Source organism: Enterococcus sp. DIV0294 (assembly GCF_050558155.1).
In the GTDB taxonomy this organism is placed as follows: Bacteria; Bacillota; Bacilli; order Lactobacillales; family Enterococcaceae; genus Enterococcus; species Enterococcus faecalis.
The window spans coordinates 2148422-2206092 of sequence record NZ_CP187889.1; the positions used below are offsets into that span (position 1 = coordinate 2148422).

Annotated in this window: 55 protein-coding genes (2 of these 55 running past the window's edge); 17 read left to right on the forward strand and 38 right to left on the reverse strand. The window is 37.3% G+C overall.

Annotation, left to right across the window (positions count from 1 at the left end; all coding sequences use genetic code 11):
- From IGJ20_RS10430 to IGJ20_RS10455, 6 genes are all read right to left on the reverse strand, one after another.
- Positions 1-30, reverse strand: partial view of a TVP38/TMEM64 family protein gene (locus tag IGJ20_RS10430; protein ID WP_126254659.1) — the 5' end (the start) only. The gene continues 654 nt to the left of window position 1, outside the view; 30 of the gene's 684 nt are visible here — the first part of the coding sequence; the start codon lies at positions 28-30; its stop codon lies off the left edge, out of view.
- 148 nt (positions 31-178) lie between these two features.
- Positions 179-1252: an ABC transporter substrate-binding protein gene (locus IGJ20_RS10435; protein WP_002359578.1), complete on the reverse strand. Its 1074-nt coding sequence runs from the start codon at positions 1250-1252 to the stop codon at positions 179-181.
- Positions 1249-2085 (reverse strand): ABC transporter permease, encoded by an 837-nt coding sequence (locus tag IGJ20_RS10440; RefSeq protein WP_002356512.1) that lies wholly within the window; start codon positions 2083-2085, stop codon positions 1249-1251. Before IGJ20_RS10440 ends, IGJ20_RS10435 begins: the two co-directional genes overlap by 4 nt.
- Complete coding sequence (locus IGJ20_RS10445; RefSeq protein ID WP_126254660.1) at positions 2085-2891, reverse strand: ABC transporter permease; 807 nt, start codon at positions 2889-2891, stop codon at positions 2085-2087. Before IGJ20_RS10445 ends, IGJ20_RS10440 begins: the two co-directional genes overlap by 1 nt.
- 18 nt (positions 2892-2909) lie before the next feature.
- The gene (locus tag IGJ20_RS10450) at positions 2910-3995 is read right to left on the reverse strand and encodes an ABC transporter ATP-binding protein (protein ID WP_002356508.1); all 1086 of its coding nucleotides are present in this window, start codon (positions 3993-3995) and stop codon (positions 2910-2912) included.
- Between the two features lie 25 nt (positions 3996-4020).
- Positions 4021-4563: a helix-turn-helix domain-containing protein gene (locus tag IGJ20_RS10455; protein WP_002356507.1), complete on the reverse strand. Its 543-nt coding sequence runs from the start codon at positions 4561-4563 to the stop codon at positions 4021-4023.
- 263 nt (positions 4564-4826) lie between these two features.
- On the opposite strand from IGJ20_RS10455, the gene IGJ20_RS10460 reads away from it, so the two are divergent.
- From IGJ20_RS10460 to IGJ20_RS10475, 4 genes are read left to right on the forward strand one after another with little or no spacing between them, the layout of a single operon-like run.
- Positions 4827-5819: a YhdH/YhfP family quinone oxidoreductase gene (locus IGJ20_RS10460; RefSeq protein WP_002370506.1), complete on the forward strand. Its 993-nt coding sequence runs from the start codon at positions 4827-4829 to the stop codon at positions 5817-5819.
- Positions 5820-5834: 15 nt separating this feature from the next.
- The gene (gene coaB / locus IGJ20_RS10465; protein ID WP_002388395.1) at positions 5835-6608 is read left to right on the forward strand and encodes a phosphopantothenate--cysteine ligase; all 774 of its coding nucleotides are present in this window, start codon (positions 5835-5837) and stop codon (positions 6606-6608) included.
- On the forward strand, positions 6605-7159 hold the full coding sequence (coaC, locus tag IGJ20_RS10470; protein ID WP_002359573.1) for a phosphopantothenoylcysteine decarboxylase: 555 nt from the start codon (positions 6605-6607) through the stop codon (positions 7157-7159). The genes coaB and coaC overlap by 4 nt, the downstream gene beginning before the upstream one ends.
- 3 nt (positions 7160-7162) lie before the next feature.
- Positions 7163-7798: an ECF transporter S component gene (locus IGJ20_RS10475; RefSeq protein WP_002356501.1), complete on the forward strand. Its 636-nt coding sequence runs from the start codon at positions 7163-7165 to the stop codon at positions 7796-7798.
- A gap of 55 nt (positions 7799-7853) precedes the next feature.
- Here the strand turns inward: IGJ20_RS10475 and IGJ20_RS10480 are convergent, their stop codons facing one another.
- Together IGJ20_RS10480 and IGJ20_RS10485 are read right to left on the reverse strand one after the other, a co-directional pair.
- Positions 7854-9059 (reverse strand): aminoacyltransferase, encoded by a 1206-nt coding sequence (locus IGJ20_RS10480; protein WP_002384107.1) that lies wholly within the window; start codon positions 9057-9059, stop codon positions 7854-7856.
- A 237-nt stretch (positions 9060-9296) separates the two neighbouring features.
- A complete protein-coding gene (locus IGJ20_RS10485; RefSeq protein WP_002388397.1) occupies positions 9297-9803 on the reverse strand; it encodes a QueT transporter family protein in 507 nt (168 codons plus the stop codon).
- Positions 9804-10065: 262 nt separating this feature from the next.
- Between IGJ20_RS10485 and IGJ20_RS10490 the strand changes: the two genes are divergently transcribed.
- Positions 10066-11025, forward strand: coding sequence for a diacylglycerol/lipid kinase family protein (locus IGJ20_RS10490; protein WP_002356498.1), 960 nt, complete (start codon positions 10066-10068; stop codon positions 11023-11025).
- 66 nt (positions 11026-11091) lie between these two features.
- Here the strand turns inward: IGJ20_RS10490 and recD2 are convergent, their stop codons facing one another.
- The 4 genes from recD2 to IGJ20_RS10510 form a co-directional block, all read right to left on the reverse strand.
- The gene (gene recD2, locus IGJ20_RS10495) at positions 11092-13701 is read right to left on the reverse strand and encodes an SF1B family DNA helicase RecD2 (RefSeq protein WP_002409491.1); all 2610 of its coding nucleotides are present in this window, start codon (positions 13699-13701) and stop codon (positions 11092-11094) included.
- 26 nt (positions 13702-13727) lie between these two features.
- Entirely contained in the window at positions 13728-14372 is a 645-nt protein-coding gene (locus IGJ20_RS10500) for a histidine phosphatase family protein (RefSeq protein ID WP_002356494.1), read from the reverse strand.
- 216 nt (positions 14373-14588) lie between these two features.
- Positions 14589-15095 carry a tRNA (uridine(34)/cytosine(34)/5-carboxymethylaminomethyluridine(34)-2'-O)-methyltransferase TrmL gene (gene trmL / locus IGJ20_RS10505; protein WP_002356493.1) on the reverse strand — a complete coding sequence of 169 codons (507 nt, stop codon included), beginning with the start codon at positions 15093-15095 and terminating at the stop codon, positions 14589-14591.
- A gap of 311 nt (positions 15096-15406) precedes the next feature.
- Positions 15407-16252: a methyltransferase domain-containing protein gene (locus IGJ20_RS10510; protein WP_126254661.1), complete on the reverse strand. Its 846-nt coding sequence runs from the start codon at positions 16250-16252 to the stop codon at positions 15407-15409.
- A gap of 129 nt (positions 16253-16381) precedes the next feature.
- On the opposite strand from IGJ20_RS10510, the gene cutC reads away from it, so the two are divergent.
- Complete coding sequence (cutC, locus tag IGJ20_RS10515; protein WP_002359565.1) at positions 16382-17011, forward strand: copper homeostasis protein CutC; 630 nt, start codon at positions 16382-16384, stop codon at positions 17009-17011.
- A gap of 117 nt (positions 17012-17128) precedes the next feature.
- Here cutC and mgtE read toward each other — a convergent pair whose 3' ends face one another.
- The 4 genes from mgtE to IGJ20_RS10535 are packed head-to-tail and all read right to left on the reverse strand — an operon-like array spanning position 17129 to position 20906.
- A complete protein-coding gene (mgtE, locus tag IGJ20_RS10520) occupies positions 17129-18490 on the reverse strand; it encodes a magnesium transporter (protein WP_002362548.1) in 1362 nt (453 codons plus the stop codon).
- A 30-nt stretch (positions 18491-18520) separates the two neighbouring features.
- The gene (locus tag IGJ20_RS10525; RefSeq protein WP_126254662.1) at positions 18521-19414 is read right to left on the reverse strand and encodes an RluA family pseudouridine synthase; all 894 of its coding nucleotides are present in this window, start codon (positions 19412-19414) and stop codon (positions 18521-18523) included.
- A 7-nt stretch (positions 19415-19421) separates the two neighbouring features.
- Entirely contained in the window at positions 19422-20219 is a 798-nt protein-coding gene (locus IGJ20_RS10530; RefSeq protein WP_126254663.1) for an NAD kinase, read from the reverse strand.
- A 12-nt stretch (positions 20220-20231) separates the two neighbouring features.
- Positions 20232-20906, reverse strand: coding sequence for a GTP pyrophosphokinase (locus IGJ20_RS10535; RefSeq protein ID WP_002356484.1), 675 nt, complete (start codon positions 20904-20906; stop codon positions 20232-20234).
- A gap of 196 nt (positions 20907-21102) precedes the next feature.
- Here IGJ20_RS10535 and IGJ20_RS10540 point away from each other — a divergent pair, with 196 nt between their 5' ends.
- Positions 21103-21681 (forward strand): CYTH domain-containing protein, encoded by a 579-nt coding sequence (locus tag IGJ20_RS10540; protein ID WP_002356483.1) that lies wholly within the window; start codon positions 21103-21105, stop codon positions 21679-21681.
- Between the two features lie 63 nt (positions 21682-21744).
- Entirely contained in the window at positions 21745-22404 is a 660-nt protein-coding gene (locus IGJ20_RS10545) for a ClpXP adapter SpxH family protein (protein WP_002356482.1), read from the forward strand.
- Between the two features lie 93 nt (positions 22405-22497).
- On the opposite strand, the gene pepF is transcribed toward IGJ20_RS10545, so the two are convergent.
- The 4 genes from pepF to spxA form a co-directional block, all read right to left on the reverse strand.
- Complete coding sequence (gene pepF, locus IGJ20_RS10550; RefSeq protein ID WP_002380671.1) at positions 22498-24309, reverse strand: oligoendopeptidase F; 1812 nt, start codon at positions 24307-24309, stop codon at positions 22498-22500.
- Positions 24310-24356: 47 nt separating this feature from the next.
- Entirely contained in the window at positions 24357-25535 is a 1179-nt protein-coding gene (locus IGJ20_RS10555; protein WP_002388404.1) for a competence protein CoiA, read from the reverse strand.
- Between the two features lie 88 nt (positions 25536-25623).
- Positions 25624-26286 carry an adaptor protein MecA gene (locus IGJ20_RS10560; protein ID WP_002356478.1) on the reverse strand — a complete coding sequence of 221 codons (663 nt, stop codon included), beginning with the start codon at positions 26284-26286 and terminating at the stop codon, positions 25624-25626.
- Positions 26287-26628: 342 nt separating this feature from the next.
- The gene (gene spxA, locus IGJ20_RS10565) at positions 26629-27027 is read right to left on the reverse strand and encodes a transcriptional regulator SpxA (RefSeq protein ID WP_002356477.1); all 399 of its coding nucleotides are present in this window, start codon (positions 27025-27027) and stop codon (positions 26629-26631) included.
- Between the two features lie 359 nt (positions 27028-27386).
- Between spxA and trpS the strand changes: the two genes are divergently transcribed.
- The gene (trpS, locus tag IGJ20_RS10570) at positions 27387-28397 is read left to right on the forward strand and encodes a tryptophan--tRNA ligase (protein WP_126254664.1); all 1011 of its coding nucleotides are present in this window, start codon (positions 27387-27389) and stop codon (positions 28395-28397) included.
- A gap of 43 nt (positions 28398-28440) precedes the next feature.
- Here trpS and IGJ20_RS10575 read toward each other — a convergent pair whose 3' ends face one another.
- Entirely contained in the window at positions 28441-30156 is a 1716-nt protein-coding gene (locus IGJ20_RS10575; protein ID WP_126254665.1) for an ABC transporter ATP-binding protein, read from the reverse strand.
- Between the two features lie 327 nt (positions 30157-30483).
- Between IGJ20_RS10575 and IGJ20_RS10580 the strand changes: the two genes are divergently transcribed.
- Complete coding sequence (locus tag IGJ20_RS10580) at positions 30484-31197, forward strand: HAD family hydrolase (protein ID WP_002356474.1); 714 nt, start codon at positions 30484-30486, stop codon at positions 31195-31197.
- A 37-nt stretch (positions 31198-31234) separates the two neighbouring features.
- On the opposite strand, the gene elrE is transcribed toward IGJ20_RS10580, so the two are convergent.
- The 10 genes from elrE to IGJ20_RS10630 all read right to left on the reverse strand — a co-directional run bounded on the left by elrE (position 31235) and on the right by IGJ20_RS10630 (position 45946).
- Positions 31235-32260 (reverse strand): transmembrane protein ElrE, encoded by a 1026-nt coding sequence (gene elrE / locus IGJ20_RS10585; RefSeq protein WP_002376547.1) that lies wholly within the window; start codon positions 32258-32260, stop codon positions 31235-31237.
- A gap of 74 nt (positions 32261-32334) precedes the next feature.
- Positions 32335-33111, reverse strand: coding sequence for a WxL domain-containing protein ElrD (elrD, locus tag IGJ20_RS10590; protein ID WP_002362542.1), 777 nt, complete (start codon positions 33109-33111; stop codon positions 32335-32337).
- A 39-nt stretch (positions 33112-33150) separates the two neighbouring features.
- Positions 33151-33933 (reverse strand): WxL domain-containing protein ElrC, encoded by a 783-nt coding sequence (gene elrC / locus IGJ20_RS10595; RefSeq protein ID WP_002362540.1) that lies wholly within the window; start codon positions 33931-33933, stop codon positions 33151-33153.
- Position 33934: 1 nt separating this feature from the next.
- A complete protein-coding gene (gene elrB, locus IGJ20_RS10600) occupies positions 33935-34303 on the reverse strand; it encodes an LPXTG anchor domain-containing protein ElrB (RefSeq protein WP_002356469.1) in 369 nt (122 codons plus the stop codon).
- Between the two features lie 3 nt (positions 34304-34306).
- Entirely contained in the window at positions 34307-36478 is a 2172-nt protein-coding gene (gene elrA, locus IGJ20_RS10605) for an enterococcal leucine-rich protein ElrA (protein ID WP_126254666.1), read from the reverse strand.
- Positions 36479-36667: 189 nt separating this feature from the next.
- Positions 36668-37573: an Rgg family transcriptional regulator ElrR gene (gene elrR, locus IGJ20_RS10610; RefSeq protein WP_430605291.1), complete on the reverse strand. Its 906-nt coding sequence runs from the start codon at positions 37571-37573 to the stop codon at positions 36668-36670.
- Between the two features lie 67 nt (positions 37574-37640).
- On the reverse strand, positions 37641-40838 hold the full coding sequence (locus IGJ20_RS10615; protein ID WP_126254667.1) for a DEAD/DEAH box helicase: 3198 nt from the start codon (positions 40836-40838) through the stop codon (positions 37641-37643).
- Between the two features lie 19 nt (positions 40839-40857).
- Complete coding sequence (locus tag IGJ20_RS10620; RefSeq protein WP_126254668.1) at positions 40858-43995, reverse strand: SbcC/MukB-like Walker B domain-containing protein; 3138 nt, start codon at positions 43993-43995, stop codon at positions 40858-40860.
- Positions 43996-43999: 4 nt separating this feature from the next.
- Entirely contained in the window at positions 44000-45268 is a 1269-nt protein-coding gene (locus IGJ20_RS10625) for an exonuclease SbcCD subunit D (RefSeq protein ID WP_016615057.1), read from the reverse strand.
- A 51-nt stretch (positions 45269-45319) separates the two neighbouring features.
- Positions 45320-45946: a lysophospholipid acyltransferase family protein gene (locus tag IGJ20_RS10630; RefSeq protein ID WP_002356461.1), complete on the reverse strand. Its 627-nt coding sequence runs from the start codon at positions 45944-45946 to the stop codon at positions 45320-45322.
- 188 nt (positions 45947-46134) lie between these two features.
- On the opposite strand from IGJ20_RS10630, the gene IGJ20_RS10635 reads away from it, so the two are divergent.
- Together IGJ20_RS10635 and IGJ20_RS10640 are read left to right on the forward strand one after the other, a co-directional pair.
- Positions 46135-46869, forward strand: coding sequence for a tRNA1(Val) (adenine(37)-N6)-methyltransferase (locus IGJ20_RS10635; protein ID WP_010821789.1), 735 nt, complete (start codon positions 46135-46137; stop codon positions 46867-46869).
- Positions 46859-47125, forward strand: coding sequence for a GIY-YIG nuclease family protein (locus IGJ20_RS10640; protein ID WP_002356455.1), 267 nt, complete (start codon positions 46859-46861; stop codon positions 47123-47125). Before IGJ20_RS10635 ends, IGJ20_RS10640 begins: the two co-directional genes overlap by 11 nt.
- Before the next feature lie 66 nt (positions 47126-47191).
- On the opposite strand, the gene IGJ20_RS10645 is transcribed toward IGJ20_RS10640, so the two are convergent.
- The 3 genes from IGJ20_RS10645 to IGJ20_RS10655 are packed head-to-tail and all read right to left on the reverse strand — an operon-like array spanning position 47192 to position 48780.
- Positions 47192-47887 carry a 5'-methylthioadenosine/adenosylhomocysteine nucleosidase gene (locus IGJ20_RS10645; RefSeq protein WP_002356454.1) on the reverse strand — a complete coding sequence of 232 codons (696 nt, stop codon included), beginning with the start codon at positions 47885-47887 and terminating at the stop codon, positions 47192-47194.
- Positions 47888-47902: 15 nt separating this feature from the next.
- Entirely contained in the window at positions 47903-48199 is a 297-nt protein-coding gene (gene macP / locus IGJ20_RS10650) for a cell wall synthase accessory phosphoprotein MacP (RefSeq protein WP_002356451.1), read from the reverse strand.
- Positions 48196-48780 (reverse strand): NUDIX hydrolase, encoded by a 585-nt coding sequence (locus IGJ20_RS10655; protein WP_002356449.1) that lies wholly within the window; start codon positions 48778-48780, stop codon positions 48196-48198. The genes macP and IGJ20_RS10655 overlap by 4 nt, the downstream gene beginning before the upstream one ends.
- Positions 48781-49183: 403 nt before the next feature.
- Between IGJ20_RS10655 and IGJ20_RS10660 the strand changes: the two genes are divergently transcribed.
- From IGJ20_RS10660 to IGJ20_RS10675, 4 genes are all read left to right on the forward strand, one after another.
- Positions 49184-49864, forward strand: a complete 681-nt coding sequence (locus tag IGJ20_RS10660) for a 5-bromo-4-chloroindolyl phosphate hydrolysis family protein (protein WP_002356448.1) — start codon at positions 49184-49186, stop codon at positions 49862-49864.
- Positions 49865-49883: 19 nt separating this feature from the next.
- The gene (locus IGJ20_RS10665; RefSeq protein ID WP_002356447.1) at positions 49884-51071 is read left to right on the forward strand and encodes a toxic anion resistance protein; all 1188 of its coding nucleotides are present in this window, start codon (positions 49884-49886) and stop codon (positions 51069-51071) included.
- Positions 51072-51215: 144 nt separating this feature from the next.
- Entirely contained in the window at positions 51216-52055 is an 840-nt protein-coding gene (locus IGJ20_RS10670; RefSeq protein ID WP_002384084.1) for an NUDIX domain-containing protein, read from the forward strand.
- Between the two features lie 16 nt (positions 52056-52071).
- Positions 52072-52596 (forward strand): GNAT family N-acetyltransferase, encoded by a 525-nt coding sequence (locus IGJ20_RS10675; RefSeq protein ID WP_002407244.1) that lies wholly within the window; start codon positions 52072-52074, stop codon positions 52594-52596.
- Positions 52597-52640: 44 nt separating this feature from the next.
- On the opposite strand, the gene IGJ20_RS10680 is transcribed toward IGJ20_RS10675, so the two are convergent.
- From IGJ20_RS10680 to recX, 4 genes are all read right to left on the reverse strand, one after another.
- Entirely contained in the window at positions 52641-53126 is a 486-nt protein-coding gene (locus IGJ20_RS10680; RefSeq protein ID WP_002407245.1) for a hypothetical protein, read from the reverse strand.
- A gap of 137 nt (positions 53127-53263) precedes the next feature.
- The gene (locus tag IGJ20_RS10685; protein WP_002368824.1) at positions 53264-54388 is read right to left on the reverse strand and encodes an LCP family protein; all 1125 of its coding nucleotides are present in this window, start codon (positions 54386-54388) and stop codon (positions 53264-53266) included.
- A gap of 180 nt (positions 54389-54568) precedes the next feature.
- Positions 54569-55753 carry an A/G-specific adenine glycosylase gene (gene mutY / locus IGJ20_RS10690; protein WP_430605210.1) on the reverse strand — a complete coding sequence of 395 codons (1185 nt, stop codon included), beginning with the start codon at positions 55751-55753 and terminating at the stop codon, positions 54569-54571.
- Positions 55743-56543, reverse strand: coding sequence for a recombination regulator RecX (gene recX, locus IGJ20_RS10695; protein WP_126254671.1), 801 nt, complete (start codon positions 56541-56543; stop codon positions 55743-55745). The genes mutY and recX overlap by 11 nt, the downstream gene beginning before the upstream one ends.
- Positions 56544-56674: 131 nt before the next feature.
- On the opposite strand from recX, the gene rlmD reads away from it, so the two are divergent.
- On the forward strand, positions 56675-57671 hold the 5' portion of the coding sequence (gene rlmD / locus IGJ20_RS10700) for a 23S rRNA (uracil(1939)-C(5))-methyltransferase RlmD (RefSeq protein ID WP_010823119.1). The gene runs 374 nt beyond the window's last position; only the first 997 of its 1371 coding nucleotides appear in the window; the start codon lies at positions 56675-56677; its stop codon lies off the right edge, out of view.

Below are 57671 nucleotides of genomic sequence, written 5' to 3' on the forward strand. Positions count from 1 at the left end.
TAGTAGTATTCGGATTGTTTTCCTCTTCATTTTCTTTGCTCCTTTTATGCTTTATACAAAGTGTAGCACAGGTTTCTTCGTGCCTCAATTAGAAGCTTGTATGAATAAAAGCCGCCCCTAAAAGTTAGACTAAAAATCTAACTTTTAGGGGCGATTCGAAAGTTACGAAGGTACTTTTTTATTTCCGATACATCTTAAACTCTAAGAACAGATCGTTATAAATTCCTAAGTATTCTTGACCTAAGTCTTGGTAAACTTCTAAATGTTTGATGGTTTCATCATCTGGATAAAATTGTTTATCTTCGGCAACTTCTTTTGGTAATAGTTTTTTAGCTTCTTTATTTGGTGTGGAATAACCAATATATTCTGCATTTTGTGCCGCATTTTCTGGTCGTAACATAAAGTTCATAAATGCATAGGCACCGTCTTTATTTTTGGCTGTCTTAGGCATCACAATGTTATCAAACCAGAGATTAGAGCCTTCACTGGGAATCACATAATGTAGATGTTCATTGTTTTCTAGCATTTCAGCAGCTTCACCAGAGAAAGTTACAGCAACTGCACTTTCTTCATTAGCCATGTACATTTTGATTTCATCGGCAACAATTGCTTTGACATTGTTCGTTAATCGGTTTAACTTATCGGTAGCCTGACGTAATTGTTGGTCGTTTTTACTGTTTAACGAATAGCCTAAACTATTCAAAGATAATCCTAACACTTCGCGAGCGCCATCAATCAGCATGACATTATTTTTTAATTCCGGGCGCCATAAATCATCCCAATGTTGGATCTGACGGCCGTCAATAAATTTATCATTATAAATAATCCCCAATGTGCCCCAGAAGTACGGAACGGAAAACTTATTTTTGGGATCGAAGGATTGATCTAAAAAGCGTGCATCAATGTTTTCTAAGCCTTTTAATTTGCTGTGATCAAGTGGTAAAAGCATCTTCGCTTTCATCATTTTTTGAATCATATATTCAGAAGGAATGGCAATATCATAGGCTGTGCCACCTTGCTGAATTTTTGTATACATGGCTTCATTAGAATCAAAGGTTTCGTAATTGACTTTATAACCTGTTTCTTTTTCAAATTTCTTAATCAAGGCCGGATCTATATAGTCCCCCCAATTGTAAATGGTCAAGGTATCTGCTCCTGCCATGCCACTTGCTTTCTCCAATTGGCGCACGCCAAAAAATAAGATGACAATAATAGCGATAATTCCAATAAAAAGTGACTGTAATTTTTTCATTTTAACTTGGCCACCTCACTTTGTTCCCGACGCATTTTCTTTAAACGTTTTGGCGTATTGTCTTTACTGATAAAGTAATAACCGACAACTAGAATCATTGAGAATAGGAATACTAACGCACTTAAGGCATTGATTTCTAAACTAATTCCCTGACGTGCTCGTGAATAAATTTCAACAGATAATGTTGAAAAACCATTGCCTGTCACAAAGAATGTTACGGCAAAATCGTCCAACGAATAAGTAAAGGCCATAAAGTAGCCAGCAATAATTCCTGGCGCTAAAAAAGGCAAAATAATATTTTTAATCACTTGAACATTATTGGCCCCTAAATCCCGTGCCGCATCTACCATAGAATCGTTCATCTCTTGTAGTTTTGGTAAAACCATTAAAACAACAATTGGAATACTAAAGGCAATATGCGACAATAATACACTTGTAAAACCTAAACTGATAAACCCTACTGCCGTGAAGAAAATTAAGAAACTGGCTCCAATAATAACATCTGGTGAAACGAGTAAAATGTTATTAAAGCTAAGCAACGTGTTCCGGTTTTTACGACGTTTTGTATAATAAATCCCCATCGCGCCAAATGTTCCAATGATGGTTGCTATTAAAGCCGATAAGAAAGCTAGCAAAAACGTATTCAGAACAATGGTTAACAAGCGTGTGTCTTCGAAAACGTTCCGATAATTATCTAACGTAAAACCAGTAAACTGATTCATCGTTTGCGTATCGTTAAACGAATAAAAAATCAAATAAAAGATTGGTGCGTACAGTAGCGCAAAGACAACGAATAAATACACATAAGACCATTTAAACTTTTTCTTTTGCATTATTTGCCACGCCCTTTCTTCTTCTCACCCGTCAGCAACATCACAATAAACATGGCAACAATTAAAATCACACCAATTGTTGAACCCATGCCCCAGTTTTGCGTTACTAAGAAGTGTTCCTCAATCGCCGTTCCCAACGTAATCACCCGATTGCCGCCAATTAAACGCGTTAACATAAAGAGCGAGAGCGAAGGAATAAAGACAGCTTGAACGCCACTTTTCACACCGTTTAGGGAGAGAGGAAAAATGACACGGCGGAACGTTTCCGCACTGCTAGCTCCTAAGTCCCGACTAGCACTAATCAATGAAGGATTCATTTCTTCTAAGGCATTAAAAATCGGCATAATCATAAATGGAATTTCAATATACGTTGCGACAAATAAAAAACTGAAATCTGTAAACAGAATTTGGTGCGTAGCCAAACCCATAAAACTCATAAACTGATTGATACTCCCATGAATACTGAAAATCCCAATAAAGGCATAAGCTTTTAATAATAAATTCACCCATGTTGGTAAAATAACGAGCATTAACCATAACTGTTTATGCTTGAGCTTTGTCAAAAAATAAGCCGTAGGATAACTTACCAATAACGTAAAAATGGTAATCAGAAAAGCATACCAAACCGAATTAATGGTCATACTTAAATACGTTCCTGATGTAAAATACGTTTGGTAATTCGCCAAGGTAAACTGGCCATTCATATCGAAAAATGATTGATAAATAATCATTAGCACTGGCGCAATGACGAATAAAAGTAACCACATTACATAGGGAATCGAATAAATTCGACGCATTGTTTTCATTTTATTTTCCCCTTTCGTTTACTCGTCGTAACTTTCTAAACGGGCATCAAAGTCTTCTTCTGATTCATTGAAGCGCATCACGTGAATATCTTCTGGCTCAAAGGAGAGCCCTACTTGAGCGCCTTCTTTGGCTTTTCGAGTGGAATGCACCATCCATTCATTTCCTTGTTCATCAAAACAAATAATTTCATAATGAACGCCGCGGAATAACTGCGTGTCCACCGTTACGGTTAGCTTGCCTTTTTCAAGCGTGGTAATCGTTAAGTCTTCTGGACGTAAAACGACTTCTACAGGTTCATTTTTCCGCATGCCGCCATCGACACATTCAAACTTTTTGCCCACAAATGAAACTAAATTATCTTCCAGCATCACGCCATCCACAATATTACTTTCCCCTACAAAGTCAGCAACAAAGTGATTAATCGGTTCATCATAAATATCAACTGGTGTGCCACTTTGCACGATATGACCTTTATTCATGACAAAAATTTCATCACTCATCGCTAATGCTTCTTCTTGATCATGGGTCACAAAAATAAAAGTAATCCCTAAACGTTGTTGTAAATCACGTAATTCATATTGCATCGCTGTGCGTAATTTCAAATCTAAAGCGGATAACGGCTCATCTAAAAGCAATACTTTTGGCTCATTGACAATCGCTCGTGCAATTGCGACCCGCTGACGCTGGCCCCCAGACATTTCACTAATTTCACGTGTTTCGTAGCCCGGTAATTGAACCAAACGTAATGCCTCTTTCACTTTTTTTTCAATTTCTGCTTTGGATAGTTTTTTGATTTTTAAACCAAACGCAACATTATCAAAAACATTCATGTGAGGAAACAAAGCATAATCCTGAAACACGGTATTGACTTGGCGTTTATTGGCAGGTACATCATTTATTCTTTTACCATCAAAATAAACATCGCCAGAAGTCACGTCATTGAATCCCGCAATAATACGCAAAATCGTTGTTTTGCCACATCCTGAAGGTCCTAATAACGTATAAAATTTTCCTTCTTCAATTTCAAAGCTGACATTTTTTAATACTGGTTCATCGTCAAATTGTTTGACAACATTTTCAAATGAAATCACATGGTTTCTCACTGGATAAACTCCTCCATTTCGTCCTTTATAAATACGATTCTGTCGCCACAATTAACGCACGACTTTTTCCTCGACCATTGTTGCTAATTTGGTGAGGTTCTGTTGCTTGGTAATACATGGTTTGACCTTTTTTAGCAATATACGTGGCTTCCCCTAATGTCAAACGAATGGAGCCATCAATCACATAAATAAATGTTTCCGATAGAGAAGGTTCAAACGTTTTATATTCGCCATTTTTATCAAAAGTAATAATGACAGGTTCCATTTCTTTTTCATTTGAGGCTGGAATTAACCATTTTAGTTCATAGCCATGTTCTTCATCATAATAGAGGGTACTTTCTTCTTCATTGTAGACAATTTTCTGTTCAAGCGGTTGCTGACTAAAAAACTGCTCTGGCGTCACGCCTAGTACTTCTAAAATTGAGAAAAATGTTTCCATTGATGGTGAGCTTAAATCCCGCTCCAATTGGGAAATATAGCCTTTGGATAAATCCGTTCTTTCGCCTAATTCTTCTTGTGTTAAATTTTTCTGAATGCGTAAATTTCTCAACTTCTCACCAATTTCCATGGCACACCTCGTTTCTATTTTCAGCTAATCTTTTCAACAAAAGTTTTGTAATACTAAACTTACAGTTTAGTTTTACCTTTTTTAGTATACGAACTTTTTGAAAAATTTCAACCATTTTTCTTTATTTTTCTAGTCTAATTGTCACACAATCTTTCTTTTCTGTATAACTTACTGTTTATAAGAAGAAAAATGATACGAAAAAATCAGAATATGATAAAATAAGACGAGTTGCTTTTTTACATAATTGGAAGGAGAGTTTTTATATGAATTCATTTCAAGCATTTACGTTAAGAGAACAAGATACATCTGTTATTGGTCAACTAGAAACCATTACTTTAGACGATTTATCAGAAGGCACTGTAGTAATCAAAGCAGCCTACTCCTCAGTTAACTTTAAAGACTCTTTAGCTTCAAAAAAAGACGGCGGTGTGATTCGCAATTATCCAATGATTCCAGGAATTGATGTCAGTGGCACTGTTGTCACATCGGAAGATCCTCGTTTCAAAGAAGGCGATAAAGTGATCGTAACAGGCTATCAATTAGGGGTTAGTCATACTGGTGGTTATTCTGAATATGTGCGTGTTCCTGGCGATTGGGTAGTTCCACTTCCTGAAAAAATGAGTCTCAAAGAAGCAATGATTTTCGGAACTGCTGGCTTTACGGCCGGATTATCTGTCACAGCTTTAGAAGACGATGGCTTACGAGACGACAAAGAAGCCCCCATTATTGTAACTGGTGCGACAGGCGGTGTTGCGACATTGTCTATTGCGATGTTGCATCAATTAGGCTACACTTCAATCACTGCATTAACTAGAAAGCCAGATTCTTTTGGGCTTTTAAAAGAGTTAGGTGTTAGTGAATGCTTATTAGTAGAAGATTTCTTAGCAACTCCTGTTAAAGCATTGATGAAACAGCGTTTTGCTTTTGCAATTGATACCACTGGTGGGGAAATTACTTCTGCTGTTTTACCACAACTTCGTTATGATGGCCGTTCAGCCATTTGTGGCCGCGCTGCTGGAATTACATTAGAGACAACCGTTTTACCCTTTATTTTACGGGGCGTTCATTTATTGGGCATTGATTCGGTTAATGTTGGTATGGACAAACGAAAAATAGTTTGGCAACGTCTTGCCACTGATTTAGACATCACTGAAAAAGCTGTGTATCAAGAGATTACTTTAGAAGAACTTCCCCCTGTTTTTGAAGCATTACAAGCAGGCCAACATATTGGACGGACCATTGTCCGAATTTCTTAAGGAGGCGTTTTGATTATGGATGTTTTAGTTACTGCTGGTGGAACGTCAGAACCGATTGATAATGTTCGTTCGATTACCAATCATTCTTCTGGCGGACTAGGAAAAGCAATTGCTGAAAGTTTTTTAGCTGCTGGACACAACGTAACCTACGTAACAACCAAACATGCATTACGTCCAACCCAACAATTGGACTTATCAATTAAAGAAATAGAAACAACGGTTGAATTAGCCACTACGTTAGAACAACTCTTTGCTGAAAAGCAATTTGATGCGATTGTTCACGCAATGGCAGTCAGTGATTTTACGACGGAAGCCGCGCAAACGGAAGAACAATTTATTGATTCTTTTGCTCAACAATTAAGCGAACAAACATTGCCAAAGACCAAAGAAGCCTTGGTAACTATCGTTCAAAACACATTGAATCAGATTGCTGATATTCCTCAAACAGCAACAAAAATTTCATCTGATACGGACCGATTATTAATTTTTCTAAAGAAAAATCCTAAAGTCATCCAAATGATTCGTGACAAGCAACCCCAAACTGTTTTAGTGGGCTTTAAATTACTTGTCGACGTTTCACAAGCAGAACTTGTCCAGGTTGCACAAGCCGCTTTGGTTAAAAATCGGTGTGACTTTGTCTTAGCCAATGACTTGATGAACGTTCATGAAACAGAACACGAAGGATTATTAATTAACGAAACGGGCATTGTCCAAGAAGCTTGTTCAAAACAAGGGATTGGTTCAATGATCGTTAAAAATGTTGAAAAGAAATGGAGAGAACAACAATGAAAACTATTTTATTAGGCGTCTCTGGCAGCATTTCTGCATATAAAGCAGCAGATATTACAAGTCAACTAGCTAAGCTTGGCTACAATGTGGAAATTTTAATGACTAAAAGCAGCACAGCGTTCATCACTCCGCTGACGTTACAATCACTTTCTAAGAATCCAGTGCATACGGATGTCATGATGGAAATTGATCCCAGTAAAATTAATCACATTGAATTAGCTAAAAAAGCGGATTTATTTTTAGTAGCACCTGCTTCGGCCAATACAATTGGGAAATTAGCCCATGGGATTGCCGACGACTTATTATCAACAGTTGCTTTGGCGCTTTATCCTGAAACACCCAAAATTATTGCGCCCGCGATGAATACGTATATGTACCAAAACCCCATTGTCCAACGAAATATTGGCATTTTAAAAGAAGTCGGCTATCAAGAAATAATCCCACGTGAAGCTCTATTAGCTTGTGGCGATTATGGTCGTGGCGCACTTGCCACTGTTGAAGATATCCTTCAAACAGTGATGAAAATTTTAGCATCTGATAACAAGGAGTAATTTATGAATAACACGAAAAAATTTACGTTAACAGCAATGTTCTTAGCTATCTTACTTTTACTGGCTTTAACCCCGCTAGGATTTATCACATTAGGTCCTTTAAATTCGACCACGATGCATATTCCTGTAATTATTGGTTCCATTGTTTTAGGGCCAAAAATCGGTAGTATGTTGGGCGGCACGTTTGGGATCATTAGCTTAATTAAAAATACGACAGCACCAACACCTTTGTCGTTTGTTTTTTCTCCATTTATTCCCGTGATTGGTACCGATCACGGTAGTTGGAAGGCTCTTTTAATTGTGCTCATTCCGCGGATTTTAATTGGGGTCGTTCCTTATTTTGCTTACAAATGGCTAAATAAATTAACGAAGGAAAAAGCGCAACCTGTCTCCTTATTTGTGGCTGGTGTTTTAGGCTCAGCAACGAATACCATTTTAGTCATGAACATGATTTATTTTCTTTTTAATTCAGCTTATGCTGAAATTATTGGTAAAGCTGGAACTGCTGTTTACCTAGCTATTATTGCGACGATTTTCAGTTCTGGTGTGCCAGAAGCTCTTGTTGCTGGTGTAGCTGCTTCAGCAATTGCTAGCGTTTTGCTTCGCTTAATGAAACGGAATGCAACGCAAAAACTATAGAAAAAACCACAGGGACTAAAAATCAAGTTTGATTTTTAGTCCCTGTGGTTTTTATTTATTTTTTTTGTTTTCGTAATTTATAGGCATATTCACTGGCTTTAAATAATAATTTATTAACCGGTAAATCGAATTCCCCAATAAATTCATTAATCGTTGGGTTGAAGTTTGCTTTAAACTTAATTAAGCCATCATTTAAACTACCTTCTAAGCCGCCCATATTACAGCTTTCGCAGCCACGGTTAAAACATTCTTGAATGGCATCTCGCCAAGTCACATAAGTTGGCATGTAGCGTTTATAACGATCATCTAAGCCAGCATAAAGGATTTCACTTGTTGGACCAAATGTCACAGCCAAGGCGCCAGCAACCGTGACGATTTCACCAGCTTCTGCGATATTTTCTTCTAATTCTTTTAGTTCCCGAGTCAAGGAAGCATCTAATTCTTCTAAATTATGGCGCTTTTTCACTTGATTTTCTTTCAAATTACTCAAGTCTTTTTGATTTTTGTCATAGCGTTGTCGCGTGCTATCTAAGCGTTCCTTTAAATTGACTTGCGCCAGCATAATAAAGGAGTCTTCTGGGTAAATGTTCAACAGCTTCTTAAAGTAATCACTATTCCGCAAAGAAATATGTTGGCGTTCCATGGTTGATTGAATGACTTTTTCAAATTCATCAACAAAGTCAACATGCCCTTGCTGCACAACGACCCCTTTTTTTTCAGCTGTTTTAATCATTTTCTTGGTACTTTTTGACAATTGTTCCTCACTAAAATCTTCACGATAAATATTCGCTTGGAAGCGGGGCTGGATGGTGGCCCCCATATCCATTGTCAGTCCTTGATATTTGGCCCCTGCTTCTTTCAAGGTCTCAATAATAGCTGTCGCTTCAGCATGCGGTTGATGTTCTTCTCCCAAATGAAAATCTTGATAGTGAACCGCTGGATCCATTTTTATAAATAAAGCTCGTTTTTTCTTGCCAAATTTTTTCAATTCAGCCATAAAGTAGCTGACCAAACGTTCATTTGTATAGTCCATTACTGGACCTCTTGGTGTATATAACATCGTAAAACCGGCTGGTAATGGTTTGATTAAAACTAAACTTGATGCGACTAATGTATCCTTTTCATAAACCCCAACAATTTCAGAACCCCAGTTATCCTTGACTTTTGCCCATGAAGATGACTGTAGTAAATTACATAATGGGTGATTTTTAACAAATGTATCGTGTACTTCTGCCGGAATACCGATTTTAAATGTGTACATGTTCAAACTCCTCTGCTGTGACTTTCCAATAGTCCGTTTATCTTACACTATCATAGTGTATTCCAACAGACTAGTAAAGTTTTACATGAAAATTTTTAGAAAAAATGTAGATCTTATTCTTTATGTAAAAAAGACGAGGTAGAAACAGTTCATTCTATCACTTAGTTCACTAATAGCAACGACACTTTTCTTCACTGCCATTCAAAGGATGAATCATTTCTATCCACATCTTTTCAATTAAATACGTGTTTCAAATTTTAATGACTTGTTGATAAAGTACATGATTGGTGCTGAAATCGTCATAATAATCGCTTCACTTAATGCTAACCAACCATAAGTTGTCCAAAATGCTTGGCCGCCACTTGGTACTAGCATAAAGGCAATAAAAAACATACTTACAGTGAAAAATAGACTATTTAGACACATTCTAACAGGAATACTTGGTACCTTTTTTTGTAAAAAAGCTGTTAAGCTCAACGCAAATAATGTTTGCGCACCACCAAACAGAGCATCTATTACACCGAAACCAAAAAATAAGTTAAAAAAGATAACGCCGCCTAAAACACCCCACATCAATTTGCGATTGAAAACGACTAGGTGATTCAAACTTTCTGAAATTCTAAATTGAATCATACCAGAAGAAACTGGCCGAACCAATAAAGAGAGGACAATATATAAGCCCATAATGATACCATTGGCTAAGACTGTTCTTAGCTTTCGATTGGCTTGAAACGAATTTTGCATACTTTTTCCTTCTTTCTCCGAGTTTTTTTACAAGGGATGGTTGATGAACCTTGGTTACAATTGCAACAGTTCACATTCTAATATGGAAAGTCAAAATAGTCAATGAAAGCCCTGTTTTACTTTGCACTTATTTGCAGTTTTCACCTCTCATGCATTGTTTCGTGCCTTTTTCTAGTCATTTTTTACTTTTTTAAGCAATCTTTATTCGCAGAAGTTCCTCCCTCTGGTATAATGGACAATAGCGATTCAAAGGAGGAGCTCAATGAACATTCACTACTATCTTATTATCAACGAGCAGGCAAGTAGCGGCAATGGCCGAAAAGTCGCTAGAAAAGTGATTCAACAACTCAAGCAACAAGAACTTAAATATACGGCTCTTTACACTGATTACGCTGGACATGAAAAAGAATTGACAAAGGAACTTGCAGAAACAACTTTACTTCCTTGGTCTGAAGACTTAGACGTTTCAACTTTTCCAATCTTAGTCGTGCTAGGCGGCGATGGGACACTACATAATGTCATTAATTCATTACTTCCATATGATTCAGCTATTCCTTTAAGCTATATTCCATGCGGCTCTGGAAATGATTTTGCACGAGGGGTGGGATTATCAAGAAATATTGATAAAGCATTGCATCAAATCCTGCGCACCAGACGACCAAAAGAAATTCAAACAATTCATTATGTAGAAGCCAACCAAGAAGAAATCGGCTTAGCCACCAATAATGTTGGCTTAGGATTAGATGCGGCAATCGTGGAAAAAACCAACGAATCGTCATCAAAAAAAGCCTTAAATAAATTTAAGCTTGGCTCGCTTTCCTATATTTCTTCAATCATTCATGTCTTTTTTAAACAAAAAGGCTTTCCAATTTTAGTTGAAATGAATGGTAAACAATACACATTTAATCGTGCTTTCCTATGTACGGTCACAAATCATCCTTATTTTGGCGGGGGCGTATCAATTATGCCGACGGCCAATCCTCGCAAAGCAGTCGTGGACTTAGTTGTCGTGGAACGAATCAATATTTTTAAAATTTTGTGGCTTATTTTCCTATTGCTTCGTCAAAAACAAGGGAAATCTAAGCATTTTCATCATTTTCAATCAAGCAAAATTCGAATTGTTTCGACGATTCCACAAACCATTCACGCAGATGGCGAGATTTTAGGCAAACGAAGTATTGATATGGTTTATACCACACAAAAACGTTTGTTTTGGTTTTAACTGAGTCCCTTAAAGTTGAAAAAGAGTGCCATAAGTCAAAACGACTTATGGCACTCTTTCCTTTTCTCACATAAATTGATAAGGCGTCGTATCCTTCATTCCAATCATTGGATCAACAGCATTTGTTTGAATAATTTCAACTGTTAGTCGTGGTTCTTTTGGTAATGGTTCTTCGACAACTTTTGTCGCTTTATTTGCTGTTTCTGGGGTTGACTCTTCCCCTTCATCAGCAAATAGTGAAACTTCTTGTACCGTTGTGTCAACTAATTGCTCGTCTGTTTCTTTGATCTGATTGGCTTTCGTTGATTGCTGTTCAGTTTCATAAGAGACAGCTTTTGTTTCCTTTTCAGTAAATGGATGGTCTGCCGTTAAACCTTCTTCATAGGCTTCTAACTGAGTTCTAGTCGTTAAGGTCATTTGTTCTGCGTTCACGATTCGTTCTTTTAGCATCGTCATGCGACTAGCCGATTCGTTTTTGACACATGTTTCAAAAGCAGAAACCTCACCTAATAGAATTAATAATTCTTTACTACGTGTCACTGCTGTATACAACAAATTTCGTTGCAGCATTCGGCTATACTGATGAACCATTGGCAGTAACACCATGCGGAATTCACTACCTTGCGCTTTATGAATCGAACAACAATACGATAGCGTAATTTTATTCCATTCATTTCTTTTATACGTTACTTCATTATTATCAAACTGTAAAACCAACTCGTCCACTTTGTCCTCTGAGTCTTTGGCTAAAGTAATTCCGACGATTTCTCCCATATCTCCATTGAACACATTTAATTCTGGCGTATTGACTAGTTGCAAAACTTTGTCCCCAATCCGATAGACGGTGTCATTCCATTTGACTTCTTTTTTCTTACCATCATTTGGATTGAAGATTTCTTGCATCATCTTATTCAAGGCATCAATGCCGGCTGCGCCACGATACATTGGCGCTAAAACTTGGATATCTTGTGGCGTAAATCCTTTTGCTTTTGCCTTTGTGACGATTTGTCGAATGTATTCTTCGATATGACCAATATCACTTGCAAAGAACGAGCGATCCTTTTGATTTTTTTGAAAATCAGCAGGCAACTTTCCTTCTTTAATTTCATGGGCAAGAGGAATAATACTTGAACCGTCTCCTTGACGATAAATTTCGTTTAGCTCACATTTGGGAATTTCGTTAATTTGCAATAAGTCATGTAAGACTTGACCTGGACCGACAGACGGTAGCTGATCCTTATCACCAACAAAAATCACTTGCATGTTTGTCGGAATAGCTTTTAATAACGTATTGGCTAACCAAGTATCCACCATGGACATTTCATCTACAATTAGCAAACCACCTTCTAATTCTTTGGCGGTTAAACTCGGATTTTTTTCACGACCTGTCAAGCCTAACAAACGGTGGATGGTACTTGCAGGTAAACCTGTCGTTTCGTTCATACGTTTCGCTGCTCGCCCAGTTGGCGCCGCTAGCAAGATTGGAAACATCTCCTGCGTATAGTCTTTGAGATCTAATGAAAGACCATTTAGTTCCGCAAACAACGAGACAATCCCATTAATAACAGTTGTTTTCCCTGTGCCGGGCCCTCCAGTTAAAATAAATAACGGCGATTTAATCGCTTCTTCAATCGCTGCTTGTTGCGAATCGCCATACTGAATATTTAAACGTTTCTCAATCATTCGGATATTTTTTTGGACTTCTTCTTCCTCATAATGAATTTCTTTTTTACGAGAAAGTAAACGCTGAATCGAAGTACCAATGCCCCATTCAGAAAAATAGAGACTGTTCTCAAAAAGTTTAGTCTCTTCTTGTTGGATTTTTCCATGTTCGACTAACGTAATGATTTCATTGGCTACTTGATCAGGTGAGATTTCCACTGGGCGACTTGCTTCCAAGGTCCGAATCGCTTCTTCTAACAAAACATCTGCTTGAACATACGTATTGCCTGAGCGAATGGAGTGCTCAAACACTTCATGTAAAATCGCCGCTCGAATTCGAACAGCAGAATCCGCCTGAATGCCGATTTGTTCAGCAATATTGTCCGCTCGTTTAAATCCGACTCCCTCAATATCTTCAACTAACTGATAAGGATTTTCTTGAATCACAGAAAGGGTTTCTTCTTGATAGGTTTGATAAATTGAAAAAGCTAACTGACTACCGAAGCCGTATCGATTTAGTCCCACAATCACTTGCTCCATCCCGTGATTCAAGCGAATTGTTTCGACGATTACTTGACGTTTTTTTTCATTTAAAACAGTAACTTCTTCCAAAACACTCGGGTCATCAATAATTCGGTCAATCGCACTTTCCCCTAATACTTCAACAATTTTTTCAGCAGTTCGTTTACCAATGCCAGGAAATTTGTCACTTGATAAATAGTTAACCACCCCACTAGCCGAAGTCGGTCTTTCTTGCTGATAACTATCCACCTGAAACTGTCTGCCATAACGAGGATGGTCCACAAAATGACCAAAGAAACGATAGGGTTCCTCTTCTTGAACTTGGCCAAAACTTCCAGTTACTACAATTTCTTTTTCTAAATAATCTGTATTTGTATCGGTCACATTTACAAGAACGACTTTATAAAAATTACTGGGATTTTCAAAAAAGATTGCTTGTACAGTCCCAACAATAAAGGCTTTTTCTTCGTCCTCACCAAAAAGTGTTACCACTACAAGCCCTCCTTTCTGTTGTGCGCTTATTGTGCTTTTTCTTTAGCTAAAAAAGACGTATCATTCCATAACGTTAAGTCGTACGGCATGTTCCTTGATGCCTCTTTGGTTTCAAGGATTGAAAGGCTATTGTTTAACAGCCCGCCCATTGTCCGTAATTCTGATAATGGTTTACCAGCCATCGCTTGGATTGCCGCCGTCAGGGCTGCTCCGTGTCCGACAAATAGAACTGGACCTTCGTGCTGCTTCGCCGCTTCAGCAACTGTTTCTGAAATCCGTTGAATCGCTTGCTCGATTGGTTCACCATCAAAAATTGTTGGATCATACAAATCTAAACGATGCCGTAAATGATCTAATTCTTCTCCATAAAAATTACGCATTTCTTCAATATATTGTCCTTCTAGACGACCTAAACCTAATTCTTTTAAGGTATCTGTATAAACAATTTCAACTGGATGATTCAATTCTTGTTGAATTCCCCGCGCAGTATTTTTGGCACGTAATAGCGGACTAGAATAAATTTTTTCAAACGGAATATCTTGTAAATATTGGCCTAATTGTTTAATTTCGTCATAACTAGTTGGTAATAACGGCGAATCTCCTGTCATTCCTTGAAATCGTTTCTGTTGATTCCATTCAGTTTTTCCATGTCGTGTAAAATATAATTTCATGTAACTTCTCCAAACTTCTTTATCTCTTCATATGTCTTTCTAGTTTATCACTTCCCTGCGAAAATATCCATGGAAGTTTCTAGTAATCCAAGCAAAATAAGCCTAGAACAAAAATCTAAATTGTTTTTTGTTCTAGGCTCGGAAATTGGGCAACAGTAAAAATAAAACCACTTTCTTCTGACATTTTTGAAAAAAGCGCTACTGTCTTAACTTTTTTTAATCCAATTTATCATTTTCATAATGATGCGTCAGTTCTAAGTTCGGAAAATTTTGCTGACGTAAGGCTTCATAAACAATTAGTGCGGCAGTGTTAGAAAGATTCAATGAGCGCACATGTTCATCATTCATAGGAATTCGGATACACTTTTCTTCGTTTTCTCGCATAAACGTTTCTGGTAAGCCCGTTGTTTCTTTTCCAAAAAGAAAATAATGGTCCTCGCCATCATTATAATTGACCTCGCTGTATGTTTGGTGAGCAAATTTGGTTACTAAATGCAAGTGTTTGCCTGCCACATGGGCTAAAAAGGCAGCCAAATCTTTATGATACGTAATATTTACATCATTCCAATAATCTAATCCGGCACGTTTTAAGTGTTTATCATCTGTTGAAAATCCTAAAGGTTCAATTAAATGCAACGGTGTATTCGTCGCTGCACATGTCCGTGCAATATTTCCAGTATTTGCTGGAATTTGTGGTTCAAATAAAACAATATGGTTCGTCAACTATCTTCAGCTCCTCAAATATCAATCGTGTTCATTTTAGCATAAATTCAAAATAAATAGCGCCCACAATACTTATTTTCAAAAAAAACCGCATGACGCGATGATGTCAGGCGGCAGCTGTTCTAACCAATAAAAAAAACGTACCGTCTCGGTGTCTAGCACGGCGAGTCGTTACGTTAGTGAAGGTCTCTTCACTAACTTTTATCAGAACAGGACCCTGATAAAAACCAATGAAAAAACAACTTGTAAGTAATATAACACCAATGTCACTTTATTGCAAGACTTTTTTAGGATTTTCTTCACAAAAAAGTCTATCTTTTACGACCTACTAACAAGCGGACGTCAATCGTGATTTTTTCCAATGGTCGCTGTTGTAGTTTGGCTTTAACTTCTTGAGAAACTTGCCACTCTAATGGCGACATTTCTAATAAATCCAACCGTCTTTCCTCGGGAATGTCAAAGCAATAAGTTATTCGTTCATCTACTTCCACTGCTAATTCCTCGGCAAAACGTTGGACTACTTTTTGATTGGAATAACTTTGTTTCTTTTCGTCATTGGGATAAAAAGCCGCTCGTAATTCCTTTAAGTAATTCTCTTCAGGAATAATTTTAATCACAGTCCCATCAGCTTTTAGTACTCGCTGAAATTCTTGATAATGTGAAGGAGAAAAAATATTCAAAATCGTATCAAGCCCTTCATTCGCGAATGGCAAATTCGTTAAATCCGCCACACACCAAAACGCATCAATTGGCTGATTACTTGCTAAATAGATTCCTTCCTTTGATAAATCAAACCCGATTTTCAGTCCAGATAAGCCTGCTTGACTTAACTCAGCTAGAAAACTCCCTTCACCACAACCAACATCGACTACTGTTTTATTTTGAGGAAGATAGTGCATAATTTTGTTTAAAACAGGCGCGTACATGCCACTTTGAATCATTTTTCCTCGAGAAGTAAACATTTTTTTATTATATTCTGTCTGAACGCCATGATTTAGAAAGTATAGCGTGCCTTTCTTGGATAAATCAAATTGATGTCTCTGTTGACAAATCAGACCAACCCCTTCTACATGCATTGGTTCATGACAAGTTGGACAGCGAAATACGGCTGCTTCTTTTTTCAATAATTGTTGTGCTCGTTCAATTTTCTTTAACATTTAAAACTCCTTACGTTCATCAAATGAACATTTTCTCTTATAAAAAGTTGCACTCTTTTTTTCAGGGCTATGGTAGTAAGCAGAATTATGGTACAATGCCTGTGAAGAAAAAGCAAGGAGCGATAAGAAATGATTAAAGAATTCTGTGCCGAAAATTTCACTAAGATTCCCCAAGCCATTCAAAAAGGTGCGAATCGCATCGAATTATGCGATAACTTAGCCGTAGGTGGAACGACGCCAAGTACTGGTGTTATTGAAGAAGTCTTAGCATACGCTGGCGAACATTCTGTACCAGTGATGACAATCATTCGTCCTCGTGGCGGCAATTTTGTCTATAATGATATTGAATTAAAAATTATGCATACCGATTTAATCGAAGCAAAGAAATTAGGAACCGACGGCATTGTTATTGGCTGTTTAACTGAGGACGGCTGGTTAGATGAAGAAGCTTTGGACTTATTCATTGAAACAGCTGAAGGCTTGCAAATCACTTTCCATATGGCTTTTGATGCCTTGTCGAAAGAAAACCAATTTAAGGCGATCGACTGGTTAGCTGAGCGTGGTGTGACGCGTATTTTAACTCATGGCGGGCCAGCTGGTACCCCTATCGAAGACAACTTTGATCATTTAAAAGAATTAATTGCCTACGCAGATCAACGGATTCTTATTTTACCAGGTGGCGGTATTTCCACAGAAAACGTTCAAACTGTGATGGACACTTTAAAAGTCACAGAAGTCCATGGCACAAAAATTGTTTAATTTCTTGTATCTAAAAAAGTGAGGTAGCCGTCGTATTAACGGCTATCTCACTTTTTTAGATACAAGCAAACCAACGAATCCTTTTACCTCAGTCTCATGATAAATAAGTGCAATTTTTTAAACAAAATAACGCATAAACATGCTTGCAATATTGAAATAAATTAATACACTGGTTAAATCACTTAAGGTAGTAATAAACGGGCCACTGGCAACTGCGGGATCAAACCCTAATTTATCCATTAACATTGGGATTAAACTCCCTGCTAAATTCGCCACAGTAATTGCACAGAGCATTGCCATCCCAATCACAAATCCAAGCGGAAGATTATGTTGCCACACACCAACCACAATCATAATGGTTAAACCTGTCACAGCCCCCGTCACTAGTCCCGTGAGCACTTCACTTAAGATTAAGCGACCAAAATTACTATCCTTTTCATCTTTCATAGCCAAACGGCGTACCGCGACCGCCAATGATTGTGTTCCGGCATTGCCGGCTGTTCCGGTAATTAAAGAAATAAAAACGGCTAAAATACTCGCTTCGCTAACTAACGACTCATAATTACTGATTAACGAGGCCGTAGACATCCCTAAAAACAGCAGCGTAATTAACCAAGGTAATCGTTTAGAAGCGGCTTTTAAAGGGTTCTCACTAACTTCTTCAACGTCGACCCCAGCTAAACCAGAGTAGTCGCTAGCGGCCTCATCATCGATAACATCAATAATATCATCAACTGTTACAATCCCCAACAAATGATCATCATAATCTGTAACTGGCACAGCTAAGAAGTCATAGTCACGAATTGTTTGCGCGACATCTTCTTGGTCATCGCCAACATGAACTGAAATAACCCGTTCATTCAAAATATCAGCAATCAAGGTATCATCATCATTAACAATTAAATCCCGCAACGAAATAACGCCGACTAAATGATTTTCTTGGTCGACTACGTAAACGTAATAGATTGTTTCCGCCATGTCCGCTTGATTCTTTAAGACGTACATCGCAGAACGCACTGTTTGATTCGCCACAATCGAAACAAATTCGGTGGTCATAATCGCCCCAGCAGTTTCATCTTCGTAATGAAGTAACTCTTTAATTTCGCCTGCTTCTTCACTACTTAACAAACTAAGATATTTCGCCTTTTGGCTTTTATCTAACATATTTAGTAAATCCACCGCATTATCGGTATACATCTCAGCTAACATATCGGCTGCATAACTTGGGCGCATTTCAGCTAAATAATCTTTCATATTCTCATTATCTTCTTCGATAACATCAAACATATCCGCTAGTTCTTTCGGAGATAGGTAATTGTATAAATGTTGTCGGTCTTTTTCATCTAACGATTGGTAAAATTGTCCTTGTTCATAAATGTGTAACGCTAAAAATAGCTCACGAAATTCGTTCATTTGTTGATTTTTTAGCGTTTCTAAAAGAAGGGCAAATTGCTCTTCCATTTCTTGGCCTTCATTCATCTTACACTTTCCCCTCCTGCCTCTTTATTATTATAACGTATCATCTACACTTTTCATATCCTCCGCTAGTGGGGAAATCAGATGAACCGTTTCTTTGGTAAAAGGATGAGTAAAAATTAGTTCCATGCAATGCAACGCTTGCCGCCCAATTCCTTGATCCATCTCTCCATGATACATCTCATCCCCTAACAATGAACAGCCAATTGCTTCAAAATGTACCCGAATTTGGTGTGTTCGTCCTGTATGGAGCTGAATGCGCACAGCTGCTGCTTGGGCTCCTCTTTTTGCGAGCCAATATTCTGTACTAGCAAATTGACCTGTTTCGATAACTTGGCGTTTTAATAAAGAGGACAAGTCGCGCCCAATTGGCTTTTCAATCAATTGATGCTCGCTTAACTGTTCAATCGCTCCACCAACAAGGGCATAATAAATTTTTGTCACCTTTTTTTCTCGTAATTCTTGGTCAATTAAAGCATGAGCAAAGCCGTGTTTTGCAAATAACATCAGCCCAGAAGTATCTCGATCTAAACGAGTCACGACATGTATAACTTGATTCACGTAATTTTGACGCTTGTAATACCCCTTAACACGATTCGCCATCGTTCCTGAAGGATGATACTGAGCAGGTATTGAGGCAATGCCTGTAGGCTTATTAACTACTAAAAAATGATCATCTTCAAACACAATTTCAATCGGTTCATCATCTGTTAATAATGTCTCATGTTCCGCTTCATCTGGAATCGTCATTTTAACGACATCGCCAGTTTGTAAAGGATAGATGGCATTTTGAACGGTCCCATTCACTTGAATTTTACCACCCTGAAATTTCACCTTTGCTAATAAACCTTTTGAAACGCCTTGTTCCTTTAAAAAATATTTCACTTGTTGTGTTGTTTCTTTGTCATATGTCCATTGAAATTCCATCGTTTAATTAATCCTCACCAATAAAGGCATCTTTCACTCGATGCCAAAAATGCATGTGCCGATAAGAGGCAAAATGAATACGTTCGTCTGCAATTCGATAGCAGACAGAAGCGATATTTTCTTGATAAATATCTAATTGGTCCACCGTGACAAAATAATCATCACTTTCCTGTAATTTAATCTCCAGCCACTCTGTATGTGCGATTACAATCGGTGACCCCAATGTTCGAAAGACACGATTGTTTAAGGAGGCGATTTCGGTTAACTGAAACGCATTAATGCTAGGATGCAAAACAGCCCCACCAATACTTTTATTATACGCAGTAGAGCCGGTTGGGGTCGAAATCGACAACCCATCACCACGAAATCGTTCAAACAGTTCGTCTTTAATAAGCACATCGCCCACCATCGTCCGGTTTCCTCGTTTAATTGTCGATTCATTTAATGCTAAAAAATGTTTATCTGGTTTCCCATCTCTAAACCGAATCCGCACATCTAATAATGGATAACTCGTACTTTTTTCACGATGAATACATAAACTTTCAACTAGTTCTTTTAATTCATAATCACGCCAATCTGTATAGAAACCCAAGTGTCCGGTATGTACACCTAAGAAACTTACTTCGTTTAACAGATGATTAAATCGATGAAAAGCGGAAAGAAGCGTACCATCTCCGCCGACTGAAATCACAAGTTCAGGTTGACGATTGTCTATTTGAATTTGGTTTTGCTCTAATAGTGTTGTCAGTTGTTTTGTGACTTGTTTCGATTTTTCTTCCGAGTTATGAACAATCGCCACTTTCATAAGCAGACTCCTTTACTGATTTTCTGGTGTTTCGTTTTTAATTTGCTTATAGTATTCGTTTTCTAGCAAGCCACGGCCATGAGAGAAATAATGTTGTGCTTCTTGAATTTCTTCACGAATAGATGACATCTCTTCATCTAATAAATAGGCTGCCTCTGCCGCTCGCTGAAGGCGTTCTTTCATTTCTTCAGGAAAGACACCTTGATATTTATAATTCAAAGAATGTTCAATCGTTGCCCAAAAATTCATGGAAAGTGTCCGAATTTGGATTTCGGCCAAAATAATCTTTTCCCCGGTGACTAATTGCACAGGATATTCCACCACCACATGGTACGAACGATAGCCACTTTCTTTTTTATTTTCAATGTAGTCCCGTTCTTCCACAATTTTTAAGTCTTTACGATTTCTTAAAAGTGCGACTACCTGGTAAATGTCTTCCACAAATTGGCACATAATCCGCAAACCGGCAATGTCTTGCATTTCTTCTTCAATCCGATTTAAAGGAATATGCCGAATAGCCGTCTTTGTCAAAATACTATCTACTGGTTTCACACGTCCCGTAACGAATTCAATTGGTATGTGTTTATCTTGCTCCCGAAATTGTTTACGAATACCTCGTAGTTTTACTTTTAATTCGCTGACCGCCTGTTCATATGGCGCTAAAAACAGCTCCCACTCTCGTTCCATGGTAGATCCCTCAATTTCCTTGAATTTCATTCACTGATTATTTTACCACAGTCCTCCCTAAAATAGGGTGTTATTCGCTATTTGATTTCCAAACGCCTTTCATTAGAAAAATTTTTCACAGAGAAGACCACTTTTCTTGACGGAAACCTATATAATATGTGAAAATTGGAGTGATTTAAGAAAGAGAGAGAACCCCATGAGTGAGCACTTAGAAATTGAATTTAAAACATTAGTTAGTCCGCAAGATTTCAAACGATTAATCGACCATTTTGCTATTCAAAAAACGGACTTTTTTACGCAAACAAATCATTATTTTGATACGGACGATTTTCAATTAAAAGCACAACGAATGGGCTTAAGAATTCGCGTATTAGCAGATCGTGGTGAGTTAACCTTAAAAGTTCCTGCGCCAGAAGGATTATTAGAAATCAATGACCCTTTATCGCTTGAGACGGCGAACCACTTTATCAAGAGGAATCACCTCCCTACTGAGGGGGCTGTGGCGAAGAAATTACAAGAATTAGGTATTGAAATCGCCTCGATCCATTTAATTGGTTCATTAAAAACAGCACGTGCAGAAAAACAAATTCCTCAAGGACTACTTGCGTTAGACGAAAGTTGGTATAACCAACAGCACGATTTTGAATTAGAGTTAGAAGTTACTGAAGCTGAAAGCGGCAAGCAAGCGTTTCAAACATTAATGGCTGATTTGAACATTCCCATTACGCTTGCACCTAACAAGATTCAACGCATGATGCGGACCACTGCCCCTTAGTATTCGAAGCACTGACGTTCTGGCACCTGTATTTGAAAAAGCATGGCATTGGAGGAAGTATGAATGGTTGAAATTTATTTGTTCGTCAATCCTTTAGGCGGCGTCTGTTTAGAAATTGAAAAAGAAATTATACAATTGTCTGTTAACGACAAGAAGAAAATACAATTGCGCTTTATTCCTTTATTAAATATGAAAACGATCAATGAATTTTTGAGTCGTCAACATATTCCGATTAATGACATTAAACGACGGAATCGAATTTTTGAAGATTTATACTCAGCCGCTCTTGACTATAAAGCAGCACAGTTACAAGGCCGAAAAAAAGGCCGACAATTGTTGATTGGCTTACAAAAAGCAGTAGCTGAAGACGGTCTAGCTTACTCTCCTGAGTTATCAGAAGAACTACTTCTAGCGGCCGGCGGGGATATTGATATGTATCGTAAAGACCGACAATCCGATTTTGTCAAAGAATCTTTCCAAACCGACCAAAAAGTTGCTCGAGAAATGGGGATTAAACAACATCCTACCGCAGTCGTTTACAACTATACTTGCGAGAACGATTTCGGCATTTTAGTCGAAAATTTTGAAAACATGGATGAAATTAAACAACTTTGTCGTGTCCATCCACATAACGAACCGTTGCTGGACCAAGGTGACGCAACCTTTGAATTTAAACGTCGCTCCAATTATCATTTTCCAAATGGACATTTACATTTATTATAAAAAAGATGCTGCGACGAAAGCTGTTAACCAATTATCTTAAGAGTTAAAAAGTGGGCTATAAGTCATTTCGACTTATAGCCCACTTTTTTTTGTCTATAATTTTTCAACCAAAGCTTCTAATTCCGTTAAACGCTCTTCAAAAACTTTCATTGCATCTTCGATATACGCGGCTTGTGTCATATCCACGCCCGCTTTTTTCATCACTTCAATTGGGAAGTCACTACTTCCTGCTTTCAAGTAGTTAAGGTACTTCTCTAAAGCTCCTTCTTCTCCAGCTAAAATATGTTTAGACAATGCCGAAGCGGCTGAGAAGCCAGTTGCATATTGATAAACATAGTAATTGTAATAAAAATGTGGAATTCTCGCCCATTCGTAACTGATTTCTTCGTCTCTAACTACTTCTGGTCCATAATATTTAGCATTGAGCTCGCCATAATACTCACTCAAATATTCACTTGTTAATGGCGTGCCTTTAGCATCTTCCGTGTGAATAAAATGTTCAAATTCCGCAAATTGGGTTTGACGGAAAATGGTTCCCTTAAAGCCGTCTAAATAGTGATTTAAGACATACGCACGTACTTTAGGATCTGTTTCTGTTTGTAATAAATATTCTGTTAAAATATTTTCATTTGTGGTTGAAGCAATCTCAGCTAAGAAAATTGAATAGTCGCCATAAACATACGGCTGATTATTTCTTGTATAGTAACTATGAACACTATGGCCCATCTCATGGACTAATGTAAATAGTTGATCCAAACTATCATGCCAATTCATTAAAATGTATGGGGCTGTGTCATAAGCTCCTGAAGAATATGCGCCACTTCGTTTTCCTTGATTTTCAATCACATCAATCCAGCGACTTGAAAAAGCTTCTTTAACAATAGATAAATAGTCTTCACCTAGTGGTTTTAAAGCCTCAATTGCTTTTTCTTTTGCTTCTTCATAGCTGTAACGAATTGGTGCTTCACCTAGCAAAGGCGCATACAAGTCGTACATGTGTAATTCTTCTACGTTTAATAATTTTTTTCTTAATTTTACATAACGATGTAGCAAAGGTAAATGTTTATTTACTACAGCTACTAATGTTTCGTGAACACTTTCAGGGATATGATTACTTGCTAAAGATGCTGCCCGAGCAGAATCATAATTTCTAATTTTTGCTTTATAATTATGCGTTTTAACATGTGCACCTAAAGTTGAGGCTAAGGTATTTCTAAATTGTTTGTACACTTTGTACAAACCTTTAAATGCTGCTTCACGAACAGATGGATCGACACTTTCCATTAACTGACCATAAACGCCATGAGAAAGTTGAATCGTTTCGCCTTCAGCATTTTGCACAGTTGGAAATTCTAAGTCTGCATTATTTAAAATTGAAAATGTATTACTTGAGGCACCAAAAATTTCACTAGCCCCCGCCAGTAAAGCTTCTTGTTCCATCGATAAAACATGGGGACGTTCATCTAAAATATTTTGAATATAGTGACGATAAACAGCTAATTTGGGCTGCTCTTCAAAATATCCCCAGATTTGTTCATCACTTAATGTTAAAACCTCTGGGTCAAACCAAGAAACAGCTTCACTAACTTGTGCATATAAAGAACTAGCTCTGGCATATAAAGCTTGGTAAGCTGTATTTGTAGTGTCTTGATCATTTTTTAAATGAGAATAGACATATAATGTTTCCACTTTTCTATAGACATCTAAAACGTATTCTAACGCAGCTAGAAAAGCTTCTGCACCATTCCCTAAGGTTCCTTTAAATGATTCTGCTTGATTTAACTCTTCTGTCAACTGATTATACGCAACATCAAAAGCAGCATCATCTTTAAAAATTTTGGTTAAATCCCAAGTTAATGGAGTTGGAACTTCATCACGTGTTGGTAATTGTTTAATTTCGCTCATAGTTTACTCTCCTTTAAGAAACGTTTTACTCATTATACTATCATAATTTAACACGTGTGACTAAAAAAATGTTGTTTTTTCACTTTTTTTAGCCAATGAATGAGCTTTTCAGGATCTTCTCTTAGGAAAATACTAGTTATTAGGTACTTATTGTTTACTTTAATTAACACATAACATTCTTGTAACCAGCTCAATAAGCTATTCCCCACGATTTTAAAAAGCTTTTTTAAGCCAATATTCGGTAGCGGTTGCCAAACAAAGTTCCCTTCTTCCAAAAAAACAGCTTCCAAGATACGCCATAGTTCCTGTTTGGTCACTAAACGCCCTTCTTTGGTTTTTAGTGCTTCCCAAACAAGCATTTTTAAATGAATATCTTCTTCAGAAGAAGGTAATAGCTTCAATCCAGGATAGTAAAACCAAGGAGGTAACTGGAGAAGGTGACAACCTTTCGTATATAAAAAGCTCTGTGTCCTAAGCAACTGAGCATTTCTGTAACCAAGTTGTTGAGTCAATTTTTGATAATAATCATGCATCAATTGGCCAGTGTGCCGTCTATCTGGCAGTAAATTTAAATTAGCGGTCGGGAGTCGGAAGATTTCTAGTAATTTTTTTTCGTAAAAATCCCATGATTGTTTTCTTCTATAAAATTGTTGACATTGACTCTCTTCAATATGACAAAGTAACTCTATTCGTTCTTGTTTCTTATTGGCCGACCATAAATAAAATCCCAAGGACTCCGAAAAATAAAGGAATTGTTTCGTTAATTGCGTGAGCTTGTCTTTAGGCACTAATCGTTCACCTAAAATCCAAACAACTTGATAGCCATGAGTTTGATAAGTCTCCGTCCGTTCCACCAAACGTTTAATTGGCAATGGACTACATTGAATTTCAATGGCTATCTTCCCAATGAGTAAATCTGGGCGTTGCTTCAAGGCGGGTAAGTATGCCTCAACTTGAAAAGACAGCTTTTCACGTAAACACTTTTCCGCAAAAAGCTGCTTCAAGCGGAGGTGTTCTTCTGTTTCAGCTTCTGCTTCGTACCAACAACTATTCTTTTTACGATGAGCAAAATGGGGTATTTTAATGGGGCCTGCCTTCAAAATGACCGATTGATGACACATTGGACACACAAAAGCTTGTTCGCTTCGTATCTGTGTTAATTCATCAATCGAGCAATCGATTAAAGAAAATAATTCTTGGTTGTCTGCCGTTAAAGCTGTTAACATGATTTTCACCTCTCATAAATAAACTACGCAAAGTTTCTTAATTTTCATCAAAAAAAAAGCAAAAACTCGAAAGTTTTTGCTTTTTTGCTTAATCATTAAAGTAATAACGTGTTAATTCCAATGCACTGCGTTCCATAATACAAGTGCCATATTCGACTAAAGTATCCTGAGTGACAGTTGTTTTATGAGCAAATTCTAAAATCTGTGCAATTTCATTGTCAACATTTGTTTTTTCTAATTCATCGGTTAAGAACAAAACTTGTAAGTAATAACGATCGTTGTACGTGTATAAGTTAGTCAAAACAGATTGCATGAAGACTTCTTTGGATAATTGGATCATCGCTTCAAAATTATCTAATTCAAAGATTACATTTCTGTTTGTTTCATCTGTGGCTTCCATCTCATCAAGTTCATCGGCGGCTGCTTTGTCTGCTTCAATTTGTTTGCGAATTAATTCGCTAACATCTGCATTGACTTCGCTCAGACCTTCTAAGGAAGACAAGTCGTCCATAGCGACATTTTTACTAATAAACAGTTCTAAACCATCATTTTTAGGCAAGACTTGGAAAGTGACTGCTTCACTGCCTTGGAATTCATCTTCGACATCAACTTCTTCTAAAATACTATAAAAGAAATTTTCAACATCTTTGTGGTTTCCTAGTAAGTCAAGAAAAGTAATCCCTCTATCCGCCAGGTCTTCGTTGCCAATTAACACACGAATCGTATTTTCATTAATATGTTCCATTTCCATAGCGCTACACCTCTCTTTGCTTCAATCAGGAAACTTCTTACGTTCATTGTAGCGAAAACTACACAAAAGTAAAGTGGAAAGTCTATAAATCCTCTAAAACTAGCGAACGTTTTATAAACTTTGAACTTTTTTAACGATTGGTTTTTCGCTCCTTCTACCTCTTCATCTTAACGCAGTCTCTCCAAAAAAGATACTATTTTTCCTTGACCACGTTCTGCCAAATCAAATGAATACAAGTTCTAAATATGTATTAAAAAGCCAGAGATAAAAATCCCTGGCCCTAAATTCATATGAATCGTTCTTTATTACAATTAACAAATAAAGAACAAAATTTTATATTTTTTATAAACCTGCCATTAATTGTGCTTGGCGCAATTCCAGTTGTCGAACATCTCTTGGTAAGAATCGGCGAATTTCATCTTCGTTAAAACCGACTTGTAATCTTTTCTCATCAATCATAATTGGCCGACGCAACAATCCAGGGTTTTCTTGAACCAACTCTAATAAATCTTGAAGTGGAAGCTCGTCCAAATCCATATTTAATTTTTGGAAAACTTTAGAGCGAGTAGAGATAATCTCTTCTGTTCCATCTTCTGTCATGATTAAAATTGCTTTTAATTCCTCAATATTTAAAGGTTCAGAAAAAATATTTCTTTCTTTAAAAGGAATTTCGTGCTCTTGCAACCAGGCTCTAGCCTTACGACATGACGTGCAACTTGGGGAAGTATAAAGTGTCAACATTGTGCATCACTCCTTTTCGCGAATCATCGCGTTTCTGAAACAGGGAACTGTACTGTTCCTCTATTTAAAACCAGTATACCTAATTTCTAATAAAAATACTAGGGGTTTTTAAACATTTTTTATTAACTTTGTTTATTTTTCCTTCATTACATCCGTGTAAAATTAGGGTTAATTTTTATGAAATTTTATGGATATTCGTTATGATTCTGTAAAAAAGTAATACAGTTTTCTATTTTTATGGTTGCTGTTATAATTTACTTCTCTTGGTGATTTTTCAAGAAGTTCCCATGTATTTTTTTCTAATAAAATGTATAATAGAACTATTCACTATCTTAAGTCTAAAGTCAGGTGGTTATTTAATGAAAACAATTTTTTCTGGTATTCAGCCCAGTGGTACTCCGACAATCGGAAATTACATTGGTGCAATGAAACAATTTATCGAATTACAAAATGAATACAATTGTTATTTTTGTATTGTGGATGAACATGCCATTACCGTTCCCCAAGAACCGCAAAAGCTACGTCAACAAATTCGTAGCTTAGCAGCTCTTTACCTAGCGGTTGGTTTAGACCCACAAAAAGCAACAATTTTCATACAGTCTGAAGTGAGTGCCCATGCAGAAGCTGGTTGGATCATTCAGTGCAATACTTCTATTGGTGAGTTAGAACGAATGACACAATTTAAAGATAAATCGCAAAAAAATGGTCGTGCTGGCGTAAGCGCTGGTCTTTTAACATACCCTCCATTAATGGTTGGTGATATCGTGTTGTACAACGCTGACTTAGTGCCAGTCGGAGATGATCAAAAACAACACTTAGAATTAACACGTGATTTTGTGGAACGCTTCAACAAACGTTACGCCCAAAAAAATCAAGAAATTTTAACGATGCCTGAAGTAAAAATCGCTGAGCAAGGTAGTCGAATTATGAGCTTACAAGAACCAACGAAAAAGATGAGTAAGTCCGATACAAATGTGAAGGGCTTTATTTCACTGCTTGATGATCCAGCAGTGATTCGCAAAAAAATCCGCTCTGCTGTAACTGATTCAACTGGTGTAATTGAATATAATAAAGAAGAAAAACCTGGCATTACTAACTTACTAAATATTTATTCTGCTGCGACAGGTCAAACTGTTGAGGAGCTTGTTCAAGCTTACGAAGGCAAAGGCTATGGAGACTTCAAAGCAGATTTAGCAGAAGCAGTAGTTGCCTTATTAGAACCTATTCAAGTGCGCTACCAAGAGCTTCTAGCTTCAGAAGAATTAGATATGATTTTAGATGAGGGTGCAGAAAACGCTCGCCAGGTAGCCAACAAAACACTTCAACGAATGAAAAATGCTGTTGGTTTGGGAAGAAAAGTTCGGCGCTAACTAAATATAATAAAAACCCGCGAAGTTTTATTCGCGGGTTTTTTTATGTTCTAAATTGAGCATCGTACAGCCGACGATAGTGGCCTCTTTGCGCGTACAAAGTTTCATGTGTTCCATCTTCTAAAATTCCTTGGTCACTCACTACGATTATTCGATCAGCATGTTTAATCGTTGCCAGTCTGTGGGCAATAATTAATGTTGTTCGCCCGTCAGCTAACGAGTTTAATGACTCTTGAATCACTTGCTCTGTTTCTGTATCTAATGCAGAAGTCGCTTCATCTAGAATCAAAATCGGCGGGTTCTTCAAGAACATTCGCGCAATTGCCACTCGCTGCTTTTGACCGCCCGATAATTTCACGCCACGTTCGCCAATAATTGTGTCCAAGCCATCTGGCATTAGCTGAATTACATGTTCTAAATGTGCTAATTTCACCGCTTGTTGAATGTCTATTTCTGTAGCATTTAAATTCCCATAAGCAATATTTTCTCGTAATGTTCCAGGGAATAAAAACACATCTTGTTGAACAATTCCAATCTGCTTACGTAATGAAGCCAAGGTCATTTGCTGGATATTTCTACCGTCAATCGTAATTTCACCACTACTGACTTCATAAAAACGAGGCAACAGATTGCACAAGGTCGTTTTTCCTGAACCACTTTGGCCAACGAAAGCAACGGTTTCACCAGGTTGAATTTTTAAATTGATATGGTCTAAAACTTTTGTGCCATCTTCATAAGCAAATGAAACATCTTTATAGGCAATCGTTCCTTCTAAATGCGAAACAGCAACAGCTCCTGGCAAATCTTTGATGGACGGTTGTTTGTCCATTTCTTCCGTAAAACGTTTAAAGCCAGCAAATCCTTTGGGATAGCTTTCAATCATATTGTTGACTTTTTCAATCGGCCGAATAAAAATATTGGCTAATAAAATAAATCCTACAAACTGACCTTCTGTAATTTCTCCTTTAATTGTATAATACGCACCAAAAATTAATGAAAATAAATTTATCAAACGAATTAATAAGTAATTATAGGCGGAACTGACACCCATCACCTTATAAAAATATAATTTCGATTTTCGATACATTTGATTTAAATAATTAAACTGTTCTCGTTCAAATGGTTCATTTGCAAAAGATTGCGTGACACGTATCCCACTTACTGACGCTTCAATCCCAGCATTAAATTCACCTAAATTATCGTAAATATCCGTATTCGCTTTTGTCATTTTCTTATTAAAATAACCTAGCGCAATCGTGATAAATGGCAATAAAATAAACGTAGCGATGGCTAATTTCACGTGAATGGTTAACATTAATAAAAAAGAACCTGCTAACGTCATAATCGTAATAAAGACGTCTTCTGGACCATGATGCGCCACTTCTGAAATTTCAAAAAGATCAGTGGTCAAACGGCTCATTAATTTCCCTGTTTTTTGATTATCATAATACTCAAACGGTTGTTTTTGCAGATGTTGATATAATTCTTCACGCATATCTGTTTCAATATTCACGCCTAACATATGACCAAAATAAACCACAATAAATTGTAAAAACGTATTGATTATATAAAATGCAAATAAGCCCGCACTAGCTAATGCAATGAGGCGAAAATCTCCTTTTGGCATAATCTTATCAATTACTTGGTTGACTGCTACTGGAAAAGCCAACTCTAACAGCCCCGCAAAAACGGCACACCCAAAATCCAAAATAAATAATCGACGATAAGGTCGATAATACCCAAAAAAACGCTTTAACATAACTCCCTAACTCTCCCCCTTCATTCTCATTCATTATACGGAAAAAGACTGTCTCTTGCAAAATTCTAACTTCTATCAGAACACGTGTTATTTAAGTAACTTTGACTCAAAATCATTTTCACAAACTTTTCATTATCAGAATATTTTTTCATTTATCGTTTCCATTTTTTCGGTAAAAATAACTATAATTGTCTTTTCCCGCAAGGCTTTGATTTCTGTACAAAACCTTGAAATACAGTGAAAAATACTCTATTTATTTGTGAAAATATCGGCTACAATATAACATATGAAAAGTTTTGTAAAAAAGTTAAGAGGTGCACTTGTTAAATGAGAACCATTGTTTTTGATGTTGATGACACGCTGTACGATCAGCAACAACCCTTTCGAAATGCGATGACTAAAATTTTCCCAAACGTTGCGACAGAGGATATGCATGAATTGTATCTTCGTTTTAGACACCACAGCGATGAAACGTTTCCGAAAGTTTTAGCCAATGAATGGTCCCTAGATTTCATGCGGTTTTTCCGGATGAATGAAACATTAAAGGATCTAAACTATCCAGGAATTTCACAAGAAGAAGGAAAAATTTTCCAACAAGTTTATGAAGAAGAATTGGATAATATTACGATGCATCCAGAAGTTACTAAGCTTCTTGATACTTTACAAGAGAAAGAAATTCCGATGGGGATTATTACAAATGGTCCAACAGACCATCAATTTAAAAAAGTTAAACAATTGAATCTTGAAAAATGGGTTCCAAGCCAAAATATCATTATTTCTCAAAGTACGGGTTTCCAAAAACCTGAAAAGGAAATTTTTGATTTAGCCTGTAATCAATTTTGTATGGAACCTGAACATACTTTATATGTTGGTGATAGTTATGACAATGATATTGTAGGCGCACGTAATGGTGGCTGGCATTCTCTTTGGTTTAACCACCGCTCTCGTGAACTACCAAGTTGCCAACCTGCATCACACCTTGCAGAAGTCACTTGTTTCACCGAACTTTGTCCGACTGTGGAGAAATTATTTAATCTTTAAAAAAAAGCCGCTCTTCAAATTGAAGAACGGCTTTTTTTTATTTATTTTTTTGTTTTTTCAGACGTAAAATGATGAACAGGCAGATTATCAGTAAAAGGATCAATAAACCGATTAAGAGATAAATAAGTTTAGATTCCGTTTTTTTGACGGTTACATCTTTCTCATTAAATGTTTTTGCTTCCTCTTTTGAGATCGTAAATTCTTTCGTAAATTGCCATTTTTTTCCTGAGCCTTCCACAGTCATTGCCAATACATACGTCCCAGCTTCCATTTCATTTTCTTCATAAGGAATAGGGAAATTAAAAATTGAATTGGGCGCCATTTGCATATCTTCTTGTTCTTTCTCTAAAATAACGTTATTTGTTTTCTTATTTTTAACATTTGCCGTTACTTTCATTGATTGAAGATAGGCTGCTTCATGGTTTAACAGTGTTGCAGAAATAACACTGCGCGCATTTCTTTGCGTCGGTTCAACTTTCTCTAAAGACAATTCTGGTTGTACAACTGTTTCATTTTCTCGAAGTAAAACAGCTACTGTATAGGCATAGCGATTTTCAATTGCTAAGCCGTTTGTATTTTCTTTTTGCTTGTCTTTCGTTTCATCGACTTTTTCACTAAACGTGATCCCGCCCGCTAGTTGCCCTGAAAACTCTTCTTTAGGCATCTTCACTCGCAATTCAACTACTTTTTCACTTTTAGCAGGCAATTCAACACTCTCACCGCCGTCTTTCAGTTGAATGATTTCTGATAAATCTGCTGGTGCAGATTTATCTAATGCTGTCAACGACTCACCATATTCAATCACTCCGTTGCTGTTTGTTGTGGCCGACTTTACACTAACATCAATCACTAAATTTTCATCTGTACTATTGGCCGCTCGAACTTTCAAAATTTGTTCTTGGTCTGGTTTCATCATTAAATCAAAATATGTTTTTGTTTTATCTATTTGGTTTTCTGGAATTTCTGTTTCAACACTAAATCGTAATTCTGCTGCTGAGGTTTCAATCCCAAAAGCAAAGAAATAAAAACTTAGGATCATCAGAATAAAATATCTATTTTTCATTTCGCTCTACACTCCATTTCTATGTAAAGGAGAAAGGCTGAGTTCCCCTCTTCCTTTCTCCAAAAAGGTTCTTTTTATACTGGCGTATTAGCTAATGTCCAAGTAATTGTTGTTTTGTAGGCATCGTTTAATTTAACTGATTTACCTGGCACTTTTAATTGAACATCTTTCATTACTTGACGGCCGTCAACTTCAGCAATTGAACTAGCATTGCCATATAAGTATGACCATTTCCCAGCACCTTGATCTGTTGCGGCTACCATCACGTTATGACTTTCACCAACTGTACCAAAAGTTACGCTCGCTAAACTTGTTGGTGCAGCGCTTTGTCCTGCTGTCACAGCTGAAGCGTTTTGAAAGACAATTTCAGTTCCTTCAAGCGTCTGACCTTTTGTAGCAGAAGTAAATGCAGAATTTTGTTTTGCAGATAAAGTCCAGCCTTCTAAAGTTCCACGATTATCTGTAATTTGAGCAAATAATGGGCCCGTTTTTTCAACATTATTTTTATCTTTTAAAACTTGTGCTGATGCAAAATAGATTTCATCTTTTGTGCTGATGATATTTTCACCAAAGTTTAAACTTGAAGCATAATCCAAGGTTAAGGGACCTGTAGAACCTTCATCAACTGGTTTGTCAGGATTTACTGGGTCGATAGGTGTCACAGGATCTTTGCCGTCTTTGTCTTCTGGATCCACTACAGGATTTTTGCTGTTGGGATCTTTTTCATCTGGTGCTTTAAATTTTACAATAGCATCTGTGTCGCGATTAGCCACTTCCTCTGCTTGAACTGGTAGTGTTCCTACCGCGATGGTTGCTAAAATTAAGCTGCTTGCGATGGTCATTTTTTTCATGTTAGTGCTCCTTCTCTTCTATTGTTATAGTTTCAATAATTATACGCTTGGTAAATCAGCGATTGTCCATGTTAAAACAGTTTTGTATTGAACAGCATCTTTTGGTGTTGCTCCTGGTACAGTTAATGTGATCGCTGTATTTTTATCTACGCTTTCACCGTCAACTTCCACTTTTTCAATCCCACCGAACGCACTAAGCCAAGTTCCAGAACCTTGACCTTCAGCGGCAGACATCACATTTGATGAATCACCAGCTACTAAAGTTACTTCATGCGCAGTTGGTGTGACTGCTTTGGAATTAGACACTGCTTTGTTTTGACTTAATTTAATTTCTGAACCGTCTAAAACTTTATTTAATGTTTCTTTTGTCGCTGTTAATTGTGTTTCTTGTTTAACTGTTAAGGCCCAACCGGCATTCGTTCCGCGTTTGTCGGAAATTTGTACATAATTTGGTTTAGGATTAGTCAAATCAGGACCAGAACCGTCTGCCAAGAAAAAGTATTGTGGATTTGCATAATATTTTTCATCTTTATTTGAAATTTTATTTTTGCCAAAGTCTAAACTAGAAGCATAATCGATACTTAGTGGACCAGTTGTTCCTTCATTTGGCTTATTGCCTGTGTCTGGTGTCGTTGGGTCAAAGGGTTCAACAGGTTTTTCGGTATCTGGATTCACTGGATCGACTGGTTTGTTGATAGAGGTGTCCGGCGTAAATTCTACGATGGCATTTGATTCATAGTTTTTTTCTTCTGCATTCACTTCTGGTGCAATAGCCACGCCTAAAGTGATAGCGGGGATTGTTGATAAGATAATTTTTTTCATTTTATTGTTCCTTCTTTCTTTTTTTTAAAATAAAACTAGCCATAAAGATGACTATTATTCCGAGATAATTAAACATTTGTTGCTGTTTAGTACCAGTTCGAGGTAAGAAGCCTGAGCCTTTTTGATCAACCGTTTTACTTGTTGAGTGCTTCAATGATTCTCCACTCACTGCTGGTATTGCTTCCGATTGCTTGGGGAAACGCTGTGGTATCTTACCATCTGGTTTTTCTTTGTTGGCTGGTGGTTCATACTCGCCATAAAAAGAAACTTCTGCATTTGTCGGATAGGCATTTGTTTCAGCAAATACATCAACTGATGAAATCAATCCTAATAGCAATACACCGCTAACTATTTTTTTGATAAGACTCACCCCCTATTTTGCACTGCCATCAGGTACGTCCATCAAGTGCCAAGTTAGTTTTGCTTCGTATTCTTCTGCTTTGGCCGTCCCTCCAGGAACAGATAATAACAACTCTTGGTCATTTTCTTTCCATTGATCAGAAATATTTGTTTCTTGATGTCCATTGACTTGGTTGTGAACAAGAATCGATTGGCCTTCTGGAATGTCCTGTAAGCGATGGTTGGTTCTAAATTTTAAAATATTCGGCAACGTAGCACCTGATTCAGATTTGAAATCAGAAGTAACGGTTAGTGCAAGCGACCAATTATTCCCTGTTTGACGAGTATCCCGTATCACTAATGGTTGATCCATGGAAACAATTGGATATTGGGTCGTGCTACTAGCGATTTGCAGCTCATTCCCAAAGGAAATCGCTGTGGGTACCGTTTTGAACCTGACAGAGCCAACCACAGTGACTGTTAGCGCTAATTCATCAATCTTGTAGCCTTTATCATAGACTTCCACGACCAACTGCTGTTTTCCATAAGTTAGTTCTGGTAATAACAAGGCTTTTTCCTTAAATGTTTTAGAATTAGTGGTTGTTTCATCTGCTAATTTCTGGATTTCTTGACCCTCTTTTTTGACAATAAATTGTAATCTATTCCCAGCATCGACATCTTGCCAATAAAAAGGCAGGGCTGTTTTTTGAAAGTCATCAATATCGATTGTTTTTTCCATCGACTTTTCTATACGCTCTTTTGACCAAGATAGTTTCGTTTCACTTAAGAAAACTTCTTTGACAGGTTGGACGACTGTTCCAGAAAAGTTCCCTAAGTATGCTTTATCTGTTGATTCCCAGATATAAGAAACGCCTTCATGAGCTTTGGGTAAATTCCATTCAAACAGTCCTTTTGTGGCATCGTAACTTCCATAAGGGCTAATCGTCAGCGGTGGAAATAGTTGACCATCACGAGATACCACCTTATTTTTTAATTGCAGTGGTTTCCCAGCAATATAATCGACAGAAGATAAGATAATCATTTGATTAGATACATCTAGCCCTGTAATGGCCGTTAAGCCTTTTAACGGACTGATATCTGAAATTTGATTTTCTCCCACATCTAAAACTGTTAGATTGAGTGTTTTCTCTAACGGTGCCAAGGAAGAAATTTGATTGTTTCTTGCATACAGTACACGCAGATTAGGAACAGTGCTTAAAGCTTCCAGACTAGCAATCGTTTGATTCATAATACTCAACTCTTCTAGACGTGGCTTATTCGCCAAGGGCGCAATTGTTTTTAATTGATTATTTTCCACATAAAGACGGAGTAGGTTATTTGCTTCCGTAAGCCCATCTAAAGTAGCAATCTGATTATTGGCAGCCCAAATGGTTTCTAAATTACGAAGAGAACGAAGCGGGTCGAAGGAAGTCACTCGATTATTCGGCGTGATTTTTGACGGATGATCTGTCGTATTTTGGATACTTAAATTTTTTAAAGCAGCCATTCCTTCAAGTCCATTTAATGTCGTTAATTGATTGTTCTCAACATACAAGCCTTCTAAACTAATTAATCCTGCTTGACCTAACGGACTAAGATCAGCTATTTTATTATTTCTCATATATAAAAAACGTAATAGCTTAAATTCACCTTTAGCAAAAGGACTCAAATCTGTTACATTGAGCGAATCTTGAAAAGATAATTCTTCTAAGTTTCTTAGGTATTGAACTCCTTCCACATTAGAAACAACGACATTTTCTAAAATAACTTTATTCAGTTTATCCAATTCTGCTTGGGTGACGGTATTAGAGGTCCGAGATTTGCTTAACTGTTTTCTGATATTTTCCGCAAAGGCTGGATCAGGAAATAGTGTACTGATAGGCGTCGCTTTATCTAAGACAGCACCTGCGTATAATTGGGGCATCATCAGTTGTGCTTCCGTTATCGCTAGTGCTTCATTTGGCGGCTCTTCACTTGTTTCAACAGTCGTTAACTCTTCTGATTGGGGAATCTCCGAACTACTGGTTGCTGAATTTTGCTCTTCTGCCGATGAAGTTTCTGGAATCTTTTCTTCTGAAACAGATGAAACATTTTCTTCACTGGAGGATGCGATTGTTTCGGTCGTTTCGGCGAAAGTTGTTACAGGAAGTAGCAAACTATTACCCAAAAGTAAGGCACTAACTGCGGAGATGCACATTTTTTTCATAAACTTCACCTCCTGATATTTTCTTAATTATAGTGAATATCAACTGAAAATGGGTTCAATTACGACAAACTGTCCAAATTAATTTGTATAGACAAGACAAAGAGCGCCAAATAGGGTTTTATACCCCTATTTGGCGCTCTTTGTCGCTAAACACAACCAGAATGTATTATGACAAATTCTCAATTATGCCTAGTTTTCTTTTATTTCTTTTAAACTATCCTCTATTTTTTCCAATTGCCCAGCAAAAAATTCTTGTTTGGCTTTTGGTAAAAACAATGTGATAGATAAGAGGATTTGTTCTTTAAAGATTGACCAATCTGCGAATATTTCTTCATTGGTTAAAATCATTTCTATTTTTTCTGCTATTTTTTTCCAGAGGATCATTCGCCAGTTATTTTCACCCACTTCATATTCTTTAAACATGCTTAATACATGAAGAATATGGGGAACATTTTGGCTGACAATCGCCGCAAATAAAAAATCAATAATTACTTGCTCGATAATTTCTAGCGAGCGAATATCAATAATTTCCCGCTCATTGACAGATTGTAATACACGAAAAAGTAACGAAGTTGGAAACGGCTGCAAGCCAACGTTTTTTTGTAATGCTAAAAATTTCAAATTAAAAATAGTATACACATCGGCATTAATTAATCGTTCCAGAATCTGATTTTCTAATGCAATAATTTCCTCTTTTGTCACAACCGTTTGAGGGTTAAAAAGATATTCCAACGCCAACATCGAATACATTACTTCTTGCTTTCCTAAAGCAAAAGACGATTTATCATAATACGCTCGATAATCTGCAACGATTCGACTACTTTCTTGAAAATTTTTACTAAAGATTGCTTGATTAAACTGCTCCTTAGCTAAAACTGTTTTGGACATTGGCGTTAATTTTTCTGTCATTTCCATCGGCGAAATAGACAAGATTTCGACAATAATGGCTAAATCCGAAATACGCAATTCACTATTTCCTTGGACAAAGCGTTGATAACTTTGACTAGAAACACCATTTTCATCAAAGACACGCAGAGGAATATTTTTTCCTTTACGAATCCGTTCAATTTCTTCACCTAGCGGCCGATATTCCATATATTCTTTTTGTTTCAAACGAATTACTCCATTTCTCTTTAAATAAGATAGCAACTAAGTTGAACGGCTATTCTCCAATGCTTAAAATTGTGCGAATATCTTCTTCCGTCATTTTCGCTAATTGCTCTTCATTTCCTTGAATCACTTTTTGGAACAGCTCGCGTTTCTCTTGCTGTAAGGAATTCATTTTTTCTTCAACCGTTCCTTCTGCAATCATCCGCCACACTTCAACAACTTTTTTTTGTCCCATGCGGTGCGCCCGACCAGCCGCTTGTTCTTCGACTGCGGGATTCCACCATAAATCGTATAAAATAACTGTATCTGCACCAGTTAAATTTAGTCCGGTTCCCCCTGCTTTCAATGAAATTAAGAAGACATCTTTTTCTCCTTCATTGAAGGCATTCGCCATTGTTAACCGATCTTGAGGCTTCGTACTTCCTCGTAAATAAAACGTCTCTAAGCCTAATTCATTCAATTCTTTTTCTAAGATAGAAAGCATACTTGTGAACTGAGAAAATAATAGGACACGACGATTGTTTTCTTTGGCAGCCACTAAAAAGTCTTTGACTTGTTCCACTTTGCCAGAACCTCCCGTGTAATCCTCAATAAACAAACGCGGATCGCAACAGATTTGTCGTAAACGGGTCAAGCCTGCTAAAATACTCATGCGATTTTTCTTGAAGGTCGCCTGATCCATTTGACTGACATCTGCTTGCATTTGTTTTAGATAGGCCAAATAAACCGTTTTTTGTTCTTCTGTTAAGACACTGTACATATTATTTTCAATTTTTTCTGGTAAGTCTGCAAGCACCGTTTTCTTGTCTCGTCTTAAAATGAATGGTTGAATCATTTTGGCAATTTCTTCCGGCTTAATTTCTCGAAAGGCTTTTTTGCCTGGGAACAATCCCGGTAAGATCATTTGGAAAATTGACCACAGTTCATCTAAATTATTTTCAATTGGTGTGCCACTTAATGCAAAACGTTGGGGTACTTTTAAACTTTTTAAGGCTTGCGCCGTTTTAGTCCCACTATTTTTAACCATTTGGGCCTCATCTAAAATCAAATAGCCGACACGCATTTCCTGATAAAGCTGAACATCTTGTCGCATACTTGCATAAGAAGTAATCAGAATATCTTCGGTGCTATTTTGTAAAAGCGCTGCTCGTTCTTGGCGGTTGCCAGAAACCACTTGAACATTTAAGGTTGGCGCAAAACGTTTGACTTCGGCTAACCAATTATAGGTTAAACTTGCAGGAGCGACAATCAAAGCTGTCCCTTTCAAGCGCTCTTCTTCTTTTTCCGAAAGTAAATAGGTAATGGTTTGCAGTGTCTTCCCTAAACCCATTTCGTCAGCTAAAATACCGCCAAATTGATAATGGCTAAGCATTTTCAGCCATTTATAACCTGTTTCTTGGTAATGGCGTAACGTTGCTTGTAAGGATTTGGGGACTTGCGCTTCAAAGTTTTCTGGATGCGTTAAATCCGTGACCATTTTTTTAAAGGAATCTGAAAAATGTGCCCGCTCGTTGTCTTCTAATAAACTTTCGATCATGAGACCTTGATTTTTGGGCACATGAATGACATTGTCTTCTTGATGCATATTTTTTCGTAGCTTCGTTAAAATTGCACTTGTATGGAAAAATTCCTCTGAGTCAAAAGCAAGAATTTCACCACTTTTTAACGTATAAAAAGCATCATTACGTAGCAGACTAGTCAATACTGCATCGATTTCGGTTTCATCAATGCCAGTGACATCAAACCGAATATCTAACCAAGAATCCCCTTCCGCAACTTCAATCGTTGGTTGATGATGCTGGGCATCTAAATAAAATTCCCGTAATTTCCGTCCCATCCGAACTTCTCCTAATTGACGGAAAGCTGGAACTTCGGCTTTAAAGAAATAATACAAGGACTCCCCAGCAGGTAAGACTTTTTCAAAGCCTGTGGTTGTTTGCTGATAGGCAAACTGTTGAAATTGCTGCTTAATTGCTGTTTCTTTTGCTTTATCTCGAACGATTTCTTGATTAACTTCAGGTAATTGAGCATATTTCGGGTTTGTCGAGAAAATGACTTCTCCATAGTGATAATCAATCCGAGCGTTAATCCGACCTTTAATTTTCTTAAAAATAAAGACTGCTTTTAAAGGATGATGGACGACTAATTCTTCAACTGATTCTTCAACAGACACTCGACCAATTTTTTCCAATAATGGTAACACTTCACTAAATAAATCAGAAACTGTTTCTTTTTCATAAATAATTGACGGCTCTTCCAAGCGTTTCATTAATTGAAGTAACGTGGTGTAGATGGCTTCCTGCTCTTCTGTTAGTAAATAAACCGTTTGATCCGCAATCGCCCAGTGATAGTGGGCTAGAAACGTTGTAATAGGATTCTGAATAGTTAATTTGAAGCTTTGTTCCTCGGTTTTTTGCACTGTAAACGTAAGTGGCAAACTGGTTTCTTTGAACGTTAGATAGCGATACTTATGAGTTTGATTGGTTAATATAAACTGACCCGTTCGATTCATTTTTTCAACTAACGATTGACTGCGATCAATTGGTAATAATAGATAACGTTTGTCGATTTTCCCTTTAACTTGAATACCGTTTGCACCTAATAATTGGCTGGTATGATAAATTGCCGCAAGTTCTGTTAAAATTGCTTGAATCTCCATTGAAAAAGAATCATGTAGCAAAGTAAATTGGTGTTGCTTATTCACCATAAAAGTCATTTCTTTTTCATATGCTTGTAAAAAATCACCAATATTTTTCACAATATATGTTTTAGGTTTGGTGCCTTCCAAACCAATTTTTAAAGAAAGACCAATCGTTGATAATTCTGGATAGTAATTATTCGTTTCGATCACATCTAAATGAAATTCTAAACGTAAAGGCTGCAAGGGAACTTCGGCAGAAGCTTTGCTTAATTTGGCAAAGCCTTTGGTAAACATTTCAGCTGTTGATCGATTTGTTTTCTCAAAACTGACTGTTTGATTCGCTTGAATAATTCTTGACACGCCTCGTTGTTTCAGTGCCAGTTCAACTGCCACTGTATGTTTGCAATAGCCATGTTCCATCCAATATTGACATTCACAAACATCTTGTTCTTTGGCGGTACCATCCAATTCAACAAGATAAAGTTCTTCCCCTAAAACCTCAGACAACCAGATCCTTTTTTCTGGATTTTGAACGATAGATAAGACCCGGCCTTCTTGCATATATTCGCGCCCTTGTTCAACGATTCGCTCTGGAATACTCCATTTCATCGACTCACCTCCTCTTCCACTAAGCTAGCTGATAGTGAACGGTACTTTGACCATTCCCATTGCTTTTTATTTGTAATTGTTGTGGAATTCGTGCTTTTAATTCGCCAATATGACTAATAATCCCAATCATGCGGCCTTCATTTTCAATCGTTTCTAACGCCTCCATTGCCATTTCCAATGCTTCTTCATCTAAGGAACCAAAGCCTTCATCAATAAACAACGCATCAATTAAGACTCCGCCTGCTTGTTCTTGAATCACTTCTGCTAAAGAAAGTGCCAAAGCTAACGCTGCTATAAAACTTTCCCCGCCTGATAACGTGTGAGCACTGCGCACCGTCCCCGAATTGTCATCATAAATATTGATTTCTAGCCCCGTTTGATTCCGATAACTGCCTGCTTCGTGATTCAATTCAAATTGATAACGACTATTGGTCAGGCGGTCTAAACGCTGATTAGCGACTGTCAGCACTCTTTCTAAATACGTTTGTAACATATACCGTTCAAAACTAATTTTTTTAGGATTATTGCCATTCACCGTATCTGCCAACTGTTGTAGTGCAGCAACTTCCTCAAACTTGTCTTCAATTGTTGTTCTTTGCGCTTTAATTTCTTGAACCAACTGTTGGTTGTTCAGCATTTTTTCATGCAGTTGATAGTATTTTTTTTCTTGTTCTTCAATTTGTTGTGTTATTTGTTCAATTTCTGTGGTGATTAAAGATAATTCTGGGAACGTATCACTAGATAATTTTTTTTCAATTTCAGCGAGTTGGATAGTCAGTTGGGTTTGCTCTTGTTCAAATAAAGCAATTTGTTCTTGCTGACTTTCTAGTGTCGGTACCTCTTTCAACCACTCCGTCAATTGGTCCTCTGTCACTCCTTGTTCCGTTAAAACTGCGTTTAACTGACTCTCAAGTTGTGCGACTGTTTGTTGAAGTGTTTGTTGTTCTTTCTCCAAATGCGTCAACGTACTTTCAAGGATCATTTCTTCTTTCTTCAAGGTTTCTCCTTGTGTCGTCACGTTTTCTTTTTGACGTTCAAATGCAGAGAGTTCTTCTTGAAGCAAAGTTTGTTGTTTGGTCATTTCTTCGTATGTGACGGTTGCATCCAATAATTGGCTAGCAATCATTTGCTGCTGGATAGTGATTCTTTCCAGACTTTGTTGCATTGTTTCTACTTGTTGTCGGAGCACTTCAAAGCGTTGGGAATTTTCAGCTACTTGTTCTTCTAGTTCCGCTAGATGGTCCTTTTCGACTGAAATTTCCGTTAGTTTTTGTGCTATTTGTTGTTTTTCTTTAGCTAATTGCGACTCAACTTCCGCAATTTCTGCAGGTGTTACTTGTGAAAAAGTTAGTCCTGTTAACGGCAACTGCAAGTCAGCAAACTGCGCTGCTAATTGTTCTTGTTCCTCAGTATACGCAGCTTCCTGTTCTTGTAATTGGCTTTCTTTCTGTTGCTTTTCCGCCCCTAATGCAGAGAGCGTTTCAGTAAATCGTTGAACCGTTTTTTCAACTTCCGTTAATTCCCGTTCCGCTTGATTAATCTCTTCTAAGGAAACTTCTTGATGAGTTTGTTGCTTTGGATGTTCTAAAGAGCCACAAACTGGGCAAGGTTCCCCCTCTTCAAGTAACAAGCTTAATCGTTGGATTTGTAAAGAGGCCCATTGACTTTTCTTTGTCTGCAACTTCGCTTCTTCGGCGCTTTTTTGTTGCTGTTCAACAGCAAACCGTTGTGTCAACTCGTGCAATTCCACTTGGTTTTGACTAATTTTTTGCCAAGCTTTTTGATTTTTTTGCCAACGTTCTACAAAATTTTGCCAATGATCTGCTACACTAGAACATTCAAAATTTGCTTTTTCAAGTGTTCCTTCTTGTTCAATAAATTGTTTGGCTGTCGCCACTTTATCCGCTAATGTTGTTTTTTCTTGTTGGCAAGATTCATACTCTTTTTGAATGGCTTGATAATTGGCTTGTTCTGCTATTTGTTGTTGGGCTAACTGTTCATATTCTTGGTATTGTGGTAATTGACGTTGAATCGTTTGAAGACGTTCTTGTTTTTCAGCAATCAATGGTTGTTGTTCTTCCAACTCACTCATGATTGCTTGCCAATCTGTCAATGCTTGTTGCGTTTCCATAAGAGCTTGTTGTTTGGACTTTGTTTCTTGCTCTTTTTGTTGTTTTTCGCTTCGTTTTTCAAAGACTTTTTCAGCTAAAGATTGCTGTTTTTGGCTCCATTTTAATTGCTGAATCTGTTCCTTTAACCGCTCAATGACGGTTTCCTGTTCAGCTTGTTTTGCTTTCTTTTCCAGTAATTCTTCTTTTTGCTGTTGCAAGTTTTGTCGTTCTTCAATAGCATAACGAACTTGCTCTTTTGCTTGTTTGGCTTGTTTTAAGGTTGCAATTTGTTCTCTTTCAACTAATAGTTGTTGCTGAGCCTCTTGTTGTTGGCTTTCTAATAATTGAAGTTTTTCAAAAAGTGTCATTGTCGGTTCAGGTTCTTCTGACCAATGCAACTGTTCTGTTTTCAGTTCAATTTTTTGCTGGGTTTCTTGAATCTCTTGATTGGCAATTTTTAAGCGTTCTTTTAAATTTTCGCTGAACAACTGATACAATTCTGTTCCGAATAAATTACGCAAAACCTTTTCTTTTTCATCACTTTTAGCAATTAAAAAAGTCCGAAACTCTCCTTGTGGTAACAATACAATTTGAGCAAATTGATTGGCATTCAAATGCAATAATTCTTGAATGAGTTCGTCCACTTCACGTCTTTTAGAATAGGCTCGTAGTTCTTTCCCTTGAGCATCTTTGACAATTAAAGAAATTTTGGCACTTTGTTTACGGACTCCTGTGCCACGTTTTTTAAAAAGTTCTTGTTCGGGAAGGCGGTTCAGTTCATAGAGAAACTCGTTATGTTTAAAAAGCAAAGTAACTTCAGTGGCTTCTGAGGGGTCAGCAAATGTGGAACGCATTTCTTTGCCTAAACGTAATTTCCCAGAACTTTCACCAAACAAAGCATAGCTCATTCCATCAAAAATCGTTGTTTTCCCAGACCCTGTTTTTCCACTAATTAGAAAAAGTGAAGAATCTTCAAACTTCGTAAAATCAATGGTTTCATTAATATACGGTCCGAAGTTTTTCAATGTTAAAGATAATGGTTTCATCCTATTACTTCCCTCTTTCTAATTGATTAAGTGTACTCAGTTCTTCTTGGACCCATTGTGCTTGTTGTTCTGTCAAGGCCTCTCCTGTCACATCGTTAAAAAAGTCATGCAGATGTTCTTCTGGTGAACGTTGTTCTATTTGTACCACTTTTTTCTGATTTCCGCTGCTTGTTTCTCGACCATTCAAACGTTCCAACCCAATAATTTTGGGGTAAATTTTTCGCAATTGATTCATCATGTTGGGAATGATCGCTCGGTCGGTTAATTGGACATGTAAATAATTTTCCCGATTCACTTCTTGATAAAAAGCGGGATCCGTTAACTGCTGAAACGAGCCCGTCAATTGTTGAATGTCTCGCAATGGTTTCAAAGCACGGAATTGAAAATGAACTTCAGTTTCTGTTTCAACAAGCCACACACCCTTTTCTTGTGTCATTTCTGATAAAGAAAATTTTACAGGCGAGCCACTGTATCGAGCATTAGGTGCCTGCAACGCATTTTTTCCATGTAAGTGGCCCAACGCGACGTAATCAAAAGGCTCTAACAAAGCCGTCGGTACAACATCCAAACCACCCACTGTTAATTTTGTTTCAGAATCAGTTTTTTCACTGCCAGCGACAAAAAAATGACTAACTAACACCTGTTTTTTGTTGGGGAGAAAAGATTCCTGCATTTTCGCGACAACTTTTTCCATCGCCGCCTGAATCGTTCGAATCGTTTCATCTTCAAAATATAAGCGAGCCGCAATCGGTTCAAAATAAGGCAACAAATAAAATTGGGTATTGTCGATTTCAATTGGTTGAAAGGCTTGTTCTAAACGCGTATTCAAATGAAATTGCGTTTGGTTAAACCAAGGGCCTCCTGTTTCTAAACGAGTGCTGCTATCATGGTTTCCCGAAATAGCTAACACGGGGAAATGCTCTTTGAGATTCATTTGAATCATCATTTCATTAAAAATCTCGACTGCTTCAACTGCTGGAACAGAGCGATCATACAAATCTCCAGCGATTACAACAGCATCCACTTGCTCTTCTTTCGCAATTGCTAAGATTTGTTTAAAGGCTTCCCTTTGTTCTGCCAACAAATCAAAACCATGTAATTTTTTGCCAATATGCCAATCTGCTGTATGTAAAAATTTCATTTTTTCACCGCCTAAAAAAGTCCTTCTTATTATTATAACAAATTTCTGGTATTTTTTAAGAAAATCGGACAGAAGAATTAGATTTTTAACAAACTTTTTTCTTAACGCAAGAAAAAAGACAGGGAGCATCATCTTTTGATGAGACTACCTGCCAGTAACATTCCTATTCTATAGCGGTTTGTTTTATTCTTTTTCTGTTGATTCATATTTAAAAGTTGGATCAATTTCTTTATCTAACTGATCAAATGCTTCTTGCATCCGACGTTCCACTTCAGCTAAACCGTCTTTATCCATTTTTTTAATATCGCTAATATCGATTGGCTCCCCAAAACGAACCGTTACTTTTTTACGTTTAAACAACTCTTTTAAAGTTAACGGACCTTGATAAACAGATGGCACGATAGGTACTCGCCCCATTTTAGCAATCAAGGCTACCCCACCTTTTAATTCTGAGGAATGACGCGTGCCACTGGGGAACATAATCAAACTTAAATCAGAATTTTTTAAAATTTTGACAGGTGTTTTAATCGCGCTGGGACCGGGCTTCTCACGATCCACCGGAAACGCATTCGCATGTTTTAAAATGAAACGTAAAACAGGATTTTTAAACAACTCTTTTTTTGCCATAAAGCTAAACTTCTTAGGACTGCCAGCAACAGCTAAATACAGCGGTTCCCACCATGTTCGATGCGGCGCAACTAAGACATAGTTTTGGTCTTTTGGTAATTTTTCTTTATTTTCATAATGTGCATTTCCATTAATCACAAATAAAATGACGCGAACCACGCCACGCATAAATGTAAAAAACATAATTTTCTTCCTTTCTTCTCTCCGCTTTCTAGTATGCCGAAAGCTCTACCTTTTGACAAGCTTTTTTTACGTCTATCAATTAGAGAAATAACATGTCCCTACTAATCTAGGGAACAGATTTTGTCATACGGGTTTAAAAGTAGTATAATACATGAACAATCAGATGAAAAGTTGGAGGTTCTTAATCTATGTTATTATCCGGCGAACGGATTGATCAATTATATGCGGATGATATTCAAATTATTCAAAGCAAAGAAGTCTTTTCTTTTTCCATTGATGCAGTCTTATTGGCTAATTTTCCGCAACTACCAAAAAAAGGCAAGATTGTCGATTTGTGTGCTGGCAATGGCGCGGTCGGCCTCTTCGTTAGTCGGAAAACAGCTGCAATGATCGACCAAATCGAATTACAACCTCGTTTGGCGGATATGGGTCAACGAAGTATTCTATTAAATAAATTGGAAAAACAAGTAACGATGTATGAACGTGATTTAAAACAAGCGACAGAGGTCATCAAAAAAGATTCTGTCGATTTAGTACTATGTAACCCCCCATACTTTAAAGAACGACCAACTAGCCAAAAAAATCCAAACCCGCATTTAGCGATTGCCCGTCATGAAATTCACACGTCTCTTCAAGAAGTGGTCACTGTGTCGGCGGATTTATTAAAAACAAATGGTCGCCTCGCAATGGTTCATCGACCTGATCGTTTCCTTGATATTTTACATGCCATGGAAAACGCCAATATTGCGCCGAAAAAAGCTCGGTTTGTTTATCCGAAGCCAGGCAAAGAAGCCAATGTTTTACTAATTGAAGGCATTAAGCAAGGCAAAAAAGACGGTTTTCGTGTGTTACCACCTCTTTTTACATACAATGAAAAGAACGAATACGAAGCAGAAATGAAGGCTATGCTGTATGGAGAATAAGAAATCCCATTATTTTTATGTTTTACTTTGCCAAGATGGTTCCTTTTACGGTGGCTATACAACTGAGCCAGAACGTCGATTAACCGAACATAATAGCGGAACTGGTGCAAAATATACACGATTAGCCAAACGACGGCCAGTCAAAATGATTCATACAGAGAAATTTGAAACACGTAGCGCGGCCACCAAAGCCGAAGCCGCCTTTAAAAAATTAACGCGCAAACAAAAAGAACAGTATTTAAAAACCTTTCATTAAATGACAATCAGCAAAAAGAAATAGCCATCATTTCATCAATGAAATGATGGCTATTTCTTTCTCTTTTTAAACTAAGTTTTCGACAAAATGAATAACCATTTCGGCTGATTTTTTCCCAGCTTCATCGATGAATTCGTCAAAGCTTTGAGTTGCTTCGCCATCTGCTGTATCACTCATTGCCCGTACAACTAAGAATGGAATATTGAACTGTGAAGCCGCTTGGCCAATTGCTGCGCCTTCCATTTCGCAAGCTAAGGCTTCAGGAAACTCTTTCTTAATTTTGGCGATTTTCTCAGCGCTATCCACAAAAGTATCTCCAGTAACAATCAATCCTTTACGAATAGCTAAACCAGTTTTTTCAGCAGCTTTCGCAATTTCCATCCGCAAGTATTCACTTGTTTCAAAATACAAAGGCACACCACCAGGCAATTGTCCATAGGCATAACCAAAACCAGTGACATCAACATCAAAATAAGCTAATTTGTCTGCAATGACTAAATCGCCGACTTTTAGTCCTTCACCGATACCACCAGCAGAACCGGTATTAATCACCATATTTACGCCATATTGATGAATCAATAAAGTCGTGGTCACAGCTGAGGCCACTTTACCAATTCCTGAACGAACCACAATCACCTCATGTCTTCCTAACGAACCAGAAACAAATAAAGCTCCTGCTCGTTCCCACGACATTGTGTCTGTCAATTTTTCTTTTAGAATTTTGACCTCTTGATCCATTGCTCCAATAATTCCAATTTTCATAGTGATTCCTCTTTTCTATAAATTCAAAACGATATACGCCACAACGGCTAATAAAATCGCTACAATAATAATTGCCTTGTTTAACCAAGTACTCCGTTCTCGACGTTTCGAGTATTCTCCTACTCGTGACTTGTTGATCGGTTTTTGTTTTTTCTTTTCTTTACGATAAAACGTCGAAATTTCTTTTTCTTTTCGCTTATACGCTTTTTCCGCCAGCTTCTGCTCTTCCTGCTGACGACGTTCTGCTTCTTTTTCTTCTGCTTCTCTGCGTTTGCGAAGTTCTGTCCGAGTGACTAACGGACCTTTGCTCATTGCGTGTCCTCCTTAAACTGTCTCTGCAGTAAATACAATTCCCAGTATTGTATAGCAAAAAGTGTTTTGGCATCACAAATCGTGCCCTTTGCCACTTCTGCTTTGGCTTCAGCTATTGTTAGCTCGTAAAGTTCCAAGATTTCATCTTCATCTTGAGGACGCGGATTTTCGACTTTCTGCAAATCCGTTGCCAAATAGAGAGCCAATTTTTCATTAGCAAATCCTGGTGACAGATACATTGAATTTATGTAGGTGAGCTGACCTGCACGATACCCAGTTTCTTCTTCTAATTCCCGCATAGCCGTCGTTTCCAGTTGATTTTCTTCTCCAGGATCAATTTTTCCCGCCGGAATCTCTAAAATCACTTGTTCCAAGGGTTTTCTAAATTGTTTAACTAAGACGATTTTTCCTTCTGCGGTTAACGGAATCATAGCTACTGCGCCTGAATGAAAAACCAATTCGCGTTTAGCTGTGCCGCCTGTCGGTAAAGCCACGTCATCCAAAAAAACATCAATAATCTTTCCTTTAAAAATTTCTCGACGTTGAAGTGTTTTTTCTTCGAAGTCCTCATAATTTAACATATCTTTCACCAACCTTTCTTGTTTATCATACCCTAAAATGATAAAAATCGCACCCCTTCTTCTCTAGTTAAACCCTTTTCAAAGAAAAAAATTTATTGCTTTAGAAAAAAATTACATTTTCGAAAAAAAATAGACATAAAAAATTCACAACTTCCTTGTATTATTTAAGCATACCAACAAACAACCCTAACAAAACACTTTTTCATTTTTAACTCCTTTCCCGTCCTACCCCCAATTAGGACGGGTCTTTTTTTTGCGTTTTATACTTTTTTTCTTAGGATTTCACTAAATCATAAAATACATCTTCCGCTGTATGTCTTTTCTCTCACAGAGTATGCTAAAATAACTATTGTAACGAGAGCTGACTCTTTCGAGGATTAGATAGATAGGAGGAACTATATAAATGAACAAATTAAATACAAAATTACTGATTGGCTATATTCTTTTAGGAGCCTTAATCATTGCTGTCGCTAGAGAATATGGCTTCTTCGCTTTTGTGATTCTGGTAGGCTTTTTAGTATTCGTTCTCTATCGAAAAAAGAAAAATGCCGCCGACAAGAGCGATCAAATGCCTTACTTAACGAAAGATAAAGAAGCCCATTATCGTGAGTTGGGGTTATCTCCACAAGAAATTGATTTTTTCAGAAGTACAATGAGCACAGCCAAAAAACAAATCATACAATTACAAGAAAACATGAATCGTTCAACTAAATTACGGGCGATTGACTTACGTAATGATACAACGAAGGTTTCTAAAGCTCTGTTTAAAGAGTTAGTGAAAGAACCTAAAAAGTTACACTTAGCCAATCACTTTCTCTATACACATTTACCAAATATCGTTGACTTAACAAGTAAGCATTTAGAAATCGAACAACATGAAGTAAAAAACAAACAAACGTATGAAAAATTAGAAGAAAGCGCACAAATCATTGACCAATTGTCAAAATTAGTTAAAAATGATTATGAGGAAATCGTTTCCGATGACTTAGACGATTTAGATGTCGAAATGTCGATCGCTAAAAGCAGCTTGTCGCAAAAAGCTGCAACTGAGGAATCACCTCAAGTAAACGAAGACCAGCAATAATCATTAGGGAGGAAAAAAAATGACTGAGCAACAACCCAAAGAAACAACATCTGTAACCAATACATTGGACGATTTATTAAGTAATCCATTTTCATCAATGGATGAACTAACACCAACGCAACAAAATGAACTATCTGAGTTAAAAGAACAGCAAGCAGCTCCTCGTTTAATTGATAAATTACCACAAGAACGTCAAGCCCAAGCAAAAGAGTTAGCTTCAAAAATTGACGTCCAAGATTCACAAGCAGTAATTACCTATGGTTCAAATGCCCAAATCAAACTCGGCGAATTTTCGCAAGCGATGTTAAACCACGTTCAAGCACAAGACATTGGTCCTGTTGGTGATTCACTGACCGATCTAATGTTTCGTTTAAATGAAGCCAATCCCAATGAATTACGTGCTGGCGAAGGCAACTTTATTCAAAAAATGTTAGGTAAAGTCAAACAATCCGTTTACGAAATTACCGCCAAATATCAAAAAATTGGTGCGCAAATTGACAAAATTGCTGTCAAATTAACCCATGAAAAAGATGGTCTTTTAAAAGATAATGCCATGTTAGATCAATTGTATCAAAAAAATAAAGATTATTTTGATGCCTTAAACATCTATATTGCCGCTGGGGAATTAAAAGCAGAAGAACTACGGACGCAAATTATTCCTGAAGCCATGAAAAAAGCGGAAGAATCTGGAGATCAAATGGATGTCCAAATTGTTAATGATTATAACCAATTCCTAGACCGTTTAGAAAAAAGAACCCATGATTTACGCTTGGCTCGTCAAATTACGATTCAACAAGCCCCACAAATTCGTTTAATTCAAAATACTAACCAAGCTTTGGCTGAGAAAATTCAATCATCGGTGAATACGGCGATTCCGTTATGGAAAAACCAAGTAGTCATCGCCTTGACCTTACTCCGTCAAAAAGATGCTGTGACTGCTCAACGTCAAGTCTCTGAAACCACCAATGACTTACTGAAGAAAAATTCAGAAATGCTAAAAATTTCTGCAATTGAAACAGCAAAAGAAAACGAACGTGGCCTAGTCGATATTGAAACATTACAAAAAACACAAAATGATTTAATTGAAACTATCCAAGAAACATTACGTATTCAACAAGAAGGAAAAGAAAAACGCCAAGCTGCCGAGATCGAACTTGGCCATATGGAAGAAGATTTGAAAAATAAATTATTAGAATTAACACAATAAACAACGTTTAGAACAAACTTCTTATAGTACAAGCCTGGGACAAAAATCCAAAGTGATTTTTGTCCCAGGCTTGCTTTTCTTTTTACGCTTGAATATTGTATTTCAGCCACTTAATGATACAATAAAAGAAAACCATGTTTCTTTTTGAAAGGAGGAGCAATTGTGCCACAATTTGCTTCTAAAGCCGAAGAAAAAAATTATTATGAACGCCAAGCTAGCTTAGCAGAGTTTCTAACTTGGTATCATCAACAAGAATTACCTGAATATGAAAAACCCTCTTTAACCGTTGATATGGTTCTTCTTTGTTACAACAAGGAAGCTGATCAATTAAAAGTCTTACTGATTCAACGTAAAGGTCACCCCTTTAGAAACTCATGGGCGCTTCCTGGCGGTTTTGTTAATCGTAACGAATCTACTGAAGATAGTGTTTTAAGAGAAACAAAAGAGGAAACTGGTGTGGTGATTTCTCAAGAAAATATTGAACAATTACACAGCTTTAGTCGCCCAGATCGAGATCCTCGTGGCTGGGTCGTGACAGTCAGCTATTTAGCCTTTATTGGTGAAGAACCTTTAATTGCTGGCGACGATGCCAAAGAAGTCCATTGGTTCAATCTTGAACGGCATGGTCAACACATCACGTTATCTCATGAAGATGTGGAAATTACTTTAGACTTGAAAACAGCGGCCTCTCTTGGTAAAGATACATTAGCCTTCGACCATAGTGAAATTATAATTAAGGCGTTTAATCGTGTTGTTGATAAAATGGAACATGAACCGCAAGTGCTTCAAGTCTTAGGAAAAGATTTCACCATTACGGAAGCCCGTAAAGTTTTTGCGAAGTTCCTCGGCGTTGATTATCGCAGCATTGACCATTCAAATTTTAAAAAAGCCATGACACAATATTTTGAAGAGTTAGGTGAACGTCCCGTTGGCATTGGCCGCCCTTCAAAAATTTACCAATTGAAAACAACAACAGGTTTCTAAGAGGAGGGAATATTTTTTGACTGTTTACTTAAGAAAAGCAGAACCTTCTGATTTGCCTGACATCCTTGCTATCATTGAAGATGGACGCCGCACCTTACAAAAAAGTGGCATTCCCCAATGGCAAAACGGCGATGGCCCGAATCAAGAAATTTTAGCAAAAGATATCGACCAGCAAACTTGCTATATTTTAATGGTTGATGATGCCTTGGCAGGCGTTGGTGTTTTATGTTCGGAGATTGATCCTGCTTATGAAGCGATTTTTAATGGTTCTTGGCAACCTCATTCTCAAACTACGTATACGGCAATTCATCGTGTTGCTCTAAAAAGTTCCTTTCAAGGTCAAGGACTGGCCTTGGTGCTTTTGCGCTCACTGGTTACAGCCGCTCGTTTGCAAGGTGCTACTGATATTCGAATTGATACACATCCACAAAATCTCGCTATGCAGCACCTGATTAAAAAAGCTGGCTTTGTTTATCAAGGTGACGTGATTTTAGATGTTAACGATGGCGAACGTTATGCTTATCAGATGATATTGAAATAAAAAAGTTAGGGATAACTGCCAGATTGACAGCTATCCCTAACTTTTTACATCTTATGAACACTATGAGCGCTTTGAATGCCCTCACAGGCTTCTTTACAAGCTTGATTAATTAATAAATAAGAGGATTCTTTTTGGCGGATTCCTAATTGATATTTCAATTCATCTGTCACTTGGCAAGATTCACTTAATGCCTCTAACCAGAAAAATACTCCTTCTTTATACGTATCTAATCCTTCTAGCAAGATTTTCGTTGCTTCTTTATCATAATACGGCTCTAAATTTTTACGAAACATCATTTCTTCTGTAAAAAAACGATTCACATTATTTCGGCAAAACATATAAGTGTCACGGCCTCTCCGATGTGCAGCCTGATTACAACCGTATTCTTGAACTTCTTTAGAGATGGCTTTGAAAATTTCGTTGTATACTTCAATTCTTTGCATAATTGACAAAATGGTATCTGTATAACTAAACATAACTCCTTGCTCCCTTCCCCTTCTAAGTAACAAAAATTTGCTTGTTACTCTCATTATAAAGGGAATGTTGGGTTTATATCAAATGATACGCTGTTCCCTTGCTAAAATCCTTCGTTTTTTCCTTAGAAGAATAATAAGTAAGCGGATTACTTAATCTGTTATGTTCGGAATTTCTACACTTGGAAAATAAATTATTTTATAAAGCCATTTTCCGTTTTAACTGATGGCAACGGGCCAGTCTGTGTATTGCCAGGAACACCAATATACGTATTGCCGTTGATGGAAGTCATTTCGTTTTCCTCAGCTGCTTCATCTTGAACGGTATAATCACTTTGATATAAAAATTCACCGTTCGTATGGAAGACATAGCCGTCTTGATCTCGTTCATCTGGCTTTTCTAAATTTAAAGACACACGTAATTGATGCCGGACATTTTCAATACTATCTGGATATAGTTCAACCATACTGCGCCCTTCATTACTAAAAGTGCGCCAGTCAAAAGAAAGCTGTTGTTTATCATAATTGGTCCAAGTCAAACCTTCTTTGACTAAATGAGTCAATTCATTGGAATCCACATCAGTTTGAATGTTTCCATTTAACGAATCAATAATGTCCATTATTTTCATGATTGATTGACCAGATTTCAACTTGTCTTCAACTGCTTGAATAATTTCTTGTTGTCGGAATCCACGCATAATATCGTTATCGCTATGTCTTTCACGGGCATAAGATAAAGCTTTCGTACCATCTAAATGCTGTTTCCCTGCATCAAAATGAATGGATCCTGGCCCGTCTTTGGTGACACCATCAAACGCCTGCTTGACATTGACATCTATGCCGCCAACTGCATCAATTAACTTAATAAAAGATAAAAAGTTAAACACAACGTAATGATTGATTGGAATATTCAATAATTTCTCAACTGTGTTAACAGAAGCTGTTGGTCCATCGTAGGTATAGGCGGCTTCAATTCGCTGCATCCCTTGGTAATTTTTCGCATCAATTTGAACAAAACTATCCCGTGGCAAACTTAAATAGGTTATTTTCTTCGTCTTGTTATTCACGGTAATCACCATCATAGCATCAGTCCTAGTTGTGCCTAATTTCCGTTCAATTGTATTGTCTAGACCCATGACCAAAAACGATTGACTATCTTTATTTTGCGCTTCAGTATAATCATTTTTTATGGGAACATAGCCTTTATCAATTGTTTTCTTTAAATAGCTACCCGCTACAGCAAAGTATGCTGAGCCGACTGTGACAAAAAACAAAATGATGACTAAACTAATTAAGCTGATTTTTCGCTTCCTACTCATTGGCTGTACTTCCTCTCTCTTGAAAAGTCTCCACCATCATTACTACTCCTCTAAGCAGACAAGAGACAAGTCTATCTTACCAGTCCCTTTCAAAACTAAACATAGCAGAATTTATATAGGGGTATAACCTAGAGGAAACAAAAAAGAGGGGCTTGTTTGTTAAAAAGCCTCTCTTTTTTGTTATTTTTTTTCGTGTTCTTTTTTGAACAATTCCACCATTTTTTGCTGTGGTTTTGGAAAAACATAGTCCGAAAATTGTTGTGCTGCCACCCATCGCTGCGACTCTAGTGTGGCTAATTCGCCTGTATTTCGGCCATAAAAGACTAAGATATGCCATTTTAAATGACTGAAAATATGAACGACTTCGCCTAAGGCACGTTTTTGCCAGACAACTGTTTCATAGTCCGTAAAAAAGTTGACAGGTTCTTCAGCGACCAAAGGCTCTGTTACAGGCTCTAACTCTAAAGTTAATTGTTTTTCCGTTTCTGCTGGTTGCGCCAGTTTTTGCAATTGTTGAAATTTTTTTTTGCTAATTTCTTCAATCGGAAACAGCCACATATTGGCTAACAAACCGGTTTCAGGTCGTTGTTCTAATAAAAATTCTTGCTTTTTATTTTCAATAATAGTGCCGATATAATACACATCTTTCGGTTTAACTTTTTTTGATTTGACTGGATAAGCGGTCATTTTATCTGCCTGATAGGCCGCACAATATTGCTGAAGCGGACAGCTTTCACACTTAGGTGAAGTTGGGGTGCAGACGGCTGAGCCTAGATCCATTAAGGCTTGATTAAAATCCCCTGGACGCTCACGATCGATGATTTTAAGCATCGCCGCTTCAAATACTTTACGACTACTCGCTTTTGCAATATCTGCATCAATTTCAAATAAACGGCTCACTACCCGCATGACGTTACCGTCAATTGCTGGTTCGGGTAAATTAAAGGCAATACTGCCAATCGCACCAGCTGTATAGGGGCCGATTCCTTTTAAACCCCGAATATCTTCGATTGTATCAGGCATTTTCCCACCAAATTCTGAAACAATCTGTTGCGCTGCCACTTTTAAATTACGTGCTCGTGAATAGTAGCCTAACCCTTCCCAAGCTTTCAACAACTTATCATCTGGCGCTTCCGCTAAATCTTGAATCGTCGGAAACCATTCCATAAATCGATAAAAATAATCAATGACTGTATCTACGCGAGTTTGTTGTAGCATAATTTCAGAAATCCAAATACGATATGCATCTGTATTCGCTCGCCAAGGTAAATTGCGTTTTTCTCGTTCATACCAAGCTAAAAAATCTTCCTGGAATGAACTAACTTTTGCGGGACTCCACGCCTCCCAAGGCTCTTTATTCGTCATGTTCTACTTCCTTTTCGCTAATAAATTGCTGAATCAAATCATAGTCAAACCCTTTTTGGAATAAGCTTTGTTTGACTTTTTGGACTTTTTTAGAAAAATCAAATCGCTGATTGGCACGCCATAAACGTTCGCCTTCCTTGTTTAACGCTTGTTGTTCTTGTTCTTCGTCCTTTTCAAAAGCTAAAGATTCCAAAGCTAGATCAATGATTTCATTTGTAAAGCCCTTTTGCATCAGATGCAGACGCGTTTTCTGAAGTGCATCTTTAAAACTTTTAGTTCGATAGCGTTTCATGGCTTTTTCTGCAGTTGCTGTAGCAACATTAAGCTGTTCATCTAACGTATAAAAGGTCAAACCATGCTGAATATCTTCTTCACTAATACCTTTTTGCTTTAATTGTTGTGCCACATTTCGTGGTCCTTTATCACTGGTTCGCATAGCTGTCCGTACGTAACTTTCACTAAAAATTGCATCATCCAACAACCGCAGCTCTTCTAAACGTTGAACGATTTTTACTCGATCTTCAGGTACAATTTCTTTCTCTTTTAAATAAGTAAAAATCTCTTTCTTTGAACGTAATTGATAGCTTAAATAATTCATCGCCATTTGTAACCCGACATCATAAGAACTGGCTTTTTTTATTTCTTCTATTAAAGTATCTGATAAATCTTGGCCTTTTAGCAGACGCTGCCGTACTAAAATATCTTCCGAGACACGCAGTTTTTCGCCTGAAGATAGCCAAAGTAGATAAAATTCACCTTTATCTTTACTAATTCGTGTGATTGTTGTCATCTTATTCTCCTGCCCCTCTAAATCAGAACATATATTCTACTATACCATAGAATCCTTGGAAGCCAAATAAATAAAAATGTGCTAAAATGGGAGGAAGTGAAAAATGTGAGATGACTAAAGGATGAAAGAATATGACCCAACAACTAGTAAAAAAAGGCCAACAAATTTCTTTAAAAATTAAACGATTAGGAATTAATGGCGAAGGTATCGGCTATTATAAAAAATTAATTATTTTCGTTCCTGGGGCGCTACCGAAAGAAGAAGTGACTGCCACGATCACAAATGTTACACCAAAATTTGCTGAAGGAATCCTTCAATCTGTCAAAAAAGCTGCTAAAGATCGCGTGGTCCCTCCTTGTCCTGTCTATGAAACATGTGGCGGCTGCCAACTACAACATTTAGCCTACAAAGCACAATTAGACTTTAAAAAAGATTTATTAAAGCAGGCGCTTAACAAATTTAAACCAGCCAATTATCAAAACTATGAACTACGAAAAACAATTGGGATGGAGAATCCTTGGAATTATCGAAATAAAGCCCAATTCCAATTACGCCAAATCGATGGCCAAGTAGAAGCTGGTCTCTATCAAGCTGATTCACATCAATTAGTACCGATTGATAACTGTTTGGTCCAACAGCCTGCGACAACCAAGGTGATGAATACATTAGTTGATTTATTGAATAAATTTCAATTACCAATTTATGATGAACGTAAAAATAGTGGTATCTTTCGAACATTAATGGTTCGAGTTGGCATCCAAACTGGCGAAGTCCAAGTAGTATTCATTACACAATCGCAGAAATTTCCACAAAAAGAAAAAATGGTTCGCGCAATTAATGAACAATTACCAGAAGTTGTTTCTATTATGCAAAATGTCCAAAATAAAAAAACCTCTCTAGTAATGGGTGATGATACCCTTCACTTATGGGGCAAAGAAAGCATTGAAGAACACATTAACGACGTTGTCTTTGATTTATCGCCGCGAGCATTTTTCCAATTGAATCCAGAACAAACGGAAGTTTTATATAATGAAGGAATCAAGGCCTTAGATTTACAACCAAACGAAACTGTTGTTGATGCTTATTGTGGCGTCGGGACCATTGGCTTAAGTTTAGCGAAACAAGCGC

Coding starts and splice junctions, on each gene's coding strand:
- IGJ20_RS10435 (WP_002359578.1), bottom strand. CDS start 1,252: ATGAAAAAATTACAGTCACTTTTTATTGGAATTATCGCTATTATTGTC.
- IGJ20_RS10440 (WP_002356512.1), bottom strand. CDS start 2,085: ATGCAAAAGAAAAAGTTTAAATGGTCTTATGTGTATTTATTCGTTGTC.
- IGJ20_RS10445 (WP_126254660.1), bottom strand. CDS start 2,891: ATGAAAACAATGCGTCGAATTTATTCGATTCCCTATGTAATGTGGTTA.
- IGJ20_RS10455 (WP_002356507.1), bottom strand. CDS start 4,563: ATGGAAATTGGTGAGAAGTTGAGAAATTTACGCATTCAGAAAAATTTA.
- IGJ20_RS10460 (WP_002370506.1), top strand. CDS start 4,827: ATGAATTCATTTCAAGCATTTACGTTAAGAGAACAAGATACATCTGTT.
- coaB (WP_002388395.1), top strand. CDS start 5,835: ATGGATGTTTTAGTTACTGCTGGTGGAACGTCAGAACCGATTGATAAT.
- coaC (WP_002359573.1), top strand. CDS start 6,605: ATGAAAACTATTTTATTAGGCGTCTCTGGCAGCATTTCTGCATATAAA.
- IGJ20_RS10475 (WP_002356501.1), top strand. CDS start 7,163: ATGAATAACACGAAAAAATTTACGTTAACAGCAATGTTCTTAGCTATC.
- IGJ20_RS10480 (WP_002384107.1), bottom strand. CDS start 9,059: ATGTACACATTTAAAATCGGTATTCCGGCAGAAGTACACGATACATTT.
- IGJ20_RS10485 (WP_002388397.1), bottom strand. CDS start 9,803: ATGCAAAATTCGTTTCAAGCCAATCGAAAGCTAAGAACAGTCTTAGCC.
- IGJ20_RS10490 (WP_002356498.1), top strand. CDS start 10,066: ATGAACATTCACTACTATCTTATTATCAACGAGCAGGCAAGTAGCGGC.
- IGJ20_RS10500 (WP_002356494.1), bottom strand. CDS start 14,372: ATGAAATTATATTTTACACGACATGGAAAAACTGAATGGAATCAACAG.
- IGJ20_RS10510 (WP_126254661.1), bottom strand. CDS start 16,252: ATGTTAAAGAAAATTGAACGAGCACAACAATTATTGAAAAAAGAAGCA.
- cutC (WP_002359565.1), top strand. CDS start 16,382: ATGATTAAAGAATTCTGTGCCGAAAATTTCACTAAGATTCCCCAAGCC.
- mgtE (WP_002362548.1), bottom strand. CDS start 18,490: ATGAATGAAGGCCAAGAAATGGAAGAGCAATTTGCCCTTCTTTTAGAA.
- IGJ20_RS10525 (WP_126254662.1), bottom strand. CDS start 19,414: ATGGAATTTCAATGGACATATGACAAAGAAACAACACAACAAGTGAAA.
- IGJ20_RS10530 (WP_126254663.1), bottom strand. CDS start 20,219: ATGAAAGTGGCGATTGTTCATAACTCGGAAGAAAAATCGAAACAAGTC.
- IGJ20_RS10535 (WP_002356484.1), bottom strand. CDS start 20,906: ATGGAACGAGAGTGGGAGCTGTTTTTAGCGCCATATGAACAGGCGGTC.
- IGJ20_RS10540 (WP_002356483.1), top strand. CDS start 21,103: ATGAGTGAGCACTTAGAAATTGAATTTAAAACATTAGTTAGTCCGCAA.
- IGJ20_RS10545 (WP_002356482.1), top strand. CDS start 21,745: ATGGTTGAAATTTATTTGTTCGTCAATCCTTTAGGCGGCGTCTGTTTA.
- pepF (WP_002380671.1), bottom strand. CDS start 24,309: ATGAGCGAAATTAAACAATTACCAACACGTGATGAAGTTCCAACTCCA.
- IGJ20_RS10555 (WP_002388404.1), bottom strand. CDS start 25,535: ATGTTAACAGCTTTAACGGCAGACAACCAAGAATTATTTTCTTTAATC.
- IGJ20_RS10560 (WP_002356478.1), bottom strand. CDS start 26,286: ATGGAAATGGAACATATTAATGAAAATACGATTCGTGTGTTAATTGGC.
- spxA (WP_002356477.1), bottom strand. CDS start 27,027: ATGTTGACACTTTATACTTCCCCAAGTTGCACGTCATGTCGTAAGGCT.
- trpS (WP_126254664.1), top strand. CDS start 27,387: ATGAAAACAATTTTTTCTGGTATTCAGCCCAGTGGTACTCCGACAATC.
- IGJ20_RS10575 (WP_126254665.1), bottom strand. CDS start 30,156: ATGTTAAAGCGTTTTTTTGGGTATTATCGACCTTATCGTCGATTATTT.
- IGJ20_RS10580 (WP_002356474.1), top strand. CDS start 30,484: ATGAGAACCATTGTTTTTGATGTTGATGACACGCTGTACGATCAGCAA.
- elrE (WP_002376547.1), bottom strand. CDS start 32,260: ATGAAAAATAGATATTTTATTCTGATGATCCTAAGTTTTTATTTCTTT.
- elrD (WP_002362542.1), bottom strand. CDS start 33,111: ATGAAAAAAATGACCATCGCAAGCAGCTTAATTTTAGCAACCATCGCG.
- elrC (WP_002362540.1), bottom strand. CDS start 33,933: ATGAAAAAAATTATCTTATCAACAATCCCCGCTATCACTTTAGGCGTG.
- elrA (WP_126254666.1), bottom strand. CDS start 36,478: ATGAAAAAAATGTGCATCTCCGCAGTTAGTGCCTTACTTTTGGGTAAT.
- elrR (WP_430605291.1), bottom strand. CDS start 37,573: ATGGAATATCGGCCGCTAGGTGAAGAAATTGAACGGATTCGTAAAGGA.
- IGJ20_RS10615 (WP_126254667.1), bottom strand. CDS start 40,838: ATGAAATGGAGTATTCCAGAGCGAATCGTTGAACAAGGGCGCGAATAT.
- IGJ20_RS10620 (WP_126254668.1), bottom strand. CDS start 43,995: ATGAAACCATTATCTTTAACATTGAAAAACTTCGGACCGTATATTAAT.
- IGJ20_RS10625 (WP_016615057.1), bottom strand. CDS start 45,268: ATGATGCTCCCTGTCTTTTTTCTTGCGTTAAGAAAAAAGTTTGTTAAA.
- IGJ20_RS10630 (WP_002356461.1), bottom strand. CDS start 45,946: ATGTTTTTTACATTTATGCGTGGCGTGGTTCGCGTCATTTTATTTGTG.
- IGJ20_RS10635 (WP_010821789.1), top strand. CDS start 46,135: ATGTTATTATCCGGCGAACGGATTGATCAATTATATGCGGATGATATT.
- IGJ20_RS10640 (WP_002356455.1), top strand. CDS start 46,859: ATGGAGAATAAGAAATCCCATTATTTTTATGTTTTACTTTGCCAAGAT.
- IGJ20_RS10645 (WP_002356454.1), bottom strand. CDS start 47,887: ATGAAAATTGGAATTATTGGAGCAATGGATCAAGAGGTCAAAATTCTA.
- macP (WP_002356451.1), bottom strand. CDS start 48,199: ATGAGCAAAGGTCCGTTAGTCACTCGGACAGAACTTCGCAAACGCAGA.
- IGJ20_RS10655 (WP_002356449.1), bottom strand. CDS start 48,780: ATGTTAAATTATGAGGACTTCGAAGAAAAAACACTTCAACGTCGAGAA.
- IGJ20_RS10660 (WP_002356448.1), top strand. CDS start 49,184: ATGAACAAATTAAATACAAAATTACTGATTGGCTATATTCTTTTAGGA.
- IGJ20_RS10665 (WP_002356447.1), top strand. CDS start 49,884: ATGACTGAGCAACAACCCAAAGAAACAACATCTGTAACCAATACATTG.
- IGJ20_RS10680 (WP_002407245.1), bottom strand. CDS start 53,126: ATGAGAGTAACAAGCAAATTTTTGTTACTTAGAAGGGGAAGGGAGCAA.
- IGJ20_RS10685 (WP_002368824.1), bottom strand. CDS start 54,388: ATGAGTAGGAAGCGAAAAATCAGCTTAATTAGTTTAGTCATCATTTTG.
- mutY (WP_430605210.1), bottom strand. CDS start 55,753: ATGACGAATAAAGAGCCTTGGGAGGCGTGGAGTCCCGCAAAAGTTAGT.
- recX (WP_126254671.1), bottom strand. CDS start 56,543: ATGACAACAATCACACGAATTAGTAAAGATAAAGGTGAATTTTATCTA.